Consider the following 54,558-nt stretch of genomic DNA (forward strand, 5'->3'; position numbering starts at 1 on the left):
CGCGGCGGGGCTTGCTCAGCCGCACACGCACGCCGGCGACGACGGCGTGCGCGCGCCACTGCACATCGCTCCGGTCGACGATGCCTGGCGGGCGGCGCTGCCGCGCGATGCCAAGCTGGCCACGCAGGCCTATCTCGACCGCCTGCCCAGGGAAGCGGTGATGCGATCCAACGACTACGACGAGGGTGGCTACTGGCTGCAGCTTTGGGAGTTCCTGCTCGGTCTGGCCATCGCCGCACTGATGCTGCACGGTGGCCGTTCGGCCCGCGTGCGCGATTGGGCGCAGCGCGTCGGTCGCCGTGCCCTGTTGCGCGACGGGCTGTACGGGGCCGTCTACGGGCTGGCAAGCGGACTGCTGCTGCTGCCGCTGAACTTCTACCGGCAGTACTGGCGTGAACACGGCTATGGCATGTCCACGCAGACCGCCGTCGACTGGTGGGGCGAGTGGGTCCTGACCCTGGGCGTCGAGGTTGTCGGCACGGCAGTGGCAGTAGCGCTGCTGTATGCCGTGTTCCGCCGAGCCGGCGAGCGCTGGTGGCTCTGGGGAGCAGCGGCCTGCTCCGCCCTGCTGGCGTTGATGCTGCTCGTCAGCCCCGTCCTGATCGATCCGCTGTTCAACACCTACAAGCCGTTGGAGCACGGTCCGGTGCGCGACGCCGTGCTGGCCATGGCGCACTCCAATGGCGTGCCGGCTGACGATGTCTACGTCTTCGACGCCTCGCGCCAGACCCAGCGCATCAGCGCGAACGTGAGCGGTCTGGGCGGCACGGCGGCGGTGCGGCTCAACGACAACCTGCTCAACCGCACGTCCCTGCCCGAGATCCGTGCCGTGATGGCCCATGAGCTGGGCCACTACGTGCTCAACCACGCGCCGAAGATGCTGATGCAGTTCGGGCTGCTGATCCTGTTCGGACTGCTGTTCTGCCAATGGGCGATGCGCCGGCTGTTCGCGCGCCATGGGCACCGCTGGGGCACGAAGGCCGTGGCCGATGTGGCCAGCCTGCCACTGCTGGCCGCCGTGTTCTCGGTCTTCATGCTGGCGGCCACGCCGGTGTTTCACAGCATCATCCGCATCCAGGAGATCGAGGCCGACCGCTTCGGCCTGAATCTGGCCCGCGATCCGCATGGCTTTGCCGAGGTGATGCTGAAGCTGTCGGACTACCGCAAACCGGACCCGGGGCGCCTGGAGGAGGTGGTCTTCTTCCATCATCCGAGCGCCCGGCATCGGATTCACGATGCGATGCGCTGGAGGGAGGCGATGGGGACACCCTAACGCGATGGAGAGTGGCGCCGGGTCGATTCGGCGCTCGGTGTGGGGACGCATAAGCTCCAAGCGCAACGCCAGCCAAATCAATGACTTAGAGCGTCGCCGGACAGCACAAGCGGCAGGCGTCAAAAGCGCGCCAGCTGGCACTCACGGAGATCGTCGGTGCAGCCGACAGGGTCGGCGTTCACCACGATGACAGCCATGGTGGGCTGGGTTGCCGGCGGTCAGCTCCGAGGCGGGCCGCTCATGTTACGCGAGGAGGCGCCACGCACCCAGCGGGTGGCGCGACAGCGCGATGGTCAGCATGGTGGCGTACACCGCCAGCGCGGCCAGCAGGCAGCCCGCCCGCGCCGCCTGGGTGCGGGCCCGCTGGAGGGCCAGGCTGCCGAGCATGATGTAGACGACGAGCAGCGCGAGCTTGGCACCCAGCCAGGCGTCGCGCAACGGGTGGAGCTGAAGCAGTGTCCACAGGGTGGCGCCCGCCACCAGCAGTGCCGTGTCGATCACCATGCTGCCGACGCGGGCCGCGCGGCGCATCGGCCAGGCCGCGCCGGCCAGCACCGCCACGCCGCGCGCGGCGAACAGCGCGCCGCTGGCCAGCACCAGGGCCACGTGCAGATGCCTCAGCGGCACGACCCACGCCAATGGTTCCAAGGGCTCGATGGCGGCGATGGGCGGGTGTCAGGCCACGCCGGGCGTGAGCAGGCGCTCGATCAACGCGCGCACCGCGGCGATCTCGCGCTGCAGCGCCTCGCGGTTGGCCTCGTTGATCGCCTCCCTGGCGCCGGGGCCGGTGCCGTGCTCGCCGCTGCGCGCCATCAGGTCCGGGTGGTGCCGGCGCAGGTCGATCGCGGACAGCGTGCCCACCGCGCCCTGCGCGGCCACGCTGCCGGCCAGGCGGTGCGCCGACACGCCCATGCCGCCCTGCACCACCGGCAGCAGCGCGCGCCCGCGGATGACGAGCGGCGCCAGGCCGCTGCGCTGCCACAGGGGCTGCAGCGCGGGGTCGAGTTGGTCGAGCATCGGAGGGGCCGCCAGGGGTTGTCGGGGGACCCGGCAAGGTAGCCAGCCCCCTTCGCCCCGACCTTGACCCGCATCAAGCCACATGGCATCCGTCGCGCTGCGCCCTCACCACTGCCCGCGCAGGCTCATCCGCCAGGTACGCGGCGACTCGGTCCAGGTGTAGAGCGGCGACTTGTCAGCCAGGTCCAGGTTGCGCAGGTTGGTCACACCCAGTGCGAGCACGAGCCCCGGCTCCAGCGTCACCGCCATCTGCGCGCTGGTGGTGGTGGTGTCGGGCACCGGGCGCGGCGCCTGCCCGGCCACGCCGGTGGGCAGCAGCATGCCCGCGCTCGACTCCACGCGCACGCCCGCGCTCCAGGGGCCGCGCACCCAGTCGAGCGCCACGCTGCCGGCGTGGCGTGGCCGTCGTTCGATGCGTGCGTCGTGCCCGTCCACGGCGTCCAGGTACTGGTATCCGATGGACACGGTGACCCCCTGCGGCAGACGCGCACGCGCCGCCAGCTCCAGGCCGCGCAGCCGCGCACGATCAAGGTTGGCGAACACGTAGGAGCCACGGCCCGCCGTCACCGACAGCAATCGCGGCACGATCAGGTGGTCCACCCGGTTGTGGAACAGCACGGCTTGCACGCCCGCGGCAGCGGTGTCCCAGGCCAGGCCCAGTTCCCAGGCGCGGTTGGTCTCGGGTCGCAGGTCAGGGTCGGACAGGTAGGTGTTCGGGCCCTCGTCCTCCTGGTAGCCCGGCGTGATCTGCTTGAGCGTGGGCGGCTTGAAGCCGCGGCTCGCGCCGCCCTTGATCACCCACTGCGGCGCCACCCGCCACACGGCATAAAGGCGCGGGCTCCACTGCCCGCCGAAGCGCTGGTGCTCGTCGCGGCGCAGGCCGGCGGTAAGTGCGAGCGTCGGGCTCAGCTCGACTTCGTCCTGCACGAACGCAGCGCGGTGATCGGCGCTGGCGCGGCCGCCGGGCAGGCCCAGGTTGCGCAACTGCTCGTCGCGCACCTCGATGCCGGCGGTCACGAGCTGTGTCGCAGCGGCTCGTGCCGACACCACGCCGTCCAGGACGCGGTCGTCGAGCCGGTTCGGGCGCAACGCGGCCACGCCGTTGCTGCGCTCGTTGTCCATCTCGATGCGGCTGGCATAGGCGCGCACCGTGCTGCGCCATTCGGCGCCGCCGCCCCAGTCGGCGCTCCAGCCGGCGCCGAGGTGGTGCCGGTCGATGTCGGTGGCGGACGTGTAGACGCGACGCCGGCCTCCACGCTCCACCGACACCGCTTCACGCGCTTCCAGGCCGCCGCGCGCGTCGATCATCAGCTCGTGCCCCGCTGCCGGTTCGGCGGCCAGACGCAGCGCGACCTGGCGGCGGTCGCGCGACTCGAGCGCGCTCAGGCGGGGGTCTGCGGTCGATGTCACCGCGTCGCGCTGCGAATGCGCCACCGACAGCGCAGCCCTCACACCGCCCACAAGCGGGCCCGACAACCGGGCCGCCAGGCGCGCGCCGTCGCCGCCGCGGCCACCGTCGGCCGACGAGCCCTCCACCAGCGCGCTGCCTTCCAGGCGCGCCGCCGGTCGGCGCGTCACGATGTGCAGCACACCACCTAGCGCCTCGGCGCCGTACAGCGCCGACAGCGGGCCGCGCACGATCTCGATGCGCTCGATCTCCTCCACGGGCACCCAGTCGAGCTGGAAGTCGGTGTGGCCGATGACGCCGTCGCTGGCGCCGATGCGCATGCCGTCGACCAGGAACAGCGTGTGGCGCGAGTCCATGCCTCGCAGACTCACACCCTTGCGGCCGCCGATGGTGCGACCAAACACGGCCACGCCGGACTCGCCGCGGATGGCTTCGAGCACGTTGTCGGCGCCGCGCTCGGCGATCTGCGCGCGCGTGATCACGCTCATCGCCGCCGGCGCGTCGACCATCGCGAGGGCGTGGCGGGTGGCGGTCACCACGATCACCTGGCTGGCATCGTCGGGCTGCGCCTCCCGAGCCTGGGCGAAGGGCCACGCCAGTGCGAGGGCCAGGGCCAGAGCCGAAGGAGTCGTCAGGGCAGCAGGGAGGTGGCGTGAGATGCGGGGAGTTCGGGTGTCCATGCACACAGATTCGCGCCTGCGCCGCGCGGCAGCCTTGAACCAGTTCGTTTTTGCGACACCCACTGCCCGGCGTACGCATGCGCCCTTGAATCAGTTCAAGGACGCGGCGACACGACCGCGCAACGATGCCCCCGCACCAACGAAGGAGAAACTCCATGAGAACCCTGCGCGTCGTATCCGCATCCCTGGCCGCGTTGCTGGCCGCCGCTCCGGCGCTGGCACAGGACAAGAAGACTGTGACGCCGGCTGAGATGAACTACCAGGCCGGCGCGTCGCCGCTGGCCGGCGAGGCCATGTACCAGAGCACCAACCCGAAGGCGCCGCCCATGACGCAGGCGGAGTTCGAGCGTGCGCGGCAGGTGTACTTCGAGCGCTGCGCCGGCTGCCACGGCGTGCTGCGCAAGGGAGCCACCGGCAAGGCGCTCACGCCCGACATCACCCAGGGCAAGGGCACCGACTACCTGAAGGTGTTCATCGCGTACGGCTCGCCCGCGGGCATGCCCAACTGGCTTACGTCCGGCGAAATGGACGAGAAGACGGTGGACCTGATGGCGCGCTACATCCAGCACGACGCGCCGACGCCGCCGGAGTTCGGCATGGAGCAGATGAAGGCCACCTGGAAGGTGATCGTGCCGCCGGCGCAACGGCCGAAGAAGAAGATGAACGCCTACAACATCGCGAACATCTTCTCCACCACGCTGCGCGACACCGGCGAGGTGGCGCTGATTGACGGCGACACCAAGCAGATCATCAACATCGTCAAGACCGGCTACGCGGTGCACATCTCGCGACTGTCGGCGTCAGGGCGCTACCTGTTCGTGATCGGGCGCGACGCCAAGATCAACATGATCGACCTGTGGATGGAAAAGCCCGACAACGTGGCCGAGATCCGCGTCGGCCTGGAAGCGCGCTCGGTCGAGACGAGCAAGTACAAGGGCTTCGAGGACAAGTACGCCATCGCCGGAAGCTATTGGCCCCCGCAGTACGTGATCATGAACGGCGACACGCTCGAGCCGCTCAAGGTGGTGGGCACCCGCGGCATGACCGTGGACAAGCAGGAGTACCACCCCGAGCCCCGTGTGGCCAGCATCGTGGGCAGCCACTTCAAGCCCGAGTTCGTCGTCAACGTGAAGGAGACCGGGCAGACCCTGCTGGTGGACTACAGCAACATCGACGCGCTGAAGGTGACCACCATCGGCACGGCCCGCTTCCTGCACGACGGTGGCCTCGACAGCACCAAGCGCTACTTCATGGTGGCGGCTAACCAGAGCAACAAGATCGCGGCGGTCGACCTGAAGGAAGGCAAGCTCGCGGCGCTGGTCGACGTTGGCAAGATTCCGCACCCTGGGCGCGGCGCCAACCTCGTGCACCCGAAGTTCGGCCCGGTGTGGGCCACGGGGCACCTGGGCGACGAGACGATCTCGCTGATCGGCACCGACCCGGCCCGGCACAAGCAGTACGCCTTCAAGGAGGTGGCCAAGCTCAAAGGCCCCGGCGGTGGCGCGCTGTTCATCAAGAGCCATCCGAAGAGCAGCCACCTGTACTCGGACGCGCCGCTGAACCCCGACCCCAAGATCTCGCAGTCGGTGGTGGTGTACGACATACGCAATCTCGACAAGGGCTACACCGTGCTGCCCATCGCCGAGTGGGCCGACATCAAGGACGACGGTGCCAAGCGCGTGGTGCAGCCCGAGTTCAACCGCGCCGGCGACGAGGTCTGGTTCGCGGTCTGGTCGGCCAAGAACAAGCAAAGCGCGCTGGTGATCGTGGACGACAAGACCCTCAAGCTCAAGGCTGTGATCAAGGACCCGCGCCTGGTCACGCCGACCGGCCACTTCAATGTCTACAACACCCAGAAGGACGTGTACTGAGCCTCCCCGCAGGGGGCCAGTCGCAGGAGGACAAAGATGAGACACAGGATCCTTTCCACGCTCGGCCTCGCCGCAGCCGGCGCGTTGCTGGTCACCGCGGCGCACACTGCGTCGGCCCAGACCCAGGCCGCGATGGACAAGGCCGGCTGCATGGCCTGCCATGCCAAGGACCGGAAGTTGTTGGGGCCGTCGTTCAAGGACATCGCGGTCCGCTACAGGGGTCAGGCCGCCGCGCCGGCGCAGCTGTTCGACAAGGTGCGCAAGGGCGGCAGCGGCGTCTACGGGCCGGTGCCGATGTCGCCCAACGGCGCAGACAAGATCGGCGACAAGGACCTTCGCGAGGCCATCGAGCTGATCCTCGCATCATGACCCTCGTCCACGCCATCGTCGCCGCTGGGCTGGTGGCGTGCGCATGGGGGCCGGTTGCCGCCGCGCCGCAAGCCGCGTCGACCGACGGTCGCTGGCGTGTCGAGGGCGACGGCGCGGCGGTGGTCGTGCGGGACGCCGGCCGCGTGGCCCGCACGCTGCCGGCGGCCGACCTGGGCGGGCACGAAGCGGGCCGCGTGGCCGACGTGCACTACCTGCCGCGGCGGCGCAGCTTCGTCATCGTGTTCGCCGGCCTGCCCGAACTGTGGGAGCTGTCGGTCGATGCCGACGCGCCGCCGGTGTACGACGGGCTGGTGCACGACTGGCGCCTGGGTGAGGCGGTGCCCGCGCCAGGCTTCCTCGGCGTGCGTCGCACGCGGCTGCCCGCGCCGGCGGCGGCCCTGCGGCCCGAAGACGGGCAGACGCCGTCGCAGCCGCACGTGCTGGTGTCCGTGCCCGGCGCCGAGTTGCTGGTGCACCTGGAAGTGCGGCGGGTGATCGCGCGCTTTGCGCGCTCGCCCTGAACCGGCCGTCTCAGGGCGATCGGTAGGTGGCCAGCGCCTGTGCGTCCAGGATGTGGATGTCGCGCTTGTCGATCCGCACCAGGCCGACCGCCTCCAGCTCGTGCAACACGCGCGAGAAGTACTCCGGCGTGAGCGACAGCCGCGACGCGATCGTCGCCTTGCTCACAGGCAGCGACACCGTCACCGGCTCGGCGCCTGCCGCGGCATCGGCCTCTACGTCGCGCAGCAGGTATCCGATCACGCGCTGCAGGCCGCTGTGCAGCGCGTACACCTCCACGTCGTGAACCAGGCCGTGGAGCCGGCGCGAGATGCCCGCCAGCATGCGCAGCGCAAAACGCGGGTCGCGCGCGATCTCGCCTTCCACCGCGGCCTTGGCCACCGACAGCAGCAGCGCGTCGGTGAGCGCCTGCGCGTTGATGATGTACGGGCGGCCGGTGAACATCAGCGCCTCGGCGAAGCTGTGGCCCGGGGCCACGATCTCGATCACCTTCTCCGCACCGGCGGGCGACACCGCGTACAGCTTCACCTGCCCGGTGACGCAGACGTGGAACTCCTCGCACGGCTCGCCCACCAGGAACACGGTCTCGCCGCGCGAGAAGCGCCGCAGTGAGCAGCCCTGCGCCAGCCGGTCGAGCTCGGCCGGACTCAGGTCGCTGAACAGCGCCTGCATCGACAGGTAGCGGGGAATGTTGAAGACGCGCAGGTCCATGGCCAGGCCCTCCGTAGGCGCGCCGATTTTGGAAGCGCCAGCCCGCGCCGGATTGACGCGGCGCAAGCGCGGCCGCGCCGTCGGGCCTTCTTGAACCGCTTCAAGGACGCCACCAGCCCCGCTGCCTAACCTGCAAGCCACATCGAAACCAACCCACGGAGGCTCCATGAGCCAGGGCTTCACCAGCGCCGCAGCGCGCAACATCTTCTACGTCGGCACGGCCTTCTTCGTGCTGCTGTTCGCGGGGCTGATCCTGCACACCGAGCAGCGCATCCCGCAACGCTCCAACGCGGCCGAGGTCACGCCGGCGGTGGCGCGCGGCAAGCACGTCTGGGAGACGCGCAACTGCATCGGCTGCCACACGCTGCTGGGCGAAGGCGCGTACTTCGCGCCCGAACTGGGCAACGTCTACGTGCGCCGGGGCGGCAAGGACGGCGGCGCCGAGTTCATCAAGGCCTGGATGAAGGCACAGCCGACGCAGGCCCCGGGGCGGCGCCAGATGCCGCAGTTCCACCTCAGCGAGCAGCAGCTGGACGACCTGGTGGAGTTTCTCAAGTGGACCAGCCGCGTGGACACCGCGAAGTGGCCGCCCAACATCGAAGGCTGAGGAGCACAGACATGACCAACCCCCATCTCAAGTTCCAGTCGCAGTCGGTGGCCCGCCTGTACTTCGTCGGCGCGCTGGCGCTGTTCGTCGGGCAGATCGTCTTCGGCGTCGCACTCGGCCTGCAGTACCTCGTGGGCGACCTGCTGTTCCCCGCAATCCCGTTCAACATCGCACGCATGGTGCACACCAACCTGCTCATCGTGTGGCTGCTGATGGGCTTCATGGGCAGCGCCTATTACCTGGTGCCCGAGGAGGCGCAGACTGAGCTGCACAGCCCGGCGCTGGCCCGGGCGCTCTTCTGGGTCTTCCTGGCTGCCGGCGCGCTCACCATCCTGGGCTATCTGCTGGTGCCCTACGCCACGCTGGCCGCGGCCACCGGCAACGACTGGCTGGCCACGATGGGGCGCGAGTTCCTGGAGCAGCCGCTGCCCACCAAGGTGGGCATCGTGGTGGTGGCCCTGGGCTTTCTGTACAACATCAGCCTGACCGTGCTGAAGGGCCGCAAGACCGCGATCAGCCTGGTGCTGCTGACGGGCCTGTGGGGCCTGGCGTTGCTGTTCCTGTTCAGCTTCGTCAACCCGAGCAACCTGGTGCGCGACAAGATGTACTGGTGGTTCGTGGTCCACCTGTGGGTCGAAGGCGTGTGGGAGCTGATCCTCGGCGCGCTGCTCGCCTTCCTGCTGGTCAAGACCACCGGCGTGGACCGGGAGGTGATCGACAAATGGCTCTACCTCATCATCACCTTCGCGCTGGTTACCGGCATCCTCGGCACCGGCCACCACTTCTACTTCATCGGCCTGCCTGAGTACTGGCAGTGGGTGGGCAGCGTCTTCAGCGCGCTCGAGCCGATCCCGTTCTTCATGATGACGTTGTTTGCCTTCAACATGGTGCAGCGGCGCAAGCGCGAGCATCCTAACCAGGCCGCCGTGCTGTGGACCGTGGGCTGCGCGGTGATGGGTTTCCTGGGCGCCGGCCTGTGGGGCTTCATCCATACCCTGAGCCCCGTCAACTACTACACCCACGGCACGCAGGTCACGGCCGCGCACGGCCACCTGGCCTTCTACGGCGCCTACGTGCTGGTGGTCGTCGCGATGATCAGCTACGCCATGCCGATGCTGCGCGGCCAGGGCGAGGCCGCCCACCCGCGCGCGCAGGCGATGGAGATGTGGAGCTTCTGGATCATGACCATCGGCATGGGCGTGATGGTGCTGGCACTCACCGGCGCGGGCATCCTGCAGGTGTGGCTGCAGCGCATCCCGGCGGAGGGCGCCATGGGCTTCATGGTCACGCAGGACCAGCTGCGCTTCTTCTACTGGGTGCGTGTCGGTGGTGGCCTGGGCTTCCTGGTCGGACTGGCCACTTTCCTGGCCAGCTTCTTCGTCGCGCCGTCGAAGCAGGCGGCCGGCCCCTCTGCCCTGCAGGCCGCCTGAGGCTCGGCATGGAAGCCGCCGCCAGCGCCCGCCGCCTGCGCGGGCTGCCCTACTACGCTGCTCAGGGCGACGAGTGCGCCCTGTTCGAGCAGGCCTTCGAGGCCCGCCTGCCCCTGCTGCTCAAGGGCCCCACAGGCTGCGGCAAGACGCGCCTGGTGGAACACATGGCGGTGCGGCTGCAGCGGCCGCTGGTCACCGTCAGCGGGCACGACGACCTGGGTGCTGTCGACCTCACCGGGCGCCACCTGATCACCGGCGGCAGCACGCGCTGGTGCGACGGGCCGCTGACGCGCGCCGTGCGCGAAGGCGCCATCTTCTACCTCGACGAGGTGGTCGAGGCGCGCAAGGACATCACCGTGGTGCTGCACCCGCTGGCGGACGACCGGCGCATGCTGCCGCTGGACCGCACCGGCGAACTGCTGGCTGCGGCGCCCGGCTTCATGCTCGTGGTCAGCTACAACCCGGGCTACCAGAACGTGCTCAAGGGCCTGAAGCCCAGCACGCGACAGCGCTTCGTGGCGGTGAGCCTGGGCTACCCCGAGCCGGCGCTCGAGGCGCGCATCGTCGCCGCCGAAGGCGGCTGCGACGCCGCCGTGGCCACGAGACTGGTGCAGCTCGGCGGCGCCTTGCGCCGACTGACCGAGCACGATCTCGAGGAGACCGCCAGCACGCGGCTGCTGGTGATGGCGGCCCGCCTGCACGCACGCGGCCTGGGCCTGGGCGCCGCCTGCCATGCGGCAGTGCTGGAGTCGCTCACCGACGATGCGGCCACCCTGCAGGCGCTGCAGGAGGTGCAGCGTGCCGTGCTCGGCGCCTGAGGCCCGGTACGCCCGCCTGCAGCGCGCCCGCCGCGCGACGCAGGTGGGGTTCTTCGTGCTGTTCCTCGTCGCACCTGCACTCGACCTGCTTCGCTTCGACCTGCACCAGGCCCAGCTGTGGGTGCTGGGCCGGCCCTGGTCGCTGGGCATCGACGCCTTCCTGCAGGGCCGGGCCTCGGCCACCGACGCGGCGCTGGGCATCCTGCTGCGCGGCATCGTGCCGCTGCTGGCGCTGGCTGCAGGCCTGATGTTCGTGGCCTGGCGCTGGGGCCGCCTGTACTGCGGCTGGCTGTGCCCGCACTTCTCGCTCGTCGAGCTGCTCAACGATCTGCTGCACCGCGCCTGTGGTCGCCTGAGCCTGTGGGACAGTGCTCCCACAGCCCTCGGCGCGCGCCAGCCGCGGCGGCGCTGGTGGCTGGTGTGGGCGCCGGCCTGCGTGGTCTTCGGCCTGCTCTGGAGCGTAACGCTGCTGACCTACCTTCTGCCGCCGGGCGAGGTCTGGCACGGCCTGCTGCACACGAGCCTCACGCCCAACCAGGCCCGCTTCGTCGCCATCGCCGCCGCACTGTTCAGCGCCGAGTTGATGTTTGCGCGCCATCTGTTCTGCCGCTTCGGCTGTGCCGTCGGGTTCTTCCAGAGCCTGGCCTGGATGGCCAATCCGAAGGCGCTGGTGATGACCTTCGACCGCGCCCGCGCCGCCGACTGCCGCGACTGCCGCACCGAGCGCGCGCCGGAAGGCAGCGCCTGCGACAGCGCCTGCCCGATGCGGCTTCAGCCGCGCCGCATCAAGCGGCTGATGTTCGCCTGCGTCCAGTGCGGCCGCTGCGCCAACCAGTGTGCGCAGTCGCACGCGCGCGACGCCAGCGCGCCCAATCTGGCCTGGCGCGTGGGCGCTGACGCACTGCGCGAGACGCTGCGCGCGCGGCCCGACGGCGCAGCGCGGACGGCAGTCCTGGCGCGGCCGCAGGCTGCAACGTCGTCCCCCTCGACCCTGAGCGCGGCGCGCTGACGTCATGGAAGAGTGGGTCGGCCTCCAGTGGCATCGTTTCGCGACGCGACGGGCGGCCGGTGCGCATTCCGCGCACGAAGTTCGGCTGGCCGACTGCCTGCCAGCCCTGACGTTGCTGATGCATGCCGGCGGCGCCCAGCAGCGCATCGCCGTGGCCGCGCCGGTGCGCGTCGGCGGGCCGCGCGGGTTCTGGCAGCGCGTGGCCGGGGCCGGCGGCCGCGTGGCGTTGCCCCAGATCGACGCGGACGTGCTGGCATTGCCGCAACAGGTGGCCGTGTTCGACGACGCGTCGCTCAATCGAGACCTCTACCTCTGGTGGGCGGCGCTGGCCGGGTCGATCGACGCGTCGGCGCCCTGGGTCCCGGCCAACCTGGCGGGGGCAGACGCCGCACTGCAGCGCTTTCCCGGCCTGCGGGCGCGCTGGCAGGCGCTGCGTCGCGCCGAGCTGGCGGCTCGCCCACGCGCCCCGGCACCCGACAGCGCCGAGCTGCGGGTGAGCCGGGCGATGACCTGCCTCGACGACGGCGGCCCCGATGCGCGCGTCGGCTCGACAGCCGCTGGCGAAGTCACTGCCGACCTGCAGCCCGCCGACGTGGCGCCGGTGTGGAGCTGGCTGCTGCCCTGCGGTGCCGGACATGCGGCGCTCGATCCGGCCGCAGCGGCGGCCGAGGCAGGCTGCGCTGGTGGCCAGGCCGCGGCGGCGCAGGGTCGTCGCCGGGCCCGAGCGGCAAGCCGCGACGCGGCGCGCGCACCCCTGCTGCTCGCCGCCAAGGCGGAATCGCTCAAGACCTTTGCCGACCCGATGTCGATCGACCGCGCTGACGACGACAGCGACGACGGCAGCGCCACGGTGGCCGCCGAGGAACTGGAAGTCCTGGCGCTGCAACGGGGCGACCGGGCGAGCCTCGCATCGCGCGTGCGCTTCGACCTCGACCTGCCCAGCGCCGCCGCCGACGACCTGCCCGCCGGGCCCGGCGAGCGGCTACCCGAGTGGAGCCCGAATTCGCGTCGGCTCGAGCCCGGCCGCGTGCAGGTGCAGCCGCTAGTGGCCCGCGACGCGCCGCCGTGGGTGGCACCGCCCGCGCTTCGGGCGCATGCGGCGTGCGTGCGGCAGCGCCTGCAGATGCAGCGCTCCGTGCCGCGCTGGCAGCGCGGCCGACCGGACGGCGAGTCGATCGACATCGACGCCTGGGTGCGGGCGCAGGGCGATGCGAGCGGCGCGCCCGACGATCGGCTGTACCTGCGCCGCACGCGCGAGCAGCGCGAGCTGGCCACGCTGCTGCTGGCGGACCTGTCGCTGTCCACTGACGCGCATGTGAACGACACCCAGCGCGTGGTGGACGTGGTGCGCGAGTCGCTGTTCGTGTTCGGCGAAGCGCTGGCCGGCAGCGGCGACGCGTTCGCGATGCTGGGCTTCAGCTCGGTGCGGCGCACGCTGCGGCTGCACGAGATCAAGGCCTTCGACGAGCGCTGGGCCGCGCCGACGCTGGCGCGCGTAGGGGCCGTGTCGCCGGGCTACTACACCCGCATGGGCGCGGCGCTGCGCGCCGGCACGCGGCGCTTGTCGCAGCGGCCGGAGCGCCAGCGCCTGCTGCTGCTGCTGACCGACGGCAAGCCGCATGACCTGGACGGCTACGAGGGGCGATGGGGTGTAGAGGACACACGACAGGCCGTGATCGAGGCGCGTCGCGCCGGCTTGCTGCCCTTTGCGCTGTCGATCGACGCCGACGCCGGCGACGTGATGCCCCGGCTGTTCGGGCCCGGCGGCTGGGCCTGGGTGCGGCGCCCGGCCGAGCTGCCGATGCGCCTGGCCTCGCTGTATGCCCGCCTGACGCGCTGAGGCGGTCGGTCCGGTGCCTGTGGGCGGTCGGTTTGAGGCCCTGGGGCGGCGTGACGTCCAGGCGCTATCCGGGCCGACCGTCGGCCCGGGGTCGGCCCAGCCAGCCGCCATAGCGCCAGGCCCAACCAGCACCGGCCACCGCCCACAGCCCAGCCGCCAGCAACAGCACCGCAGTGGGCAGCCCGACCCACACCGCGGCGGCCGCGCGCAGCAGCGCCGCCGCCTGCAGCGCGAAGTACAGGCGCCACGCGATGGCGTCGGCGGCCACGGGCCGGCCGCTGTGCCCAGCCGACACGCGTGTGATCATCGCCACCAGCGTAGCGCCCAGATAGCCCAGGGTCAGTGCGTGCAGCGGCGCCAGGCCCAGCGGCGGGAAGCCGCCGCGCCAGGCCGCCAGGCCGTGCGACGCGGCCAGCAGCGTCAGTGCCACGCCGAGCCAGGCAAAGCCCCAGTGCAGCATCGCCAGCAGTCCCTGGCGCCGCGCCGGCCACAGGCCCCAGCGCAGGGCAAGCCACAGCGCAAGCGCGGCGCCCGGCGCGGTCAGCGCGGCCACCGCGCCGTGCAGCATCCGAGGCTCAGCCCAGGACACCAGCGACGCCAGATCGCCCGCGCCGGCGGCCACCAACGTGGCCAGCAGGGCATGCAGCTCCCAGTCCGGCCGCCACGGGGGCCGCTCGGGCAGCACGCCGGCAGTGAAGAACGGCAGCATGCGGTGGGCCACCACGGTGAAGGTCGGCGCCAGGAACCACCAGATCGCGGCCAGGGCCGCCACACGCGCAAGGTCGACCTGCGCGAACACCACGGCCACAGCACCCAGCAGCATGGCCACCGCGCCGACGATGCCGGCCACCAGCACGCCGCGCGCATGCATCCGGTCGGGTGCGCCGCTTGCCGCCACCATGCGCGCGAAGCGCCCCATCACGGCCAGCCAGCCCAGCGCTGCGCACAGCACCCCCGCTCCGGCCAGCGCGGCCGACGCGTGAAATCCGACCAGGGCCACCGCCCACCCCGCCACCATCGCAAGCACGGGTCGCAGCAATGCGCCGGCGGCCACCGCCGGCAGGCCGAGCCAGCGCGGCCCGGCAGTGAACGCGAAGCCGACGATGAACAGTGGCATGAAGCCCATCGACAGGGCCAGCGCATGGGCGGCACCGGGCGGCACCGCCCAGGGCACGGGCCACCCTGCGTAGCGCGCCACCAGGGCCAGCAGCCACCACACGGCCAGCGCGGTCATGTTCACTGCGGCGGCGAAGAACGCCAGCCGATGCGGCGCGTCGAGAAGACGCGCGGCGCGCCATGGCGCCGTCTGCTGCGGCGCCACGGCGTCCGGCGTGGACGCGGGTGCGATCGAGATGACGCGGGCGCTGCGACGCATCATGCAGCCTCGGAGCCCGTGCGATACAACCTGACGCGCCAGGTGTCCGGGCCGCCTTCGAGCACTTCCCAGGCGAAGGCCGGCTGGCGAGTGGCGTCGAGATAGCTGTGCAGGGGCGATGGGTCGATGTCCACGAGCAGTTCCAGCGCTTCCCCGGCCTCGAGCCGGTCGCAGGCTGCCAGCACCGCGTCCAGGCGCCGCCAGAACGGAACCTGCCTGACGTCAAGCTGCTGCAGGGAGGCGTTCACGAGGACTGGCGGGCCGTGCGCTGGGTTTCATGCGTGACCACTGTGCGGCGCGGCGCGCCGCGCCGCCTTGACCCGGTGCAAGGATTTCCGCGCAAGTCCGCGTCGATGCTCGCCAGCCCGGTGGCCACGCGACCCTGCCGGTGCGAGGCTCGACAAATCGCCGCTCTGCATTGGGCACGCTCGTGCGCCACACAGGGCGCATCAACGCACCGCCGCCAACCTCACCCGCACTGCCCCACATACCCGCACGCGGTGCAGAAGTCGCAGCCGTCCTTGTGGATCAGCGTCGCGTTGCCGCACTCGGGGCAGGGCCGGCCGGCCTGCGGGCGCGGCGTGTCGCGGCCCTTGTCGGGCACGGCCAGCACGCCCATCTCGCGCAGCGGGAAGCCGTCCTCGTCCAGCACGCCGAGCATGGCGTAGCGGTGGATCACCAGCCGCGCCAGGTAGGCCACGGTGGAGGGCCAGGTCTGCTGGCGACGCTGGCCCGGCACGAAAGCCATGAAGTGGCCCAGCGGCTCGGCATAGTTGAGCAGCTTGCGCAGCTTCATGCCGATCCACGCCGGGTCGATCACGCGCATGTCCAGCGACAGCAGGCGCGCCAGGCCGTCGAGCGCGCGCGGGTAGTTGCCCGACAGCGACAGTGCGCAGGGCCGCGTGATGGGCACGCCGTCGGGGCCGGGCAGCGTCACCTCCTTCAGCAGCACGGTGAAGTGCTCTCCGCTGGCGGGGTTGTCCACGTCCACCGCCCAGGCCAGGGTGCCCGAGGTGTCGGTGTGCGGCTCGTCGCGCGCGAACAGCGCGTCCATCACCGGCGTGGCGGCGCCTGACGGCGGCGGCAGCGCGCCGAGCTGCTCGCAGCGCCAGCGCACCACGGCCGCGGTGGCGGCCACCACGCCGGGGAACAGGCGCCGCTCGCCGTGCGGCGGGAACGGCATGTCGAACGGCCGCTCCTCGGCCACGGTGGCCAGCGCGTCGAGCTTGAGCTCCAGCCACGCCGGATCGGCGGCGCGCAGGTCCATCGACAGCGTCTTGGCCAGCGCGCCCAGGCCGCGCGGCTGCTCGGCGCCGTTGACCCACACCTCGAAGGGCTGCGGCCTCGCGCCCGCCTCCGCGCCCTCGCCCACGCCGGCCACCTCGCCCACGAAGAGCGCGAACTCGCCGTGCGGATGGCGGATCATGAAGCTCCACGCCGCGTTGCCGGCGGGCAGGTCGGGCCGGCCCGGCCAGCGCAGCGACGCCAGCACCGGCGTGCGCGGCGCCTCGATGGCCAGGCGCCGGTTGGCGTCGCCCGCGGCCACCTGCAGCGGCGCCGGCTGGGTGGACAGCACGCTGCCGATCACCGCGTTGGGCCGGTAGGTGGCCAGGCCCTTGAGGCCCAGCGACCAGGCCTGCTGGTAGAGCTGCTCGAAGTCGGCATAGGGGTAGTCGGCCGGCACGTTCACCGTCTTGCTGATCGACGTGTCGATGCACGGCGCCACCGCGGCCACCATCTGCGCATGTGCCTGCGCGCTCATCTCCAGCGCGGTGACGAAGGCGTCGGTCAGCGGCGCGTCCGCGCCCTTGAGATGGCGGTACAGACGCCAGGCGTGGTCCTCCACCGCGTGCTCCACGAGGCGGCCGTCCGGGTCGCGCTTCTTGCGGGTGTAGGTCCAGCTGAACGCGGGCTCGATGCCGTTGCTGGCGTTGTCGGCGAAGGCCAGGCTGATGGTGCCGGTGGGCGCGATCGACAGCAGGTGCGAGTTGCGGATGCCGTGCGTGCGGATGCGCTCCTTCAGCGCCGCGGGCAGGCGCGACGCGAAGCGGCCGCCGGCCAGGTACAGGTCGGCGTTGAACAGCGGGAACGCGCCGCGCTCGGCGGCCAGGTCCACCGACGCGTCGTAGGCGGCGTCGCGCATCGCCGCGGCGATGCGGGCGGCCATCGCGCGCGCCGGCTCGGTGTCGTAGCGCAGGCCCAGCATCACCAGCGCGTCGCCCAGGCCGGTGAAGCCCAGGCCCACACGGCGCTTGGACATGGCCTCGTCGCGCTGCGCCGGCAGCGGCCACAGCGACACGTCGAGCACGTTGTCCAGCATGCGCACGGCCACCCGCACCAGCGCGGCAAAGCCCGCCTCGTCGAACGCGGCGTCGGCCTCGAACGGCCGCTGCACGAAGCGGGTGAGGTCGATCGAGCCGAGGCAGCAGCAGCCGTAGGCCGGCAGCGGCTGCTCGGCGCAGGGGTTGGTGGCGGTGATGGTCTCGCAGTAGGCGAGGTTGTTGTCGCGGTTGATCGCGTCGAGGAACAGCACGCCGGGCTCGGCGTGGTCGTAGGTGGACCGCATGACCTGGTCCCACAGCGCGCGCGCCGGCAGCTTGCGGTAGACCCACAGCCCGTCGTCGCGCTGCCAGGCGCCGGCCGCCTTGACCGCCGGGCCGGGCTCGGCGCGGTGCACCAGTTCCACGTCGGTGCCATCGCGCACCGCCTGCATGAACGCGTCGGTCACGCCCACCGAGATGTTGAAGTTGGCCAGGTCGCCCTGGTCCTTGGCGTGGATGAAGGCCTCGATGTCCGGGTGGTCGCAGCGCAGCACGCCCATCTGCGCGCCGCGCCGCGAGCCGGCGGATTCCACCGTCTCGCAGGAGCGGTCGAACACGCGCATGTAGCTCACCGGGCCGGACGCGTTGCTGCGCGTGGCCGCCACCCACGCGCCGGCGGGCCGGATGCGCGAGAAGTCGTAGCCCACGCCGCCGCCGCGGCGCATGGTCTCGGCGGCCTCGGCCAGCGCGGTGTAAATGCCAGGGTGGCCGTCCTCGTCGTGGCGGATGGAATCGCCCACCGGCTGCACGAAGCAATTGATCAGCGTGGCGGCCAGCTCGGTGCCGGCCGCCGACTGGATGCGCCCGGCCGGGATGAAGCCGCCCTGCAGCGCCTGCAGGAAGCGCTCCTGCCAGTGGGTGCGCAGCGCCTCGGGCTCGGCCTGCGCCAGCGCGCGCGCCACGCGGCGCAGCACGTCGTCGATGGTGGTTTCGCTGTCCTTGGCGTACTTGTCGCGCAGTACCTCGGCACTGATGGGTTGCGCCGGCAGCGCCGCAACGCGCGGCGCGGAGGTCTTCGTCTTCATGGCGATGTCTTTCGAGGAGGGCGGGCGCGGCACGGCCGCGCCCGCGGGGTCAGATTTCCGGCCGGCGCCACAACCACAGCGCCACGGCCAGCAGGAACAGCGGCACCAGCCACTTCACGGGCTGGGGCGCGGACGACACGGCGATCAGGCCGACGCTGGCCGCCATGGTGAAGCTCGCCGCCCACTTGGCGCGCCGCGGCACCGCGCGGTGGTCGCGCCAGCGCCGGATCGGCGGACCCAGGTGCGGATGCACCAGCAGCCAGGCCTCGAACTGCGGCCAGCCGCGGCCCGCGGCCCAGGCCGCCACCAGCAAGAACGGCGTGGTCGGCAGCACGGGCAGGAACAGCCCCACCACGCCGAGCGCCACGCACACCAGCGCCAGCGTGCGCCACAGCACCAGGGCCGCCAGGCGCGTCAGCACAGGCGCTCCGGTCCATGGCGCCGCCCCATGTCAGGCACCGCGCCGCCGGGCGGGCGCGGTGGGGCAGGAGCGTGGGGCGAAGGAAGGGCGGTGCATGGCGTCGGGGCGTGGCCGCGCGGGCCCGGGCAGGCCGCCGGCCGCGTGCCGCGGTGGACACTTCAGCATAGATCACGGCGACGCGCCAGCGCTCGGCCAAGGACTCGACGGCAGCAGGGTCTGCCAGCGGCTTTAGGCCGCGCCGAGGGCCATGCCGGGAGTGAGCAGGCGCTCGATCAGCGCGCGCACCGTGGCGATGCGCTCGCCGAAGGGCAGCGCGCCGGCGCCGCGGAAGAACAGGCCCTTGTCCGTTTCGCCGCGCAGCGCGGAAGCCAGGCGCTGGTCGATGCAGAACTGGCCCCAGCCCGGCAGGCCGTCGCGCAGGCCGCACTGCGCCAGGCAGTCGAAGGCCAGCGTGCAGCGCGCCTTCTTGTGCACCGCGGCCTGCAGGCGTGGCAGCGCGTCGAGGTAGTTGGTCAGCCAGCGTGTCTTCACCGCGCGCGCCGGCAGGCCGGCCACGCTGGTGAACTCCACCACGTCCTCGTCGCGCGCGCCGGCCAGCACGCGCTTGAAGTTGTCGTGCGCGTCGCATTCCTCGGTGGCCACGAAGGGCGTGCCCAGCTGCACCGCGGCCGCGCCCTGCGACTGCACGCGGGCGATGTCCTCGAAGGTGCGGATGCCGCCGGCCACGATCAGCGGCACGTCGCGCTCGATGCCGGCGCCGCGCAGGAAGGCGATCGCCTCGGGCAGCACGCGCTCGAAGTCGAAGCGGGTGTCGGAAAGGTCCTCGATCTTGGCGGCGCCGAGGTGCCCACCGGCCCAGCGCGGATGCTCGATCACGATGGCGTCGGGCACGCGCTGCTTGCGCTCCCACTTCTTCACCACCAGCGCGATGCCGCGCGCGTCGGACAGGATCGGCACCAGGGCCACCTGCGGATGCTCGCGCGCCAGGTCGGGCAGGTCCAGCGGCAGGCCGGCACCCACCACCACGGCGTCGATGCCGGCCTCGAGCGACGTGCGCACCAGCGCGGTGTAGTCGTCCACCGCTCGCATCACGTTCACGGCCAGCAGGCCGCGCCCCGCCGCCAGCGTGCGCGCCGCGGCGATCTCGCGCTGCAGCGCCTCGCGGTTGGCCTCGTTGATCGCCTCCTTGGCGCCGGGGCCGGTGCCGTGCTCGGCGCTGCGCGCCATCAGGTCCGGGTGGTGGCGGCGCAGGTCGATCGCCGACAAGGTGCCCACCGCGCCCTGCGCGGCCACGCTGCCCGCCAGCCGGTGCGCCGACACGCCCACGCCCATGCCGCCCTGCACCACCGGCAGCAGCGCGCGCCCGCGGATGACGAGCGGCGCCAGGCCGCTGCGCTGCCACAGGGGCTGCAGCGCGGGATCGAGGTGGTCGAGCATCGGAAGGGCCGCCAAGGGTTGTCGGGGGACCCGGCAAGGTAGCCAGCGCCCCCCTGCCGGGCCTTGACCTGCATCAAGCAGCCACGGTGTACCCTGTGCGCACCGCAAGGCCGACCCGGGATCGCCCCCGAAACCCCATGTCACGAGACAACGCCTTCGCCGACGCCGCACGGGCCCTGGGCTGCAGCTTCGACGGCGAGATCCGTCTCGGCGGCAACTACATCGGCGTCGCGCGCGACGGCCATCTGCTGCACGTCAGCGGGCAGGTGCCCCGGGTGGGCACGCAGGTGGTGGTGACCGGCCGCGCCGGGGCCGACGTCACGCTGGAGCAGGCACGCCATGCCGCCCGCATCTGCGCCCTGCGTGCGCTGGCGCTGCTGCAGCGCGAGCTGGGCAGCCTGGAAGCGGTCCGCTCGGTGATCAAGGTCAACGTGTACACGCAGTGCACCGAGACCTTCACGCAGCAGAGCGAGGTGGCCGACGCCGCGTCGGACCTGCTGGTGCAGGTGCTGGGGCCCGCGGGCGCGCATGCCCGCACGTCGATCGGCGTGTACCAACTACCGAAGAACGCCACCGTCGAACTCGACCTGGTCGCCGCCAGCGGCTGACGCATGCGCCACAAGATCATCACCGCCGACGAGGCCGCCGCCCTGGTGCAGCCGGGCGACACGCTGGCCACGTCGGGCTTCGTCGGCATCGGCACGCCCGACGAGCTGCTGGCAGCGCTGGCGCGGCGCTTCGCGGCGTCGGGCGAGCCGCGCGGGCTGTCGCTGGTGTTCGCCGCCGGCCAGGGCGACGGCGGCGACCGCGGCCTGAACCGGCTCGGCCAGGACGGGCTGCTGCGCCGCGTGGTCGGCGGGCACTGGGGACTGATCCCGAAGGTGGGTGCGCTGGCGGTGGCCAACCGGATCGAGGCCTACAACCTGCCGCAGGGCGTGATCTCGCACCTGTACCGCGACATCGCCGCCGGCAAGCCGGGGCACCTGTCGCGCGTGGGCCTGGGCACCTTCGTCGACCCGCGGTTGCAGGGTGGCAAGCTCAACGCCGCCACCACCGAGGACCTCGTGCGCGTGATGGAACTCGACGGCCAGGAATGGCTGTTCTACAAGGCGTTCCCGATCGACGTGGCCTTCATCCGCGGCACCACCGCCGACACGCACGGCAACATCACGATGGAGCGCGAGGCGCTGACGCTGGACAACCTGGCGATGGCGATGGCCGCGCACAACTCCGGCGGCGTGGTGATCGCGCAGGTGGAGCGCATCGCGCGCGCCGGCTCGCTGCATCCGCGCCAGGTGCGCGTGCCCGGCACGCTGGTGGACGCGGTGGTGGTGGCCGACGCGGAGCATCACCGCCAGACCTATGCCACCGCCTACTCGCCCGCGTTCGCGGCCGAGATCCAGGTGCCGCTCGATTCGCTGCCTGCGCTGGCGCTGGACGAGCGCAAGGTGATCGCGCGCCGCTGCGCGCTCGAGCTGCCGGTGGACGGCGTGGTCAACCTGGGCATCGGCATGCCCGAGGGCGTGGCGGCGGTGGCCAACGAGGAGCGCGTCACCGACCTGATCACGCTCACCGCCGAGCCGGGCATCGTCGGCGGCGTGCCCGCCGGCGGGCTGGACTTCGGGGCCGGCGTCAACGTCGAGGCGGTGATCGACCAGAACCAGCAGTTCGACTTCTACGACGGCGGCGGCCTGGACCTCGCGGTGCTGGGCATGGCCGAGTGCGACGCGCACGGCAACGTGAACGTGAGCCGCTTCGGCACGCGGCTGGCCGGCGCGGGCGGCTTCATCAACATCTCGCAGAACGCGCGCACGGTGGTGTTCGCCGGCACCTTCAGCGCCGGCGGGCTGGAGGTGAAGGCCGCCGACGGGCGACTGTCCATCGTGCGCGAGGGCCGTTCCTTCAAGTTCGGCGCGCAGGTGCAGCAGGTGACGTTCGCCGGACGCCAGGCCGCCGCGCGCGGCCAGCGCGTGCTCTACGTCACCGAGCGCTGCGTGTTCGAGCTCGGCGCCGGGGGCCTGACGCTGGCCGAGGTGGCACCGGGCATCGACGTGCGGCGCGACGTGCTCGACCGCATGGGCTTCGCGCCGCGCGTGGACGGCACGCCGCGGCCGATGGACGACGCGCTGTTCCGCGACGCGCCGATGGGCCTGCGGCACCGCCTGCTCGACCCCGACCTGCCGCGCCGCCTGCACTACGACGCGCAGCGCGACACGCTGTTCCTGAACTTCCGCCACCTGCAGGTGCGGCAGGCGGCCGACATCGACGCCATCCGCGCCGCGGTGGACGCGCTGTGCCGCGGCATCGGGCACCGGGTGGACGTCGTCGTCAACTACGACGGCTTCCAGGTCGCGCCGGGGCTGGAGGACGCCTATGCCGCGATGGCGCACGATCTGAAGCAGCGCCACTACGCCCATGTGACGCGCTATGCGTCGGGAGCGTTCAAGCGCATGAAGGTGGCCCGCGCGCTCGACGCGGACGACGGCGCCTAGCCGGCACGCCGACACCGCCCCCACGATCGTGGGGCCGGCGCCACGCGGCGCGTGACGCTCGCGTGACGCCCTGATTCCTACAACGGGCGCACCCTCTCAACGGAGACGCCCATGCGCCGCTTCCCTGCCCTTGCACGACTTGCCTCGCCCATCACCCTGGCCGCACTGACCGCCCTGGCGGCCTGCGGCGGCGACGCGGACGACCCGGTCCCGCCCGCGCCGGCCACCGTGGCGCCGGCGATCACGCAGCAGCCCGCCAATCAGGACTTCGCGTCCGGTTCCATCGTGTTCACCGCCGCCGCCAGCGGCACGCCGGCCCCCACCATCAGCTGGACCGTCGACGCCACGGCCCTGCCGGCCAGCGGCACGCACACGCAGGGCCTGTGCCGCTTCGACCATGTCACCGGTGCCGGCACGCTGACGCTGAGCAACGTGACGGCCGACTGCGTCGGCGTCGCCTTCGCCGCGGTCGCCACCAACACCGCCGGCAGCGCCACCAGCGGCGCGGCGCAGCTGCGGGTGGTGCAGACGCGCGCGGACCTGATGGCCGGAAGCGCCGGCACCATCGGCAACGTCGACGGCCCTGGCGCCGCGGCCCGGTTCAACACCCCCAACTACCTGACCCGCGCCAGCGACGGCCGCATCGCCGTCGGCGACTTCGGCAACAGTGCGGTGCGCCTGGTGTCCACCGCCGGCGTGGTGTCCACGCTGGCCGGTTCCGGCAGCTTCGGCTACGCCGACGGCGTGGGCACCGCAGCGTCGTTCAACGGCAACGGCGGCCTGGCCTTCGACAGCGCCGGCAACGTGTTCGTGTCGGACTGGGACAACCATGTCGTGCGCCGCATCGCACCCAACGGCACGGTGACCACCTTCGCCGGCAGCCCCGGCACGCCGGGCAGCGCCAACGGCACCGGGGCGGCCGCCCGCTTCTCGAACCCGAACGGCCTGGCGATCGACGCCTCGGACAACGTGTACGTGTCCGACTGGGGCAACCACGTCATCCGGCGCATCACGCCGGCGGGCGTGGTGACCACGGTGGCCGGCTTGCCGGGCGTCCAGGGCAGCGTCGACGGCAACGGCACCGCAGCACGCCTGTCCGGGCCGTCCGGACTGGCGTTCGACGGCGCCGGCAACCTGTACGTGGCCGACCAGTTCAACCACCTGATCCGCCGCCTGTCGCCGGCGGGCGACCTCGTCACGCTGGCCGGCAGTGCCGGCGTGGCGGGCCATGTCGATGCCACCGGCGCCGCGGCCCGGCTGTCCAGCCCGGCGTGGTTGACGGTCACGGCCGCCGGCACGGTGTTCGTGGTCAGCGCCGCGGGCGACACGGTGCGCCGTGTCTCCGCGTCGGGCGAGGTCACCACGGTGGCGGGCACCAGCGGCAGCGCCGGCGCGCTGCAGCTCGGCGCCAACCCGGTGCTGCGCAACGCGCGCGGCGTGTGGGCCATCGGCGAGCGCGACCTGCTGCTCACCGCCGACCAGACGCTGGTGCGCGTCCGCCTGCCCTGAGGAGGATGCGAACATCGGCCCGATGGCCCCGCTGACGCTGCACCTGCACGGCACCGCGCGTGTCGTGACCGCCGACGGACGCGAGGTTGTGCTCGAGCGCCGTGCCGCTGCGCTGTGCGCGCTCGCGGCCCTGGCGCCGGGCATCGCCCGCGAGCGCGTGGCGGTCTGGCTGTGGCCGGACTCGGGCGACCCGCGGCGCAACCTGCGCCAGCAGCTGGTGCGGTTCCGGCAGCAGTTCGACCAGCCGCTGGTGGCCGGCCAGGAGCGCCTCGCACTGGCGCCCGGTGTCACGCTGGCGCCCGCCGAGGGCGAACTGCTCACCGGCCACGCAGCGGGCGACGACGAGTTCGGTGCCTGGCTGGCGGCGCAGCGCGAGGCCCTGGCCGGCGCGCAGCGCGCCCGCTGGCAGCAGGCCCTCGGCGCGGCCGAGGCCGGCGGCGACCTCGACACCGCGCTGACGGTGGCCGAGGACGCGACACGGCAGCCCGGCGCCGGCGAGGACGCCTGGCAGGCCCTGATGCGGGTGCACTACCTGCGCGGGGACGCGGCGGCCGGCCTGGCGGCCCATGACCGTCTGACGCGGTACCTGCAAGCCGAGCACGGTCGCGCGCCGTCGGCGGCCACGGCCGCGCTGGCCGACGCGCTGCAGCAGCAACGCGTGGCCCCCGGACGCACGGCGCCCTCGGCCCTGCCCGCTGTCCTCAAGCGGCCTCCGGTGCTGGCGGGCCGCGACGTCGAACTGGGCGCCGTGCGCGCGGCGCTGGCGCAGGGCCGCGCCGTGCTGCTCGAAGGCGAGGCCGGCCTCGGCAAGAGCCGTCTGCTGGCCGAACTCGCGCCGGCCGGGGCCCTGTACGGCGCAGGGCGCCCAGGCGACGCAGGCGCACCGTATGCCACGCTCGCGCGCTGGCTGGCGCCCTTGCTCGGCGCGGCGGACCACGATGCGCACGACGAGTCGGAGCGCCACGCACTGGCCCTGCTGCGGCCCGGCGTGCCGGCCGGCGCGGCCCTGCTGCGCGGCAGTCTCGACCAGGCGGTGTCGGCGCTGCTGGGCCGCTGCGGCGTGTCCTGCGCGGTGCTCGACGACCTGCACTTCGCCGATGCGGCCACGCTCGATCTCGTGGCCGCGCTGGCCGCGCGAGCCCAGCCACCGCTGCGCTGGCTGTTCGCGACGCGGCCCACCGAGTCCCCGCCCGCAGCGCTGGCCCTGCGCGACGGCCTCGTCGAGTTGCACCGGCTGGACGTGGTGTCCCTGTCGCCGATGGACGAGGCGGCCACCGCGACGCTGGTCGACGCCCTCGCGCTGCCCGGCATGCAAGGCGCCGCGCTGGCCCCGGCGCTGGTGCGCCACACCGGCGGCAACCCGCTGTACCTGCTCGAGACGCTGGCGCAGGGCCTGCAGGACGGCAGCTTCGCGCGCGGCGAGCTGCCGCGCCCGGCCCACGTGGACGCGCTGATCGAGCGGCGGCTGCAACGGCTGTCGGAGCCCGCGCTGACGCTGGCGCGCGTGGCGGCCATCGCCGGCGTGGACTTCTCGATCGAGCTGGCCGAGGCGGCCACCGGCCAGCGCGCGGTGCAACTGGCCAGCGCCTGGCAGGAACTGCAGGACGCGCAGGTGCTGCGCGACGAGGCGTTCGCGCACGACCTCGTGGCCGACGCCGCGCTGCGCAGCGTGCCGCCGGTGGTGGCGCGTCGGGTGCATGTGCAGTGCGCGCAATGGCTGGCGGCTCAGGGTGTCGAGCCGGCGCGCCTGGGCTGGCACTGGCGCCACGGCGGCATGCCGGCCGAGGCGGGCCGGCTGTTCGTGGCCGCGGCCAGGCGCGCCGAGCAGGCCGCCCGCGTGGCGGAGGAGGCCGAGCTGTACCGCCACGCCGCCGACGCGTTCGCCGACGCCGGCCTCGACGACGCCCGCTTCGATGCGCTGTGCGACCGCGTGCGCGCCCTGCGCGGCGCCGATCTGGGCGAACTGGCGATGCAGGAGACGCACGCGCTCGAGGCCGCGGCACGCACCGACCTGCAGCGCCTGCGCGCACGCACCGAGCTGTGCGGCATGCACACCGAGCGCGGCGAGCTCGACGAGGCGGTCGCCGTGGGGCAGGAAGCGATGTCGCTGGCGCGCCGGCTCGACGCCCGGGCCTCGATGGTGCGTGTGGCCTGCCACCTGGCCACCGCGCTGGCGCGCCTGGGGCGGGCGGCCGAGGCCGTGGCGCTGTTGGCGCCGCTGCGCAGCTGGGTCGACGCCCAGCCCGACGACGACCTGCGCATGCTGTGGCACGGCGACTGGGGCAGCGTGCTCGGCCACGTCGGGCGGCTCGGCGAGGCGGTGGCGGCGTATGACACCGCACTGGCCGCGTCGCGCCGCGCCGGCCTGCGCTGGGCCGAGGGCCAGCTGCTGAAGAATTGCGCGGTCACGCTGCGCCAGGCCGGGCAGTTCGACCGCGCGCTGGCGATGTCGCGCGAAGGTCAGGCGCTGGCCGTGGCGTCCGGCGAGGACGCGGACTCGGCACCGATCGGCCGCCTGGTGGTGGCCCGCGACGAGGCCGAGTCGGGGCTGTTCGCGTCCGCACTGCCCGAGCTGGAAGCCCTGGTGCACGACTTCGAGCGCACCGGCGCCGTGTTCTGGGCCCAGGCCGCACGCATGGTGCTGGCGCGCCTGTGGCTCGACCTGGGCCAGCACGCGCGCGCCGTGCCGCTGCTGCGCGACGAGCCCGACGGCTTGCCGGCGTGGCTTCAGGCCGACCGGCGTCTGCTGAAGCTGGACCTCAGCCGTGCGCTCGACGAGCCGGCACCGCCCGGCCTGCTGACCGACGCCCTGGAGCGTGCCGCGGCGGACCCCCAGCGCGGCCCGATGCTGCGCGTGCGGGCCCTGCGCCACCAGGCCCCCGCGCAGGTGCTGGGCGAGGCGCCCGCGCTGGCCGACGCGCTGCGCACCACCGAAAGACTGGGTGCGCTGATGGGGCTGCAGGTGCACGTGGCCCGCGCGGCACTGGCCCTCGGACGCACCGACGACGCCTGCGCCGCAGCGCGCCGCGTGCTCGACCTGTTCGACCAGGGCTGCGCGCCGGACTCGATGTACCGGGCCGAGGCCTGGTGGGTGGCCGCCAGTGCGCTGCTGGCAGGCGGGCTCGCCGAGGACGCCGATGGCGCTCGACGCTGCGCCGAGCAGTGGCTGCGCTCGGTGGCGCTGCCCCAGGTGCCGGCGGCGTTCCTGGACAGCTTCCTGCACCGCAACGCCGTCAATCGCGACCTGCTCTCCGCGGCCCGCTCGCGCCAGCACTGAAGCCGGCGTGCCCGGCCCTCAGCGCGCCCGCGTCGCGCCGGCGCGAGTGGAGGGCTTGGCGGCGCTCTTCGCGACGCCCTTCGCGACGCCCTTCGCCGAGCCGGTCGCGGAGCGCTTGGCCGCGCCGGCCGTCGCCCGCGCCGGCACGAACGCCTCGCGCTGCGCCGCGGTGCGCTCGAAGCGCCGTGCCAGGTTGTCGCAGACCAGGTTGCACAGCTCGTAGATCGCCGGGTCGGCGATGGTGTAGTACACGCTCGTGCCCTGGGTCTCGCGCGCCAGCACGCCGTGCTGCGCCAGCAGCGCCAGGTGGCGCGACACGTTGGCCGGGCTGTAGCCGGTGGCGTCGGCCAGCTCGCCGACGCTGTGGCGCTGCGTGCGCAGCAGGTTCAGCAGGCGCAGGCGCGCCGGCTCCGACAGGGCCTGGAAGTAGGCCGCGACCTGGGTCAGGGCTTCCGGGGTGAGGTTCTCCATGCGCGGGCAGTGGGGCGTGGCGGGCGTGGGCGGCGCCGCCATCATGCCCGACGCCGAAGCAGCCTGCGCAGTGCCGAGGTCCTTCATACTTGCATTTTTGCGTGATTGCGCAAATAATAGCGTCAAGACGGGCGCCTGTCCAGCCACTGGCGGCCCCACCAGAACCACGAGGAACCCGCATGACCGCCCCGCTCGCCCCCACCGCCCCCAGCGCCCGGCACCGCGCCGCTCTCGGTGCCCTGCTGTGCGCGCTGGCGCTGCCCGCCGCCGCCGCGCCCGCCCCGGCGGCGACGGCGCCGCTGGCCACCGTGCCCGCCCGTGCCTCGGCCGGCACCGGCACGCTGCCCTTCGACGGCGTGGTCGAGGCGCTGCGCCAGACCGCCATCGCCGCGCAGGTCAGCGGCGCGGTGGTGCAGCTGGACGTGAAGGCCGGCGACCGCGTGCGCGCCGGTCAGCTGCTGCTGCGCATCGACGCCCGCGCGGCCGACCAGGCCAGCCTGGCCAGCGACGCGCAGGTGCGCGCGGCCCAGGCCGCGCAGGAGGTGGCCACCAAGGAGTACGAGCGCCAGCAGCAGCTGCACGCGCAGCGCTTCATCAGCGCCGCGGCACTGGACCGCGCGCGCGCCGAGTACCAGGCCGCGCTGGCTCAGGCCCAGGCCCAGGCGGCGCAGGCCGGTGCGGCGCGCACGATGAGCGGGCTGCACGTCGTTCGCGCGCCCTATGCCGGCGTGGTGTCCGAGGTGTCGGTCACGCTGGGCGACATGGCGCTGCCGGGCCGCCCGCTGCTGACGCTGTACGACCCGCAGGCCCTGCGCGTGGCGGCCGCGGTGCCGCAGACGGCGCTGGCGCAGTTGCCGGCATCACCCGGCGCGGGGGCCCCGCAGGCCAAGGCATCGGCCGCGCCGCCCGCGGCGTCGCCGGTGCGCGTGGAGCTGCCGGCGCTGCCCGCGGCCGAGCGCCTGCTCACGCCGCGCGCGGTGCAGGTGCTGCCCGCCGCCGACGCCGCCACCCACACGGTGACGGTGCGCGCCGAGCTCGCGCCGGGGCTGGCCGGCGTGGTGCCGGGGCAGTTCGCGCGCCTGTGGCTGCCGGGCGACGGCACGGCACGCGGCAGCGCGGTCTGGGTGCCCGCCAGTGCCGTGGTGCGCCGCGCCGAGATGGCCGGCGTCTACGTGCCGGACGCCGAAGGCCGGCCCCTGCTGCGCCAGGTGCGGCTGGGCCGCACGCAGGGCGGCGAGGTGGAAGTGCTGAGCGGCGTCGCCGCGGGCGAGCGGGTGGCCGTCGACGCGCAGGCCGCGGCCGCGCGCTCGCGCTGAGGAGCACGCGGTGAGCGCCCCCGTGCCGACCCCTGCCTCCACACCGGCTGCGCCGATGGGCGTGTCGGGCCGCATCGCGGCGTACTTCCAGCACGCCCGCATCACGCCGCTGCTGGCGCTGGTGGGCCTGCTGCTGGGCGTGTTCGCGGCGATGGTCACGCCGCGCGAGGAGGAACCGCAGATCAACGTGACGATGGCCAACGTGATGATCCCGTTCCCCGGGGCCAGCGCGAAGGACGTCGAGCAGATGGTCGCCGGCCCCGCCGAGCAGGTGCTGGCGCAGATGGCCGGCGTCGAGCACGTGATGTCGGTGTCGCGCCCCGGCGTGGCGATCGTCACCGTGCAGTTCAAGGTGGGCGTGCCGCGCACCGAGGCGCTGGTGCGTCTGCACGACACGGTGCAGTCCAACGCCGACTGGCTGCCGGCCGGCCTGGGCGTGGGCGCGCCGATCGTCAAGCCCAAGGGCATCGACGACGTGCCCATCGTTGCGCTCACGCTGCACGGCACGCGCGACGACACCGGCGCGTTCGACCTGGAGCGCGTGGCGCACAGCCTGGAAGCCGAGCTCAAGCGCGTGCCGGGCACGCGCGAGGTGCGCACGATCGGCGGCCCCGGCCGCGGCGTGCGGGTGGAGATCGACCCGGCCCGCATGGCCGGCGCCGGCATCACCGTGGCCGACCTGCGCCAGGCGCTGCAGTCGGCCAACCAGGGCTTGCCGGTGGGCGAACTGCTCGGCGGCGACCGTGCCGTGGCGGTGGAGGCCGGCCCGTTCCTGCGCGACGCGCGCGAGGTGGCCGAGCTGGTGGTGGGCGTGCAGGGCGGCAAGCCGGTGTTCCTGGGCGACGTGGCGCAGGTGGTGGACGGGCCCCTGGTGGCGGGCCGCTACGTGTGGCATGCGCAACAGGGGCGCGAGTTCCCCGCCGTGACGATCGCCATCACCAAGAAGCCGGGCGAGAACGCGATCCGCGTCGCCGACGCGCTGCTGGCGCGCATGGACACGCTGCACAACACCGTGGTGCCGGCCGACGTCAAGGTGGTGGTCACGCGCAACTACGGCGCCACCGCCGACGACAAGGCCACCAAGCTGATCCAGAAGCTGATGTTCGCCACCGCGTCGGTGGTGGTGCTGGTGTTCTTCGCGCTCGGCCGGCGCGAGGCCGCCATCGTCGGCAGCGCGGTCGTGCTCACGCTCACCGTCACGCTGTTCGCGTCCTGGGCCTGGGGCTTCACGCTCAACCGCGTGTCGCTGTTCGCGCTGATCTTCTCGATCGGCATCCTGGTCGACGACGCGATCGTCGTGGTGGAGAACATCCACCGCCACATGGCGCTGGAACCCGGCGTGCCGCTGGCACGGCTGATTCCGCGCGCGGTGGACGAGGTGGGCGGGCCCACCATCCTGGCCACGCTGACCGTGATCGCAGCGCTGCTGCCGATGGCCTTCGTCAGCGGGCTGATGGGGCCGTACATGGCGCCGATCCCGATCAACGCGTCGATGGGCATGCTGCTGTCGCTGGCGATCGCCTTCGTGGTGACGCCGTGGCTGGCGCGGTTGTGGATGAAGGCGCTGCCCGAAGGCACCGCGCCCGACGCCGCGCCGCACGGCCTGGCCGCGCGCCTGGCGCCCTGGTTCGAGCGCGCCTTCGCGCCGCTGCTCGACGCGCGCACGGGCGCGCGCCACCGGCGCTGGCTCGGCGTGGCGGTGGGGGGGGCGATCGCACTGTCGGTGGCGCTGCCGGCCGTGGGCCTGGTGCTGCTGAAGATGCTGCCCTTCGACAACAAGTCGGAGTTCCAGGTGGTGGTGGACATGCCCGCCGGCACGCCGGTGGAGCGCACGGCCGCGGTGCTGCACGAGCTGGGCGCGCACCTGAGCGCGCTGCCCGAGGTGACCCATGTGCAGGCCTATGCCGGCACGGCCGCGCCGATCAACTTCAACGGCCTGGTGCGCCAGTACGACCTGCGCAGCGGCGGCGAGGTGGGCGACCTGCAGGTCAACCTGGTGGACAAGGCGCACCGCAAGGAACAGAGCCACGCCATCGCCACCCGCGTGCGCCCGGCGCTGCACGCCATCGGTCGGCGCCACGGCGCCAACGTCAAGGTGGTGGAGGTGCCGCCCGGCCCGCCGGTGCTCGCGCCGATCGTGGCCGAGGTCTACGGCCCCGACGCCGAGGGCCGCACGCAGGTGGCGCGCGCGGTGCGCACGGTGTTCGAGCGCACCGAGGGCGTGGTCGACGCCGACGACTCGACGATCGCCGCCGCGCCGAAGCTGCTGCTGGTGGTGGAGCGGCGCAAGGCCGCACTGCTGGGCGTGCCGCAGCAGGCCGTCGTGTCCACGCTGCGCGCCGGTCTGGCGGGCGAGGCCGCCACCTGGCTGCACGACCAGAGCAAGTACCCGGCACCCACGGTGATCCAGCTGCCGGCCGAGCGCCACGGCGATCTCGACGCCCTGCTCGCGCTGACGGTGCGCACGGCGGCCGGCAAGCTGGTGCCGCTGCGCGAGCTGGTGCGCGTGACCGACACCGTGCGCGAGCAGCCGATCCACCACAAGGACCTGCTGCCCGTGGTGTACGTGGTGGGCGACGCCGCCGGCAAGGTCGACAGCCCGCTGTACGCGATGTTCGGCATGCGCGGCGAGATCGCGAAGATCGCCACGCCCGGCGGCGGCACGCTCGGCGAGCGCTTCATCGAGCAGCCCGAAGACACGCTGCGCGGCTACGCGGTCAAGTGGGACGGCGAGTGGCAGATCACCTACGAGACCTTCCGCGACATGGGCGCGGCCTATGCGGTGGGTCTGGTGCTGATCTACCTGCTGGTGGTGGCGCAGTTCGGCTCGTACCTGACGCCGCTGGTGATCATGGCGCCGATCCCGCTCACCGTGATCGGCGTCATGCCGGGCCACGCGCTGCTGGGCGCGCCGTTCACCGCCACCAGCATGATCGGAATGATCGCGCTGGCCGGCATCATCGTGCGCAACTCGATCCTGCTGGTGGACACCATCAACCTGCAGCTGCGCGAGGGCGCGACCTTCGAGCGCGCGGTGGTGCACGCCGCCGTGACGCGCGCGCAGCCGATCCTGCTCACCGCCCTGGCCGCGATGCTCGGCGCGTTCTTCATCCTCGACGACCCCATCTTCAACGGGCTGGCGATCTCGCTGGTGTTCGGCATCCTCGTCTCGACGCTGCTGACGCTGGTGGTGATCCCGATCCTGTACTACGTGGCCTACCGGCACCGCTTGCAGGCGCTGCTGGCGCCCTCACCTGAGTCCTGAAACCCCGCAAGGAGAAGCTCCATGACCACCTGGCAGATCGTGCGCGTCGTCGCCGGCACCTTCATCCTCGTCTCGCTCGCCCTCGGCGTGCCCGGCAGCCCGGTCTACGTCAGCACCTGGTGGCTGGCGTTCACCGCCTTCGTCGGCGCCAACCTGCTGCAGAGCGGCCTGACGCGCTGGTGCCTGATGGAGTCGATCCTGCGCCGGCTGGGCATCCAGCCCGGCCACTGAGGGGCGCGCCATGCACCTGGTGTGCCCCAAGTGCGCCAGCGTCAACCGCGTGCCCGAGGAGCGCCTGGGCCATCACCCGGTGTGCGGCCGCTGCAGCACCGAGCTGATGGACCCGCATCCCGTGGCGCTCGACGACGCGGTGCTGCCCACCTTCGTGGGCCGCAGCGAGCTGCCGGTGCTGGTGGACTTCTGGGCGGCCTGGTGCGGACCCTGCCGCACGATGGCGCCGCACTTCGAGGCCGCTGCCCAGCGGCTGCCGCAGGTGCGCTTTGCCAAGCTGGACACCGACGCCAGCCCGCAGGCCAGCCGCGCCCACAGCATCCGCAGCATCCCGACGCTGGTGCTGTTCCAGGGTGGCCGCGAAGTGGCCCGGCGCAGCGGCGCCGTGTCCGCCGGCGACCTGGTGCGGTGGGTGCAGGCCAGCCTGGCCGGGCCGGATGCAGGCCGCCGCGCGCCCTGACGCACAGCGAACCATCGACCACTGTCACTTTCCGAGGACTCCGCCATGAACACCACGCTGCCCGTTGCCCCCGTCACCCCACTGGCCGACGACGCTGACCGTCGCCGCTGGCTGGCCGCCACCGGCGCGGCCGGCGGCGCCGCGGTGCTGGCCACGTCGGTGCCCTTCGTGTCGAGCCTGGCGCCCAGCGAACGCGCCCGCGCGGCCGGTGGCCCGGTGGAGGTGGACATCGCCGACCTGGCGCCCGGCGAGATGCGCACCGTGGAGTGGCGCGGCAAACCGGTGTGGATCGTCCGGCGCACGGCGCAGATGCTGGCCGCGCTGCAGGGCCACGATGCGGGGCTGGTGGACCCGACGTCGAAGGCGCCGCAACAGCCCGCCTATGCCGCCAACGCCGCGCGCGCGATCCGGCCCGACGTGTTCGTCGCGATCGGCATCTGCACGCACCTGGGCTGCTCGCCCACAGCCGTGCCCGAAGGCAGCGCCAATCCGAGCCTGCCGCAGGACTGGCCGGGTGGATTCTTCTGCCCCTGCCACGGCTCCACCTTCGACGGCGCAGGCCGGGTCTACCGCAACGTGCCGGCGCCGACCAACCTCGAAGTGCCGCCGCACCGCTACGCCAGCGCCACGCGGATCGTGATCGGCGAGGACGCCGCCTAGAAGCCGACGTATCGCCCGGGCCGGTGGTTCAGCGCGAGCACCAGGTTCATCGCCACCGCGCCGGCGGCCGACGCCCACAGCGCCTGCGGCCCGACGACGAACCAGGACGACCCGAGGATGGCGAGGTCCATCGCCATCTGCACCCGGCCGGCGTTGAGGCCCCAGCGCTCCTGCGCATGCAGCGCCAGGATGTTGAGCCCGCCGAGGCTGGCGCGGTGGCGCAGCAGCATCAGCATGCCCGCGCCCATGACCAGGCCGCCCATCACCGCCGCGTACAGCGGATGCACGTCGCGCAGGTGCAGCAGCGCCGGATGCAGCGCCGACAGGGCCGACACCAGCACGATGGCGACCAGCGTCTTGAGCGCGAACTCGGGCCCCATGCGGCGCGCGGCGAACGCGAAGAAGGGCAGGTTCAGCACCAGGAACCACAGGCCGAACGGCCCGCCGCCGGCATAGTGCGCCAGGAAGGCGAGCCCGGCGGTGCCACCGGTCAGCAGCCCGGCCTCGCGGTACAGCACGACGCCGAAGGACACGAACAGCGCGCCGGTCACCAGCGCCAGTACGTCCTCCAGCGGGCTGTGCCCGACGCCGATGCCGCCCGGCGGTGGCGCGGCCAGGCTCATGGCCGCCGCTCCGCGACGCGCACACCGTCGGCCACCGCGGCCGGCGGGTAGACGATCACGCGCGCACCCGCCGCCAGGCCCTCGGTGACCCAGGCGCTGGCGCCGTTGCGGCCGCCGAGCTTGACGGGCGTCTGGTGCGCACGCCCGCCGTCCACCGTGAACACCGCCATCGCGCGCCCGTCGCCCCCGGGCACCGGGAACACCGCGCTGGCCGGCACCATCAGCGCGTCGTCGCGCGCGGTGACGATCAGCCGCACGCCGACGCGAAAGCCGTCGCCCAGCGCGCGCCACTGCTCGCGCGGGCTGGTCAGGTCGATCAGCACGTTGACGCGCTGCTCCTCCACGCCCAGCGCCGACACCTTGGTGAAGGCCGCCGGCTCGACGCGGCGCACGCGGCCGTCGAGCGTGCCGCTGCCGCCCCAGCGCTCGATGCGCACCGGCGTGCCGGCCGGCGTGCGCAGCGCGTCCGTGGTGAGCAGCTGCGCCAGGACCTCCAGCCGCGACAGGTCGCCCACTTCCACCAGCGGCGTGCCCTGCGCCACCACCGCCTCGCTGGTCTGCAGCACGCGCAGCACCTGGCCGGCCACCGGCGAACGCACCGCGAAGCCGCGCCCGCCCGGCGCCGTGCCGCCCTGGCGCACCACACCGAGCGCGGCACGCGCCTGCTCCAGGTCGTGCTGCGCCACGTGCCGCTCCTGCTCGGCGGCGTCGCTTTCCTTCTGTGCGGCCTGCAGCGACAGGCGGTCGCTGTCGAGCTTGGTCGGCGCGATGAAGCCGTCGCGCGCGAGCTGCTCGCTGCGGCGCAGCTCGATGCGCGCCTGCTCCACCGCCACGCGGGCGCGGTCGATGCGCGCGCCAGCGCGCGCCACCTGGGCCTGTGCGCCCTCGACACGGGCCTGCGCCTCGCGTGTGCTGCGCTCGTCCAGCAGCGGCGACAGCACCGGCGTCAGTTCGGCGACCACGGCGCCCGCGGCCACGGCGTCGCCTTCGCGCAGCACGGCGCGCGCCAGGCGGCCCGACAGCGGGGCCGACACCACGTAGCGGTCGGCCAGGCGCGTGCGGGCGTCCTCGTCCACGGTGGCCTCGAAGCGGCCGGTGGTGGCGGTGGCCAGTTCCACCGGCACCGGCCGCGGTGCGAAGGCCCAGCCCAGCACGGCCACGGTGGCCACGACGAAGCCGGCGGCGAGCCAGCGGTTGCGGGGGGTCATGTCGTCACTCCCTGGTCTTGAGGACCGCCACGAGGTCGAGGCGGTCGACGCGGCGGCGCACGACGAGCGCGCTGGCCACCCCGGCCAGCAGCACCGCCAGCGCCGCGCCGGCAAAGGTGCGTGCGCGAAGCACCACCGGAAAGTAGAACTGGTCCGACGCGATCAGGCCCGTGACCAGGTGGGTCAGGCCCCAGCCCAGCGCCATGCCCAGCGGCAGCGCCACCGCGATCACCAGCGCCAGCTCGCCCAGCAGCAGTGCCGACACCTCGGCCCGGTTGAAGCCCAGCACGCGCAGGCTGGCCAGTTCCCAGCCGCGCTCGGCCAGCGCGATGCGCGCGTTGTTGTAGACCACGCCCACCGCGATGACCACCGCGAACGCGGTGAGGATGGTGCTCATGATGCGCACGTTGCGCGCGCTGATGGCTTCCATGTTGCGCAGCATCGTGGCCTTGCTGAAGGCGCCGGCCACGCGCGGCAGGCGCCGCGTGGCGTCCAGCAGCGCCGCCTCGCGGCCGCGCTCCAGCGCGACGACGAAACCGCTGGCGAGGTCGCCGTCGCCGAGCGCGCGGTTCAGCGCGTCGCGCTCCATGTAGGCGTTCAGGCCCATCATCTCGCGCACGGTGGCGCCCAGCACCAGGGGCACGGTGCGGGCGCGGCCCTCCATCACCTCCACCTGCACCGTGTCGCCCACGCGCAGCCCGAGCTTGGCGGCCAGCCGGTCGGTCATCACCAGGCCGCGGCCGTCGAGCACGGTGGGATGCAGGTCGGCGTCCACCACGCGGTAGAGCGCGCCGCGCGCCGGATAGCCGCGGATCAGGCTGCGCTCGCGGCGGTGGCCGTGGACGAAGGTCACCGGCACGAAGCGCGTGGACTCGACCTCGATCACGCCGGGCAGCCGGGCCACGTCCAGCCGCATCCGGTCGTCCTGCGGCTCGGCCAGCCACAGCGCCACGTCGCTGCGCATCGCGACGTTGAACTGCGCGTCGACCACCACCTCGATCGCGTCGCGGAAGAAGTTGCCCAGCACGACGATGGCCACCGCCGCCGCGACGCCGCCCACCGACAGCGCGGTGCGCAGGCGGCGCCGCTGGATGCCGCGCAGCAGCATGCGCAGCGCCGGCGGCAGGCCCTGCGGGCCCAGGCGTTCGATCCAGGTGCGGCGGTAGCGGCCCGGCGCCGGCGGGCGCATGGCCTCGGCCGGCGCCAGCCGTACCGTGGCCACGATCGCCGACAGGGTGCCCAGCACCGCGGTGACCAGCGTGATCGCCACGCCGGTGACCAGCAGCGGCGGATCGATGCGGTGGTCGAAGCGCGGGAAGTGGAAGAACTCGGCGTACAGCCCGGTCAGCAGCGTGCCCAGCCGGTCGCCCACCGCCACCCCGAGCACCAGGCCCACCGCGACGATCAGCAGCACCAGCTCCAGGTAGTGCGCCGCGATGCGCGCGTTGGGATAGCCCAGCGCCTTCAGCGCCGCGATCTGCTCTCGCTGCGTGGCCACCAGCCGCGACACGACCACGTTGAGCAGGAAGGCCGCCACGCCGAGGAAGATCACCGGCAGCACGGTGCCGAGCACGCGCTGCTCCTGGATCTCGTTGTCGAGCATCGCGTGCGAGACCTGGTCGGCGCGGCCGATCACGTCGCGGCTGCCGTGGCGCGCGAGGCGCTGCTCCAGGGCGGCGATCACGTCGCGCTCGGACGCGCCGGGCGCCAGCCGCACCGCCACGCGGTTGAACGCGCCACGCATGTCGTAGGCCGCGGCCAGCGAGTCGCGGTCGAGCCAGAAGATGCCGAAGCCGCGCTGGTCGGGCATGCCCCACAGCCCGGCGAAGATGAACTCCGGCGACAGCGCGGTGCCCACGATGCGCAGCGTGCGCTCGCGGCCGTTGACCAGCGCGCGCAGCTCCGCGCCGGGGCCCAGGCCGCGCGCCTGGGCGAAGCCTTCGGACACCAGCGCTTCCAGCGCGCCGTCGCCGCGCCCGGCCTCGGGCGTGCGGCCGCGGCTGACGGTGACGCGGTTCAGCGACGCGGGCACCAGCGCGTCGATGCCGATCAGCTGGCCGATGATCGGGTCGGCGTCGCCGGGGATCTCCACCCGCACCACCTGCTCGATGGTGGTAGCCACCTCGGCCACGCCGGGCACCGCGCGCAGGGCGTCGGCCACCGCGTCGGGCGCGCGCTTGACGGTGGCGAACACGTCGGCGAAGCGCGCCGCGGCATAGAAGTCGTCGCGCGCCGCGGCCAGCGAGTCCACCGCCGACAGGCTGGTGAGGAAGCCGCCCAGGCCGCTGGCCACCACCAGCGCGATCGTCAGCGCCTGGCTCCACAGCGAGCGCAGGTCGCGCAGCAGCTTGCGGTCGAGCGCTCTCACGGCCCGTGCTTCCCGCCGCTCACCACGACAGCTCCGACGGGCTCAGCCGGTGCGCGTTGCGCTCGATCGCGGTGACGCGGCCGTCGGCCAGCCGGATCACGCGGTCGGCCATGCCGGCGATGGCCACGTTGTGCGTGATCACCACCGCCGTGGTGCCCAGCTCCGCATTGACGCGGGCGATGACCTCCAGCACGCGCTTGCCGGTGGCGTAGTCGAGCGCACCGGTGGGTTCGTCGCACAGCAGCACGTCGGGCTGCTTGACGATGGCCCGCGCGATGGCCACGCGCTGCTGCTCGCCGCCCGACAGCTGCGACGGGAAGTGGTCGCGCCGCTCGGTCAGGCCGACCCAGGCCAGTGCCTCGTCGACCGACATCGGGTGCGCCGCGATGTCGGTCACCAGGGCCACGTTCTCGTGCACCGTGAGGCTGGGGATCAGGTTGTAGAACTGGAACACGAAGCCGACGTGCTCGCGGCGGTAGCGCGTGAGCTCGGCCTCGCCGGCGCCGGACAAGGTGTGGTCGGCAAAGCGCAGCTCGCCGCGGGTGGGCACGTCGAGCCCGCCCAGGATGTTCAGCAGCGTGGACTTGCCGCTGCCCGACGGCCCGAGCAGCACGACGAACTCACCGCGCCGGATGTCCAGGTCCACGTCGGCCAGGGCGCGCACCTGCGCGTCGCCGCTGCCATAGGTCTTGGTCAGCCCCCGCGCCACGAAGACGGGCGCAGCGTCGTCCGGCTTCACGCGTCGTCGGCGCGCACCAGCAGCACCGGCACCGGGCTCAGGCGGATCACGCGCTCCGCGTCGCTGCCCAGCAGCGCATGGGCCACGCCGCGCCGGCCATGCGTGCCCATCACCACGAGGTCGCAGCGACGCTCCCGGGCCTGGGCGACGACGACGTCGCACACACGCTGCGCGGCGGCGTCGACGACATGACCCTCGCAGGCGACGCCCTGCGCCAGCGCCTGGTCGCGCGCGGCGTCGATCAGGTCCTGCGCCTGGGCGCGCAGGTCCCGGTCGACCAGCTCCCAGGTGGTGCTGGTGGCCATCTCCAGCATCACCGGCGAGTACTCGAGCACGTGCAGCAGCACCACGCTGGCACGGCAGGTGTGCGCCAGCGACAGCGCCTCCTTCAGACCGCGGGCGGACGTGGCGCTGCCGTCGATCGGCACGAGGATGCGTTGGTACATGAAGGCTCCACGGGGCAGGATGGCGGGGCCTTCGATGGTGCATGGCAGGCACGGCGGCGTGTTGACCGGGCGCAAGGGCCCGGGCGGCGGGCGGCACCGGCTGGGGTCGCGTGGCGATGCAGGGTCACGCGTGCCGCGGGTCAGCCCGGCGCCGTCGGCGGCCCGCCGTCCACCATGCCGGCCAGCGTGCGGTGCAACGTCCGCAGGCGCAGGCCTAGCTGCTGCCGCCGCGGCGTGACGCGCATCAGCACGGGGAACCAGCGGCTGTGGACCACGCGCGCCAGCCGGCGCGCCGCCAGCGCCGCGAGGCAGCGGGTGCCCACGACCTGCCGGAACAGGGCCTCGCAGCCGACGCTGAAGGCGCGCTCGTCGGTGTCGATCACCGCCGCCACGAGGTCGTCCACGCCGTCCAGGACCCCCAGGCCGTCGGCCAGTGCGGCGTCGCCCGTCGGCAGCGCCACCGGCCGACCCGCGGCTCGGGCGCGCGCCGATTCGGCGGCCTCTTCGAGCCACATCCAGGGCTCGACGCGGCGTGGTGCGGTGTCGACGCAGGACGCGGCCGGCGCGGTGGGGCGCGCGGGGGTCATGGGGCTGGCTTCCATCCGAAGGGCTCCGGGCAAAGGGGACACGGCCGGAGTCTTGCGGCGCTGTGCAGCGACTTTGACGAACTGGATCGGATCGCTGATTACGAGGAACCGATGCCGCCTGATGCGGATTCATCGGCCCCTGTAGGGAGAACCGGTGGCCGCCGGTGCCGGTGCGGCGATCGAGCATCGCGCTGGTTCTTGCCTATGCTCGTTTCGCCGATCAGCAGTTTGGTGGAAGTTTTTCCTCTGTTCGTACTGCTATCGGCAATGCGTGCATGCCGTTCCTACGATCAGCTCGCCAATCAACGATGAGATGCCACAGACATCAGCTTGCGTGGCATCGATCGACCCTAGGAGCTACACGATGACCCCCACGACACGCTTCCCCGAGGCCGTGCCCTGCCACCTGCGCGCCCTGGAGCTGTGCATGCAGCGCCGCTGGTGGGGCGAGGCGATGGGCCTGCTGGTGTCGTGCATCGACCGGCTGACCTGGCTGTGGCTGCCGCGCCATCACCAGGTGATCGACCCGCGGCTGCAGCGCGCCTGGCTGCTGCGCTACATCGTCGAACCCGGCTTCGACGCCTGCGGCGTGGAAGCGCTGATGGACCTGATCGAGCGGGCCCGCGTCGGCCGCGCCGGCGCGCACCTCGGCAGTGCGCCGCAGGCGCTGGTGGTGTTCGAGCCCGCCGCGATGGCGTCGGTGCGCACGGCACTCGACTGCGCGGGCCTGCGCCAGGTGGTCCCGGTGCCGTTCGCGGCCCTGGCGGGCGCGGTGGCGCGCGCTGCCGTGGCGTTCGTCGAGGACGCCCGGCGCGACGGCAGCGGCTGGAACACGGTGTGCGACCGGGCCGACCACTTCGCGGAGGCGGACGCGCACCTGCGCCGCTTCATTGCCGCGGTGGAGTCCGCTCCGCCTGGCGGCGCGGACCGACACGCCTTGCAGCGTGCGCGCTGCGCGCCGTGACGGCCTTCGCGCCGGCCTCCCGTCCCGGCGGTGGCCCGGCACTGGCGCGCTCAAGTTCGAGCGCCAGTTGCAGCGCGAAGGGCTGGGCGCGGGCCGGACCTGCGGCGTCGGCGTCAGCGTCGACGATGCCGGGCCATGGCGGTGCGGGGCGCGTGCCGCCCCGCACCGCGTGCGCGGCGAACTGCAGCAGCAAGGGGTCGGCCGGCTCGACCGCGGACACCAGCCGCGCGGCCATCGACCGTGCCAGCGCGGCGCCGCCGGCGCGCGCGCCGGTCATCAGCGCGGCGTCCACGAGCGCCTCGACCGCCCGGACCTTCGCTGCGAATGCCGGCTGGCGCATGCGGGACACGAAGGCCTGACGCTGCGGCGGCGCCAGGCTGCGCAGGAACGTGATCGCGAGGTCCGGCGCCGGGGCGAGGGTCCCGCGGCCGTCGGGCCGGAGCCGCGTCATGGCGCCCGCGGGGACGGGGCTGCCGTGGCCGTCTCGCAGGCCCGGCCGGCCCTGCCCGGCAGGACCTCCGGCGCGTCGCTGTCGACGGCGCCAGCCGCGAGGGGTGCGAACGCGGCCATCGAGCGCGAGGCCACGTCGTACTGGCGGGCACAGAACACGCGCAACGCACGCTGCAGCGCCGGGCCCACGTCGAGGCGGGCCACGGCCCGCAGCGCGGCGACCGTGCAGGACGCCAGCTCGCGCCGGCAGGCCCTGTCGAACTGCGCGTCGGCGGCGTCGGCGGCGACTTCGGCCCCCGGTGCCGATGCGCGTCGGCGGCGCCGCAGCGCATGCAGGAACTGCACGGACCAGATCGAGGACATGTTCATCGCCACGGCCATGACCCCGTCTCGGCGCGCCGCGCCGGCCAGGCCGTCGAGCCGGCACAGCAGCACGGCGCACTCGTTGAACATCTCGGACACGGCGGCTGCGGCCTGGCGCAACTGGACGCCGGCCAGCGGCGTGGTGCAGCACCAGACCCAACGCCGGATCGCGGGCACCACATGCGAGTCGACGCGCCAGACCGGCACCAGCGCGCCGAACATCGTGGCCCCGCAGAGGTGCGAGTCGCCCTGGCGCAGGTGGGTCACGAAGGCTTCGACGGCACGCAGGCGCCAGGGTTCGGCAACGAAGTCGGCGTCGGTCGGCTCGGCCGCTTCCGTCGCCTCGTGCGTGGCTGTCGCCTCGCCGGTGGCGGCGGCCTGCAACAGCTCCGCCAGCAGGCCGAGTTCGAGCGCGGCAGGCTCGGGCGTGTCGATGCACTGTCCCAGCAGCATCAGCAAGGCCGCATGGCGCAGGCTGCCCGCCACGAAGGGATCGGCGGCCGCAGGGCCGCTGCCCGGCGTCGCGAGACGGTGCAGCGTTTCCACCCGTGCTGCCACCGTGGCCTGCCAGGCCACCGAGCCGTCGGGCACGAGATGCGTCGGGGATGGCAGGTCCTCCGGCAGGCACAGGAGCTGTGAGGCAAGTTCGAGTCGCACGGTGTGGTCCCCTTGGCAGCGCGGACCGATGAGCCCGCGGACACAGTGTGTGACCGGATGCAACGGCATTGGGACAACGGGAATCGGCCGCAATCGCGCAGGCTGCAATCCGGGCCGCCGGGCAACGAAGCCCTTCGCTGGGCCCTTGCCCGCGGCCACCGGACGCCCGCGTTGGCCTCGTTCCCGGCGGCGGCGCCTGGATGCAGGCCGGCATCGATTGGCACCCGCTTCGACACGGCCGTTGCGCCGTGTCACAAAGTGTGTCGCCATCGGGGCCCGCCGGGCCCCGCCCCTCTGAACCCCCTGCACGCCATGAACCTCGCCGAAGCTACCGCCCTCCTGCGCCGCTGGTCGCCGCGGCGCACAAGCCACCGCCCGCTGGGCAGCGCCGCATGGCAACTCGGCGTCGGGGCGCAACTCGAGTCCCTGTTCGACTGGCTGGTGAAGCGGCCGCAGTTCAGCGCCGTGCATGCCTCGCTGCCCCACTCGGCTGCGGCGCTGCCCGCCGCCAGCCGGCCGCACGCTGCGGTGGTCATGGCCTGCGCCGACATCTGCGGCGCGTCGCCCGACGCCGCGATCCAGGTGGCGCTGCTGTCGTCCCTGCTGCATGCCAGCCTGCTGACGGACGACGCTCCCACCGCAGCCGCCGCAACACCCTTCGACGATGACCGCTTCGAACCCGCGCCCTGGCGTGCCCGCCTGGCGCAGACCCTGCTCGGCGTGATCGAGTCGCACAACCCCGGGGATGCCGCGCTGCAGGGCGTCCGCGGGCGACTGCGGCTGGACCACCATGCCACGGTGCTGCAGCCGGCACTTCAGGCCTGGGTGTGGCAGAGCACCACGCCGCTGGCGCGCTTCCGGCTCGACGACGTCGTGGAGCGCAGCGCCTGCATCGGCATCGCGTGCGCCGACATGGTCCTGCACTGCGGCGGCCGTGTCGATGACCCCGGCCTGGGCGTCGCGCTGCGCGTGTTCGCCGGCCGCCTCGGGTCGGTGCTCATCGTCAGCCAGCTGCACGAGCTGCGGCGCGTGCGGGCCCTGCGCCAGCCGGCCCTCACCGCGGTGTGGCAGGCGGAGCACCGCGCCTTTGCCACCGCCTGCCAGCGCGCCGTGTCGGTCCACGCCGATGCCGCGATGCGCTCGGTCGGTGCCCTGCCGATCGGCGCGGACGGGCGGGCCGCGCTGCGCGCGATGGGCGACCGCCTCCGCGGCGAGGCCCTGGCGGCGCTGCGGGTCAACGACGCGGCCCTGATGCCCTTCGCGGCCGGTCCCCGCGTGGCCGGGCAGCGACGCGACATCGTTTCCACGCACCCGGTCACGCGTTCGGGGCTGCAACCGGGCGAGCCCACGCCCCGCGGCAGGGCCTGACGCGCGCCAGCCGCACGCAAAGCCCATCGCCGATGCCAACTCGATCCTCCGGCACGCCGGTTCGGGGACCGAAGGGCCCGACACCCGCACGAACGCCCGGCACGCCCAGGTTCGAGTCCGCCGGGCGCCTGCGGCTGTCGGTGCAGCATGTGGCGACGGTGGCCCCCGGCCCTTCGGTGGCGCCCGTGTTCGCCTGCCCGACCCGAAGCGGCGACATGGCCGCCTGCGTGATCGACCCGCAGCGGGGCGACGCACGCATCTGGCGCTTCGACGCCGACGGCCAGCCGCGCCTGCACCTCACCCTGCCACCGCGGGCTCCGGGCTGGCAAGTGGCGGGCTTCACCTGGCTGGGCTCCGAGGGCTTCGCACTCGCCCATGCGCGCAGCGACGCAGCAGCCGCTGAGCCTGGCGCCCAGGGCCTGATCGTGCAGGGCCATGCGTCCGACGGCAGTCTGCGCTGGGTGCTCGACGACCCGCTGCGCGCGCCCACCGGCCCGGACGACCGGGCTGCACCCTCCGCGGCCCGCGGCCTGCATCGCCCGTGGCCGGGCACACCGGTCCGCATGGCCTACGGGCACGGGCATCTGTGTCTGCACCTGGCCCACCTCGCGCGCTGGCCCGACGGTTCGCTGGTCCAGGGCGGCTTCGCCTGCAGCCTGCGCCTGCCCTCCAGCCGCGGCAACCGCGCGCCGGACGCGGGACCACTGGCCGGCCTGCGGCCCTGGTTCGGCAGCCGCAGTCTCGACCAGCGCTGCAGCTTCGATCCCCATCGCGACAACTTCGTGCTGGCCTCGCTCTCCGACGCGTTCCCGCGCGCGGTGCTGGTGTCGCGCCTGGGCGGCGGGTCGTGGCGGGACCAGGTCCTGCAGTGGCTGCCGGGCGAGCCCGGCGCCAGCGAGGTGGCCGCGGAACTGGGCGGTCTGGTGCCGCTGCGCGAGTCGCTGGCCGTGAGCTTCACGTCGACGGTGGCGGCCCAGCCCGAGAGCCGGGACGTGTTCGTGGGCTTCGTCCTGCCGGACCTGCGCGCCACGCCGCTGGTCGTGAAGGTGACCAGCCACCTGCCGGGCACCTATGCGGTGGCGCCGAAGCTGGCCGCGATGGGACGCCATCTGCTGGTGGCCTGGACCTGCCTGTCGCCCGCCACGGGCGAGGCCGAGCCGATGGTGGCCGTCGTCACGCCGCAGGCGCAGCTGCTGATCGGGCCGCAGGCCTTGCGCGGGCTGGTGCTCGACACGGCCAGCGACTGGTTCACCGACGTGCACGGGGCAGTAAACTGGTTCGCACTCCAGCCCGACGGCCTGCACTGGCTGCGCATGCGCTTCGCACGGGGGCCCTGGCGGCTGGCGGCCACTCACGACACCGCCACGGACACCCGCCGCCACGGCGCGGACGACGCCACTGCCGATGACGACCGAGGAGGAAGACGCCCATGACGCCGCCGCTGTCGGCCGCGGGAGCCGTGCCCGCCGCGTCGTGCTCGCCGAGGACCTGCCCGAACACGTCGCGTCGATCGTCGACCTGTTGCACCGCCTGCGGCCCCACTGGAGCGTGTGCGCCGTCGTGCGCAACGCGGACCAGCTGATGCAGGCCGTCGACGACCATGCGCCGGACCTGCTGATGCTCGACGTGCACCTCATCGGAGGCACCTCCATCGACGCGTTGCAGCGTCTGCCCTATCCGGTGCCGATCGTGTTCGTGTCCGGCGACCCGAGCTTCGCGATCGACGCCTACGAGCACACCGCCGTGGACTACCTGCTCAAGCCCGTGCGGGCGTCGCGCCTGCAGCGTGCGCTGAACCGGGTGGACGCGCTCGACGCCCGGCCCGCGGCGGCGCCTCCGGACACGGCCGGCTGGTTCACGGCGCGAAAGGGCGATGCCACGGTTGTGGTGCATCACGCCGAGGTGGTGTACCTCCAGTCGCAGGTAAAGTTCACGCGCGTGGTGCTGCGCGACGGCGAAGCGCTGATCAAGCGGGGGCTCGGCCTCGTCGAGCAGCAGCTGCCGCCCGCGCGCTTCGTGCGCATCCATCGCGGCACGGTCGTCAACATTGAGCATGCTGGCACCCTGATGCGTGACGACCTCGGGCGGCTGAAGCTCCAGATGCGCGGCCGCACGGAGTGGCTGCATGTCAGCAAGGCGTTCGAGCGCCACTTCAAGAACCCATGAATCCTTCGGCCGGCCCGGTGTGGGTGGACCACCACCTTCTGCTCAACGCGATGAGCGTGTTGCGTCATCGCATGGTTACGGGCGAGGGCGAGCCCGTGGCATTGCTCGACGCGATCAGCGGTTACCTGTCGTCGGGCCTGTATGTCGAGAAACGCGGCTCGGTGGCCCGCGTGTCCTGGCTGCTCGACTGGATCGAATGCCTGGCCGCGGTGCGCGACAGCGTCGACCCGCAGGGGACCACGGTGGACGTGGTCGTGGACCCTGGCGGCGACGACGACCGGTCAGCACACCTGGCCGATGCGGCCGACGTGGCCCGGGCATTGCTGACCGGCCCGCCGGGGCCGGGTGGCGGGCGGCACCTGCAGCTGAACCTGCGCCTTGACGACGACCGCGTGCACTTCCGGGTGTCGGGTGCCGACGCCGGCCTGTCGGCGCGGTGGCAGGCACTGGCGGATGCGCGCCCGCCAGGGGCCGTGCGCGTGGAGCCGTGCCTGACGGCAGGTGCCGTGGCCTGCAGCGCACGGTTGCCCGCGGCCGGCTGACACCGGACGCCTCGCCAAAGGGCCGCGCGGTTGCGCGCTCAGGCGAAGGACTCGACGATGCTGCGGATCTGCCCGAGGCAGGGTCGCAGGCAGGCCACGACGGCCGGGTCGAAGTGGGCGCCCGACTGGGCCTCCACGTGCGCGAGCGAGTCCTCGAAGCTCCAGGCGGCCTTGTAGGGGCGCACCGACGTCAGCGCGTCGAACACATCGGCCACGGCCACGAGGCGGGCCGACAGCGGGATCTGCTCGCCCTGCCGACCCTGGGGATAGCCCCCGCCGTCCCAGCGCTCATGGTGGTTGAGCGCGATCTCGGCACCCAGCCGCAGCGTGGGCGACTGCGAGCGAGACAGCAGGTCGAAGCCGATCTGGCAGTGGGTGCGCATCCGGGCCGTCTCCTCCGGGGTGAGAGGGCCGTCCTTCTTGAGGATGTCGTCAGCGATGGCGATCTTGCCGATGTCGTGCAGTGGCGCGGCATGCAGCAGCATGTCGTTCTGGCGCGCATTGAGGCCGTAGCGCTCGCCCAGGCAGGCCGTGATGTGCGCCATGCGCACCACGTGCTGTGCCGTGTTGCCGTCCTTCAGGGTGGCGACATGGTTGAGCAGTTGCAGTGTGTCGTGCACGCCCCACTCGCCGGCCTCCTCGGCCGCCTGGCCCGGGTTGCCGAAGCCCTGCAACTGGTCGGGCGGCATGGGCGTCCGGGGCCACTTGAGGTCGGGTGGAAACCGACGCGGCAGGCCGCCCGGCAGCGCCGCCGGCAGCGCCAGCGTGGGAGTGGAGAAGTCCAGGAAGCCCATCGTGAGTCCCCGCAGTGGAAGCGACGGGGCGGAGTCTGAAGGGGCCCTGCAGGACTGGCGCGAGGTGGATCGAGGCGCCGATGCACAGCCACGAGGCCGGCGATTCCTTACCCGAGACAAGTTGATCGGGGCATCCGCCGTACCGGCTCCCAGCGGCGTCGCGGGTCCTGCAAGCGATGCGCGGCCCAAGCAGTTCCGGCAAATCGGATGGTAGTTCCGCGAAATTGGCCGTTTGTTCCGTGTTGCGAACTCGCCTGCTGAAGTGAAGACGATTCGGCCCACCAAGGCGATTCCCTTGCGCTGGCACGCCGCCGGCAGGAACCGGCCTCGACGGAGGGCCCCGAGTGAACGTCCATCCCTGTCTTTCCACCATCGACATCGATGACCCTTGGACCACCAATGTGCGCAGCCTGCGCCTGGAAGAACTGGTCGACGCGTCGAGCGCGCCCGGGCGCTGGCCGCCGGGCCTGCCCGGCCCGGTGGCTGGCGAGGCGCGCCTCCTGCCCGAGGCCGCCCGGGTGGTGGCGCACGTCGACAGCCTGTTGACCGCGATCGTGGATCATGACGCGCCGCTTGTCGCGCAGGCCACCCGGAGCCTGGACACGGCTGTCGGTGCCTGCCCGGAACTGGCCGCGCTGGCCGCCCGACGTCTGCGCCGACTGGTGCAGTCGCCCTGCATCGCCGGGCCGCGGCTCGAGCCGGCCCTCACGCCCGCGCTGAAAGCGACGCTGGACACACTGCTCGCGCGACTGGACCACGCCCGCAGCCGGCCGGCCCCGGCGCTGCAGACGGCCGTGGTGCCGGCCCTCGGCGTTGATTCGGCGCGGGAGTTCGCCGACGCACCCGGCCCGCGGCTGAGCGCCCGCGAGCTTCAGGTCGCGCGCCTCGTCTCGCAAGGCATGACCAACAAGCAGATCGCCATCGCGCTGAAGCTGAGCCCGAACACCATCAAGCGGCATCTCGCGCGCATCCTGCGGCGCCTGGGCATGGGCAAGCGTGCCGCACTGGCCAGCTGGTATGCGGTGCAGCCGCGCGCCGGTGAGCTGGCACCGGCAGGTCACGCCGCGGGCGCGCTGGCGCCGCTACCGGCCTTGCGCACATCCATCCCCTACCTGCCGTTGCCTGCCCGCGCCGAGCCGGTGCGCAACGCGTCCCTTCACCCGTGAGGACCCACCATGAACGACAGCCTTGTTGCCGCCGGCACCGACATCGCGCCGGTGCCCCGCCCGTCCCGCGACGCCGGCCCGCGCCGACGCGTCGTCATCGCCGAGGACCAGCCAGAGCAGGCGCGCTGGCTGGCGGAGTCGATCGCCCGACTGCGACCTGACTGGGAGATCTGCGCCACGGTGTCGCGCGTGGATGCGCTGCTCGAAGCGGTGGAAGAGGCGGTGCCGGACCTGCTCGTGCTCGACGTGCACCTCGGCGACGGCTCCTGCATGGACGTCGTGCAGATGCTCCCCTACCCGATCCCGATCGTCTTCACCTCGGGCGATCCCAACCTCGCCATCGACGCCTTCGAGCATGCGGCCGTGGACTACGTGCTCAAGCCGGTGCGCATGCCACGCCTGGCCAAGGCGCTGGCCCGCGTCGACGCGGTGGAAAGCCGCACCGCCGGCCACTCCGCAGACACGGGCGCGCCGGCCTGGATCACCGCCCGCAAGGGCCAGGCCACGGTGATCGTGCGCCTGGCCGACGTGCTTTACATGCAGTCGCAGGCCAAGTACACGCGGGTGGTCCTGCGCGACGGCGAAGCCCTGCTCAAGCGCGGCCTGGGCATGGTCGAGCAGCAACTCGACCCGACGCGATTCCGCCGCATCCACCGCAGCACGGTGATCAACATCGACCACGCCGCCACGCTGGTGCGCGACGACCTCGGCCGCATGAAGCTGCAGATGCACGGCCGCCCGGACTGGCTGTTCATCAGCAAGCCGTTCGAGGGCATCTTCAAGTCGCACTGAGCCGCCTCGAGGCGGCATGGCAAGTACCTGGCCCAGAACGACGAAGCCCGCTCGAGGCGGGCTTCCTGGGTGCGCAAGGGCACCGGCGATTGGTTGCGGGGGCAAGATTTGAACTTGCGACCTTTGGGTTATGAGCCCAACGAGCTACCAGGCTGCTCCACCCCGCGTCAGAACCGTGAATTCTAGCAGAGCCTTGCGGCTCTTCGAGGCTTACTCGGTGGTCTCGGCCTTGGCTTCTTCGGCAACGGGCTCGGGACGATCCACCAGCTCGACGAAGGCCATCGGCGCGTTGTCGCCGACGCGGAAGCCCATCTTCAGGATGCGGGTGTAGCCGCCCGGGCGCGCCTTGTAACGCGGGCCGAGTTCGCCGAACAGCTTGGCCACCACGTCGCGGTCGCGCGTGCGGTCGAAGGCCAGGCGCTTGTTGGCCAGCGTGGGCTCCTTGCCCAGCGTGATCAGCGGCTCCACGGCCATGCGCAGTTCCTTGGCCTTGGGTAGCGTGGTCTTGATCGCCTCGTGGGTGATCAGCGAATTGCACATGTTGCGCAGCATCGCCAGGCGATGGCTGCTGGTGCGGTTGAGTTTGCGGAGTCCTTGACGGTGACGCATGGTGCTTTGCTCTCTTTATCGAACCCCGGCCGTGTCAGGTACCGGGGGTTGCACAGGGGCCGAACCCTCGGGCGCCGAAGGCGCCTCGGGGTGGCCGGTTAACGCTTGTCCAGGCCCTGGGGCGGCCAGTTCTCCAGGCGCGCGCCGAGGGTGAGCCCGCGCGATGCCAGCACTTCCTTGATCTCGTTGAGGCTCTTGCGGCCGAGGTTCGGCGTCTTCAGCAGTTCGGTCTCGGTGCGCTGGATCAGGTCGCCGATGTAGTAGATGTTCTCGGCCTTCAGGCAGTTGGCCGAACGCACGGTGAGCTCGAGCTCGTCGACCGGGCGCAGCAGGATCGGGTCGAACTGCGAGCTGCGCGTGGCCACCGGCTGGTCGAAGGCGGCGAGATCGCTGCCCTCGAGCTGGGCGAACACCGCCAGCTGCTCCACCAGGATCTTGGCCGAGGCGCGGATCGCCTCCTCGGGGCTGATGGCGCCGTTGGTCTCGATCTCCATCACGAGCTTGTCGAGGTCGGTGCGCTGCTCGACGCGGGCGTTCTCCACCGCGTAGCTGACGCGCTTGACGGGCGCGAACGACGCGTCCAGCACGATGCGGCCGATGCTCTTGGTGGGCTCGTCGCCGAAGCGGCGCAGGTTGCCCGGCACGTAGCCGCGGCCCTTCTCCACCTTGATCTGCATGTCGAGCTTGCCGCCCTGCGCCAGGTGAGCGATGACGTGCTGCGGGTTGATGATCTCCACGTCGTGCGGCGTCTGGATGTCGCCGGCGGTGACCGGGCCTTCGCCTTCCTTGCGCAGGACCAGCGTAACCTCGTCGCGGTTGTGCAGACGGAACACCACGCCCTTGAGGTTGAGCATGATGTGGACGACGTCTTCCTGCACGCCGTCGATCGTCGAGTACTCGTGCAGCACGCCGGCGATGGTGACCTCCGTCGGCGCGTAGCCGACCATCGAGCTCAGCAGCACGCGACGCAGCGCGTTGCCGAGGGTGTGGCCGTAGCCGCGCTCGAAAGGCTCGAGCGTGGCCTTGGCGCGATGGCCGCCGAGCGGCTCGACGTTGATGGACTTGGGCTTCAGCAGATTGGTTTGCATGAGTTCTCTTGTTCCTCTCAATACCCTCGGCTCGTTACACCGATAAGGCTGATGGACCACGCCGGGCTGTTGATGGATGCCCCACGCCCGGCAGGCGGAGCAAACGCGGACGGGAACGCGGCGGCGCCGCGGGCCCAGTTACCTCGAATAGAGTTCGACGATCAGCGACTCGTTGATCTCGGCGCCGAACTCGTCACGGTCCGGGGCCTTGGTGAAGACGCCTTCGAGCTTGCTCGCGTCGACCTTCACCCAGGCGGGCATGCCCACCGACTCGGCCAGCTTCACGGCGTCCTGGACGCGCAGCTGCTTCTTGGCCTTCTCGCGCACGGCGACCACGTCGCCCACCTTGACCGAGTAGGACGGGATGTTGACCACGTTGCCGTTGACCGTGATGCCCTGGTGCGACACCAGCTGGCGCGCCTCGGCGCGCGTGCTGCCGAAGCCCATGCGGTAGACGACGTTGTCCAGGCGCGATTCGAGCAGCAGCAGCAGCGTGGTGCCGGTGTTGCCCTTGCGGCGCTCGGCCTCGGCGAAGTAGCGGCGGAACTGGCGCTCCAGCACGCCGTACATGCGCTTGACCTTCTGCTTCTCGCGCAGCTGCAGGCCGAAGTCGCTGGTGCGCGAGCCGCTGGTGCGGCCGTGCTGGCCGGGCTTGGATTCGAACTTGGCCTTGTCGCTGATGGCGCGGCGAGCGCTCTTCAGGAACAGGTCGGTGCCTTCACGGCGGGAGAGTTTGGCCTTGGGGCCGAGGTAACGTGCCACGTTGCTTTCCTTCAGTCTTGCTGACGCGACCTTCGTGTCGCGCGAGTCCGGCGGATGTTGTTGTGGATGCTCGGACGGTGGTCTTCAAAACGCCAATGCCGGCAAGGCACGAAGCCCCGCCGGCATGGCACGAAATCGCTCAGATGCGGCGGCGCTTCTGCGGACGGCAGCCGTTGTGCGGCACCGGCGTCACGTCGGAGATCGAGTTGATGCGGATGCCCAGCGACGCCAGCGCACGCACGCTGGACTCGCGGCCGGGGCCGGGGCCCTTGATCCGCACGTCCAGGTTCTTGATGCCCTGTTCCTGCGCGGCACGGCCGGCGTTCTCGGCGGCCACCTGGGCGGCGAAGGGCGTGCTCTTGCGCGAGCCCTTGAAACCCTGGCCACCGGAGGACGCCCACGACAGCGCGCCGCCCTGGCGGTCGGTGATCGTGATGATGGTGTTGTTGAACGACGCGTGCACGTGCGCGATGCCGTCGGTCACGTTCTTGCGGACCTTCTTGCTGACGCGGCGTGCGGCGGTGTTGGGCTGTGCCTTGGTGGCCATGAGCTCGTTCCTTCGTTTCCGATTACTTCTTCAGCGCGGCGGCGGACTTGCGCGGGCCCTTGCGGGTGCGCGCATTGGTCTTGGTGCGCTGGCCGCGGACCGGCAGGCCGCGACGATGGCGCATGCCGCGGTAGCAGCCGAGGTCCATCAGGCGCTTGATGTTGATCGACATCTCGCGGCGCAGGTCGCCCTCGATCGTCATCTTGCCGATCTCGTCGCGGATCTTTTCGAGGTCGCCGTCGGTCAGATCCTTGATCTTCTTGCTGTAGGCGATGCCCGCAGCGTCGCAGATCTTCTGCGCGGTCGTACGGCCGATGCCGTAGATGTGCGTCAGACCGATCTCGGTGTGCTTGTGCGGCGGAATGTTGATGCCGGCAATGCGTGCCATGTTTCTTCCTTCGAATCAGCCTTGACGCTGCTTGTGGCGCGGGTCGGTGCAGATCACGCGCACAACGCCGTTGCGACGGATGATCTTGCAGTTGCGGCACATCTTCTTGACCGATGCGGCGACTTTCATCTTGCTCTCCTTGATCCTCGTTCCGTGCCTTACTTGGCCCGGAACACGATTCGTGCCCTGGACAGGTCGTAGGGCGTCAATTCAACAGTGACCTTGTCCCCCGGAAGGATGCGGATGTAGTGCATGCGCATCTTGCCGGAGATGTGCCCCAGGACCACGTGGCCGTTCTCCAGCTTCACGCGGAATGTGGCGTTGGGGAGGTTCTCCAGGATCTCCCCCTGCATCTGGATGACATCGTCCTTTGCCATCGCTTCAGGTTGTCTTGAAATTGGCCTTCTTGAGAAGCGACTCGTACTGCTGGCTCATCACGTAGCTCTGGACCTGGGCCCAGAAATCCATGGTGACGACCACGATGATCAGCAGCGACGTGCCGCCGAAGTAGAACGGGACGTTCCACTTCAGGACCAGGAACTCGGGAAGCAGGCACACCGCGGTGATGTACACGGCACCGGCCAGCGTCAGGCGGCCCAGGATGCGGTCGATGTACTTGGCCGTCTGGTCGCCGGGGCGGATGCCGGGAATGAACGCACCGCTCTTCTTCAGGTTGTCGGCCGTCTCGCGGCTGTTGAAGACGAGCGCGGTGTAGAAGAAGCAGAAGAAGACGATCATCGCCGCGTACAGCAGCACGTAGATCGGCTGGCCGGGCGACAGCGCGCCGGACAGGTCCTTCAGCCAGCGCATGCCTTCGCCGGTGGCGAACCAGCCCACCGCCGTGGCCGGCAGCAGGATGATCGACGACGCGAAGATCGGCGGGATCACGCCGCTCATGTTGAGCTTGAGCGGCAGGTGCGAGCTCTGGCCACCGTAGACCTTGTTGCCCACCTGCCGCTTGGCGTAGTTGACGAGGATCTTGCGCTGGCCGCGCTCCACGAACACCACGGCGAAGGTCACCAGGCCCACCAGGGCGATGATGAACATGCAGGCAATGATGCTCATCGCGCCGGTACGCACCAGTTCGAACAGGCCGGCGATCGCGCTCGGCAGGCCCGCGGCGATGCCCGCGAAGATGATGATCGAGATGCCGTTGCCCAGGCCGCGTTCGGTGATCTGCTCGCCCAGCCACATCAGGAACATCGTGCCCGACACCAGGCTGACCACGGCCGTGAAGCGGAAGCCGACGCCCGGGTTGAGCACCAGGCCGGCCGAGCCTTCCAGGGCGATGGCGATGCCCAGCGACTGGAAGATCGCCAGCAGCAGCGTGCCGTAGCGCGTGTACTGCGTGATCTTGCGCCGGCCGGCTTCGCCTTCCTTCTTGATCGCCTCGAGCGAAGGCACCACGTAGGTCATCAGCTGCATGATGATCGACGCGGAGATGTAGGGCATGATGCCCAGCGCCAGCACGGAGAAGCGCGACAGCGCGCCACCGCTGAACATGTTGAACAGGTTCAGAATGCCGCCGCCCTGGCTCTTGAAGAGCTCGGCCATCTGCCCCGGGTCGATGCCGGGCACGGGGATGTGCGTCCCCAGCCGGTAGACCACGAGGGCGAGCAGCAGGAAGACGAGCCTGCGCCGCAGGTCGCCGAACTTGCCGCTCTTGGCGAGGGTGGAGGCGTTGGTGGCCAACTTGCGCCTTACTCGGAGATGCTGCCGCCGGCGGCCTCGATGGCAGCCTTGGCACCCGCCGTTGCGCCGATGCCCTTGAGCACGACCTTGGCGGTGAGTTCACCGGTCTTGATGACCTTGACCGTCTTGATCAGGTCGCCCACCAGGCCGGCCTGCTTCAGGGCGAGCACGTCCACTTCGGGCAGCGCCAGGGCCTGCAGGTCGGCCAGCGTGATCTGGCCGGCGTACTTCAGCGACTGCGACTTGAAGCCACGCTTGGGCAGGCGACGCTGCATCGGCATCTGGCCGCCTTCGAAGCCCACCTTGTGATAGCCACCGGCACGGCTCTTCTGGCCCTTGTGGCCGCGACCCGCGGTCTTGCCCAGGCCGGAGCCGATGCCTCGGCCGACGCGGCGGCGGCCCTTCTTGGAGCCGTCTGCCGGCTTGA

General features: G+C 72.3%; 52 protein-coding genes, 1 tRNA gene and 1 pseudogene (2 of these 54 cut by a window edge). 25 read left to right on the forward strand and 29 right to left on the reverse strand.

What is annotated here, in order from left to right; all coding sequences use genetic code 11:
• Positions 1-1,273, forward strand: partial view of a M48 family metalloprotease gene (locus tag AC2EAQ_RS09440; RefSeq protein ID WP_484642581.1) — the 3' portion only. 89 nt of this gene lie to the left of the window's left edge; the window shows 1,273 of its 1,362 coding nt (coding positions 90-1,362); the start codon falls outside the window, past its left edge; it ends in the stop codon at positions 1,271-1,273.
• A gap of 243 nt (positions 1,274-1,516) precedes the next feature.
• On the opposite strand, the gene AC2EAQ_RS09445 is transcribed toward AC2EAQ_RS09440, so the two are convergent.
• The 3 genes and pseudogenes from AC2EAQ_RS09445 to AC2EAQ_RS09455 all read right to left on the reverse strand — a co-directional run bounded on the left by AC2EAQ_RS09445 (position 1,517) and on the right by AC2EAQ_RS09455 (position 4,378).
• Positions 1,517-1,900: a SirB2 family protein gene (locus AC2EAQ_RS09445; protein ID WP_484642583.1), complete on the reverse strand. Its 384-nt coding sequence runs from the start codon at positions 1,898-1,900 to the stop codon at positions 1,517-1,519.
• An 81-nt stretch (positions 1,901-1,981) separates the two neighbouring features.
• Positions 1,982-2,290, reverse strand: a pseudogene (locus tag AC2EAQ_RS09450) (nitronate monooxygenase); the annotation flags it as partial.
• A 105-nt stretch (positions 2,291-2,395) separates the two neighbouring features.
• On the reverse strand, positions 2,396-4,378 hold the full coding sequence (locus AC2EAQ_RS09455; RefSeq protein WP_484642585.1) for a TonB-dependent receptor plug domain-containing protein: 1,983 nt from the start codon (positions 4,376-4,378) through the stop codon (positions 2,396-2,398).
• Between the two features lie 155 nt (positions 4,379-4,533).
• On the opposite strand from AC2EAQ_RS09455, the gene AC2EAQ_RS09460 reads away from it, so the two are divergent.
• From AC2EAQ_RS09460 to AC2EAQ_RS09470, 3 genes are read left to right on the forward strand one after another with little or no spacing between them, the layout of a single operon-like run.
• Positions 4,534-6,249: a cytochrome D1 domain-containing protein gene (locus AC2EAQ_RS09460; RefSeq protein WP_484642588.1), complete on the forward strand. Its 1,716-nt coding sequence runs from the start codon at positions 4,534-4,536 to the stop codon at positions 6,247-6,249.
• A gap of 36 nt (positions 6,250-6,285) precedes the next feature.
• Positions 6,286-6,618, forward strand: coding sequence for a c-type cytochrome (locus AC2EAQ_RS09465; protein WP_484642589.1), 333 nt, complete (start codon positions 6,286-6,288; stop codon positions 6,616-6,618).
• Complete coding sequence (locus tag AC2EAQ_RS09470; protein ID WP_484642591.1) at positions 6,615-7,139, forward strand: hypothetical protein; 525 nt, start codon at positions 6,615-6,617, stop codon at positions 7,137-7,139. Before AC2EAQ_RS09465 ends, AC2EAQ_RS09470 begins: the two co-directional genes overlap by 4 nt.
• Positions 7,140-7,149: 10 nt before the next feature.
• On the opposite strand, the gene AC2EAQ_RS09475 is transcribed toward AC2EAQ_RS09470, so the two are convergent.
• Complete coding sequence (locus tag AC2EAQ_RS09475; protein WP_484642594.1) at positions 7,150-7,848, reverse strand: Crp/Fnr family transcriptional regulator; 699 nt, start codon at positions 7,846-7,848, stop codon at positions 7,150-7,152.
• Between the two features lie 166 nt (positions 7,849-8,014).
• Here AC2EAQ_RS09475 and AC2EAQ_RS09480 point away from each other — a divergent pair, with 166 nt between their 5' ends.
• From AC2EAQ_RS09480 to AC2EAQ_RS09500, 5 genes are all read left to right on the forward strand, one after another.
• Positions 8,015-8,455, forward strand: a complete 441-nt coding sequence (locus AC2EAQ_RS09480) for a c-type cytochrome (protein ID WP_484642598.1) — start codon at positions 8,015-8,017, stop codon at positions 8,453-8,455.
• Between the two features lie 11 nt (positions 8,456-8,466).
• Positions 8,467-9,885: a cbb3-type cytochrome c oxidase subunit I gene (locus tag AC2EAQ_RS09485; protein ID WP_484642600.1), complete on the forward strand. Its 1,419-nt coding sequence runs from the start codon at positions 8,467-8,469 to the stop codon at positions 9,883-9,885.
• 8 nt (positions 9,886-9,893) lie between these two features.
• On the forward strand, positions 9,894-10,703 hold the full coding sequence (locus tag AC2EAQ_RS09490) for a CbbQ/NirQ/NorQ/GpvN family protein (protein WP_484642602.1): 810 nt from the start codon (positions 9,894-9,896) through the stop codon (positions 10,701-10,703).
• Entirely contained in the window at positions 10,684-11,712 is a 1,029-nt protein-coding gene (locus tag AC2EAQ_RS09495; RefSeq protein WP_484642605.1) for a 4Fe-4S binding protein, read from the forward strand. Before AC2EAQ_RS09490 ends, AC2EAQ_RS09495 begins: the two co-directional genes overlap by 20 nt.
• 118 nt (positions 11,713-11,830) lie before the next feature.
• A complete protein-coding gene (locus tag AC2EAQ_RS09500) occupies positions 11,831-13,552 on the forward strand; it encodes a nitric oxide reductase activation protein NorD (protein ID WP_484642610.1) in 1,722 nt (573 codons plus the stop codon).
• A gap of 64 nt (positions 13,553-13,616) precedes the next feature.
• Here the strand turns inward: AC2EAQ_RS09500 and AC2EAQ_RS09505 are convergent, their stop codons facing one another.
• The 5 genes from AC2EAQ_RS09505 to AC2EAQ_RS09525 form a co-directional block, all read right to left on the reverse strand.
• The gene (locus AC2EAQ_RS09505) at positions 13,617-14,930 is read right to left on the reverse strand and encodes an NnrS family protein (protein ID WP_484642613.1); all 1,314 of its coding nucleotides are present in this window, start codon (positions 14,928-14,930) and stop codon (positions 13,617-13,619) included.
• Positions 14,927-15,175 carry a DUF2249 domain-containing protein gene (locus tag AC2EAQ_RS09510; RefSeq protein WP_484642615.1) on the reverse strand — a complete coding sequence of 83 codons (249 nt, stop codon included), beginning with the start codon at positions 15,173-15,175 and terminating at the stop codon, positions 14,927-14,929. The genes AC2EAQ_RS09505 and AC2EAQ_RS09510 overlap by 4 nt, the downstream gene beginning before the upstream one ends.
• 221 nt (positions 15,176-15,396) lie before the next feature.
• Positions 15,397-18,273 carry an adenosylcobalamin-dependent ribonucleoside-diphosphate reductase gene (locus AC2EAQ_RS09515; protein ID WP_484642618.1) on the reverse strand — a complete coding sequence of 959 codons (2,877 nt, stop codon included), beginning with the start codon at positions 18,271-18,273 and terminating at the stop codon, positions 15,397-15,399.
• 49 nt (positions 18,274-18,322) lie between these two features.
• Positions 18,323-18,694, reverse strand: coding sequence for a YbaN family protein (locus AC2EAQ_RS09520; protein ID WP_484642620.1), 372 nt, complete (start codon positions 18,692-18,694; stop codon positions 18,323-18,325).
• Positions 18,695-18,922: 228 nt separating this feature from the next.
• On the reverse strand, positions 18,923-20,131 hold the full coding sequence (locus tag AC2EAQ_RS09525) for an NAD(P)H-dependent flavin oxidoreductase (protein WP_484642622.1): 1,209 nt from the start codon (positions 20,129-20,131) through the stop codon (positions 18,923-18,925).
• 137 nt (positions 20,132-20,268) lie between these two features.
• On the opposite strand from AC2EAQ_RS09525, the gene AC2EAQ_RS09530 reads away from it, so the two are divergent.
• The 4 genes from AC2EAQ_RS09530 to AC2EAQ_RS09545 all read left to right on the forward strand — a co-directional run bounded on the left by AC2EAQ_RS09530 (position 20,269) and on the right by AC2EAQ_RS09545 (position 27,409).
• Complete coding sequence (locus tag AC2EAQ_RS09530; protein WP_484642624.1) at positions 20,269-20,739, forward strand: RidA family protein; 471 nt, start codon at positions 20,269-20,271, stop codon at positions 20,737-20,739.
• 3 nt (positions 20,740-20,742) lie between these two features.
• A complete protein-coding gene (locus AC2EAQ_RS09535; protein WP_484642625.1) occupies positions 20,743-22,623 on the forward strand; it encodes an acyl CoA:acetate/3-ketoacid CoA transferase in 1,881 nt (626 codons plus the stop codon).
• A gap of 111 nt (positions 22,624-22,734) precedes the next feature.
• Positions 22,735-24,132 carry a hypothetical protein gene (locus tag AC2EAQ_RS09540; protein ID WP_484642627.1) on the forward strand — a complete coding sequence of 466 codons (1,398 nt, stop codon included), beginning with the start codon at positions 22,735-22,737 and terminating at the stop codon, positions 24,130-24,132.
• Positions 24,133-24,154: 22 nt separating this feature from the next.
• Entirely contained in the window at positions 24,155-27,409 is a 3,255-nt protein-coding gene (locus tag AC2EAQ_RS09545; RefSeq protein ID WP_484642631.1) for an ATP-binding protein, read from the forward strand.
• 18 nt (positions 27,410-27,427) lie between these two features.
• On the opposite strand, the gene AC2EAQ_RS09550 is transcribed toward AC2EAQ_RS09545, so the two are convergent.
• Positions 27,428-27,967: an ArsR/SmtB family transcription factor gene (locus AC2EAQ_RS09550; protein WP_484642633.1), complete on the reverse strand. Its 540-nt coding sequence runs from the start codon at positions 27,965-27,967 to the stop codon at positions 27,428-27,430.
• 92 nt (positions 27,968-28,059) lie between these two features.
• Between AC2EAQ_RS09550 and AC2EAQ_RS09555 the strand changes: the two genes are divergently transcribed.
• The 5 genes from AC2EAQ_RS09555 to petA are packed head-to-tail and all read left to right on the forward strand — an operon-like array spanning position 28,060 to position 33,812.
• On the forward strand, positions 28,060-29,196 hold the full coding sequence (locus AC2EAQ_RS09555; protein ID WP_484642635.1) for an efflux RND transporter periplasmic adaptor subunit: 1,137 nt from the start codon (positions 28,060-28,062) through the stop codon (positions 29,194-29,196).
• Positions 29,197-29,251: 55 nt separating this feature from the next.
• Positions 29,252-32,461 carry an efflux RND transporter permease subunit gene (locus AC2EAQ_RS09560; RefSeq protein WP_484642793.1) on the forward strand — a complete coding sequence of 1,070 codons (3,210 nt, stop codon included), beginning with the start codon at positions 29,252-29,254 and terminating at the stop codon, positions 32,459-32,461.
• Positions 32,462-32,482: 21 nt separating this feature from the next.
• Entirely contained in the window at positions 32,483-32,692 is a 210-nt protein-coding gene (locus tag AC2EAQ_RS09565; RefSeq protein WP_484642637.1) for a YgaP family membrane protein, read from the forward strand.
• A gap of 10 nt (positions 32,693-32,702) precedes the next feature.
• A complete protein-coding gene (gene trxC, locus AC2EAQ_RS09570) occupies positions 32,703-33,152 on the forward strand; it encodes a thioredoxin TrxC (RefSeq protein WP_484642639.1) in 450 nt (149 codons plus the stop codon).
• Between the two features lie 45 nt (positions 33,153-33,197).
• Entirely contained in the window at positions 33,198-33,812 is a 615-nt protein-coding gene (gene petA, locus AC2EAQ_RS09575) for a ubiquinol-cytochrome c reductase iron-sulfur subunit (RefSeq protein WP_484642641.1), read from the forward strand.
• Here petA and AC2EAQ_RS09580 read toward each other — a convergent pair.
• From AC2EAQ_RS09580 to AC2EAQ_RS09605, 6 genes are all read right to left on the reverse strand, one after another.
• Positions 33,809-34,435: a YitT family protein gene (locus AC2EAQ_RS09580; protein ID WP_484642643.1), complete on the reverse strand. Its 627-nt coding sequence runs from the start codon at positions 34,433-34,435 to the stop codon at positions 33,809-33,811. The genes petA and AC2EAQ_RS09580 overlap by 4 nt on opposite strands.
• Positions 34,432-35,643 carry an efflux RND transporter periplasmic adaptor subunit gene (locus tag AC2EAQ_RS09585; protein WP_484642645.1) on the reverse strand — a complete coding sequence of 404 codons (1,212 nt, stop codon included), beginning with the start codon at positions 35,641-35,643 and terminating at the stop codon, positions 34,432-34,434. The genes AC2EAQ_RS09580 and AC2EAQ_RS09585 overlap by 4 nt, the downstream gene beginning before the upstream one ends.
• Before the next feature lie 4 nt (positions 35,644-35,647).
• A complete protein-coding gene (locus AC2EAQ_RS09590) occupies positions 35,648-38,011 on the reverse strand; it encodes an ABC transporter permease (protein ID WP_484642647.1) in 2,364 nt (787 codons plus the stop codon).
• A 19-nt stretch (positions 38,012-38,030) separates the two neighbouring features.
• Entirely contained in the window at positions 38,031-38,750 is a 720-nt protein-coding gene (locus tag AC2EAQ_RS09595) for an ABC transporter ATP-binding protein (protein ID WP_484642649.1), read from the reverse strand.
• Complete coding sequence (locus AC2EAQ_RS09600) at positions 38,747-39,196, reverse strand: universal stress protein (RefSeq protein ID WP_484642651.1); 450 nt, start codon at positions 39,194-39,196, stop codon at positions 38,747-38,749. Before AC2EAQ_RS09600 ends, AC2EAQ_RS09595 begins: the two co-directional genes overlap by 4 nt.
• 140 nt (positions 39,197-39,336) lie before the next feature.
• Positions 39,337-39,783, reverse strand: coding sequence for a hypothetical protein (locus AC2EAQ_RS09605; protein WP_484642653.1), 447 nt, complete (start codon positions 39,781-39,783; stop codon positions 39,337-39,339).
• 364 nt (positions 39,784-40,147) lie between these two features.
• Between AC2EAQ_RS09605 and AC2EAQ_RS09610 the strand changes: the two genes are divergently transcribed.
• Positions 40,148-40,747, forward strand: coding sequence for a hypothetical protein (locus AC2EAQ_RS09610; protein WP_484642655.1), 600 nt, complete (start codon positions 40,148-40,150; stop codon positions 40,745-40,747).
• Here AC2EAQ_RS09610 and AC2EAQ_RS09615 read toward each other — a convergent pair.
• Entirely contained in the window at positions 40,671-41,198 is a 528-nt protein-coding gene (locus AC2EAQ_RS09615; RefSeq protein WP_484642657.1) for a hypothetical protein, read from the reverse strand. The two genes, AC2EAQ_RS09610 and AC2EAQ_RS09615, sit on opposite strands and share 77 nt — an antisense overlap.
• On the reverse strand, positions 41,195-42,217 hold the full coding sequence (locus AC2EAQ_RS09620; protein WP_484642659.1) for a hypothetical protein: 1,023 nt from the start codon (positions 42,215-42,217) through the stop codon (positions 41,195-41,197). The genes AC2EAQ_RS09615 and AC2EAQ_RS09620 overlap by 4 nt, the downstream gene beginning before the upstream one ends.
• A gap of 312 nt (positions 42,218-42,529) precedes the next feature.
• Between AC2EAQ_RS09620 and AC2EAQ_RS09625 the strand changes: the two genes are divergently transcribed.
• The 4 genes from AC2EAQ_RS09625 to AC2EAQ_RS09640 all read left to right on the forward strand — a co-directional run bounded on the left by AC2EAQ_RS09625 (position 42,530) and on the right by AC2EAQ_RS09640 (position 46,293).
• On the forward strand, positions 42,530-43,585 hold the full coding sequence (locus tag AC2EAQ_RS09625) for a hypothetical protein (protein WP_484642661.1): 1,056 nt from the start codon (positions 42,530-42,532) through the stop codon (positions 43,583-43,585).
• Between the two features lie 158 nt (positions 43,586-43,743).
• Positions 43,744-45,018, forward strand: a complete 1,275-nt coding sequence (locus AC2EAQ_RS09630) for a hypothetical protein (RefSeq protein ID WP_484642663.1) — start codon at positions 43,744-43,746, stop codon at positions 45,016-45,018.
• Entirely contained in the window at positions 44,990-45,751 is a 762-nt protein-coding gene (locus AC2EAQ_RS09635) for a LytR/AlgR family response regulator transcription factor (protein WP_484642665.1), read from the forward strand. Before AC2EAQ_RS09630 ends, AC2EAQ_RS09635 begins: the two co-directional genes overlap by 29 nt.
• Positions 45,748-46,293: a hypothetical protein gene (locus AC2EAQ_RS09640; protein ID WP_484642667.1), complete on the forward strand. Its 546-nt coding sequence runs from the start codon at positions 45,748-45,750 to the stop codon at positions 46,291-46,293. The genes AC2EAQ_RS09635 and AC2EAQ_RS09640 overlap by 4 nt, the downstream gene beginning before the upstream one ends.
• 38 nt (positions 46,294-46,331) lie before the next feature.
• Here AC2EAQ_RS09640 and AC2EAQ_RS09645 read toward each other — a convergent pair whose 3' ends face one another.
• The gene (locus AC2EAQ_RS09645) at positions 46,332-47,087 is read right to left on the reverse strand and encodes an HD-GYP domain-containing protein (RefSeq protein ID WP_484642673.1); all 756 of its coding nucleotides are present in this window, start codon (positions 47,085-47,087) and stop codon (positions 46,332-46,334) included.
• Positions 47,088-47,431: 344 nt separating this feature from the next.
• Between AC2EAQ_RS09645 and AC2EAQ_RS09650 the strand changes: the two genes are divergently transcribed.
• Positions 47,432-48,253, forward strand: coding sequence for a helix-turn-helix transcriptional regulator (locus AC2EAQ_RS09650; protein ID WP_484642676.1), 822 nt, complete (start codon positions 47,432-47,434; stop codon positions 48,251-48,253).
• Between the two features lie 9 nt (positions 48,254-48,262).
• Positions 48,263-49,045 carry a LytR/AlgR family response regulator transcription factor gene (locus tag AC2EAQ_RS09655; RefSeq protein WP_484642681.1) on the forward strand — a complete coding sequence of 261 codons (783 nt, stop codon included), beginning with the start codon at positions 48,263-48,265 and terminating at the stop codon, positions 49,043-49,045.
• 90 nt (positions 49,046-49,135) lie between these two features.
• On the opposite strand, the gene AC2EAQ_RS09660 is transcribed toward AC2EAQ_RS09655, so the two are convergent.
• The 10 genes from AC2EAQ_RS09660 to rplO all read right to left on the reverse strand — a co-directional run.
• Positions 49,136-49,212 (reverse strand) — tRNA-Met (locus tag AC2EAQ_RS09660).
• A 43-nt stretch (positions 49,213-49,255) separates the two neighbouring features.
• A complete protein-coding gene (rplQ, locus tag AC2EAQ_RS09665) occupies positions 49,256-49,654 on the reverse strand; it encodes a 50S ribosomal protein L17 (protein WP_484642684.1) in 399 nt (132 codons plus the stop codon).
• A 98-nt stretch (positions 49,655-49,752) separates the two neighbouring features.
• The gene (locus tag AC2EAQ_RS09670; RefSeq protein ID WP_484642687.1) at positions 49,753-50,742 is read right to left on the reverse strand and encodes a DNA-directed RNA polymerase subunit alpha; all 990 of its coding nucleotides are present in this window, start codon (positions 50,740-50,742) and stop codon (positions 49,753-49,755) included.
• Positions 50,743-50,880: 138 nt separating this feature from the next.
• Entirely contained in the window at positions 50,881-51,504 is a 624-nt protein-coding gene (rpsD, locus tag AC2EAQ_RS09675) for a 30S ribosomal protein S4 (RefSeq protein WP_484642689.1), read from the reverse strand.
• A 139-nt stretch (positions 51,505-51,643) separates the two neighbouring features.
• Positions 51,644-52,051, reverse strand: a complete 408-nt coding sequence (gene rpsK / locus AC2EAQ_RS09680) for a 30S ribosomal protein S11 (protein ID WP_484642692.1) — start codon at positions 52,049-52,051, stop codon at positions 51,644-51,646.
• Between the two features lie 22 nt (positions 52,052-52,073).
• Positions 52,074-52,439: a 30S ribosomal protein S13 gene (gene rpsM, locus AC2EAQ_RS09685; RefSeq protein ID WP_484642694.1), complete on the reverse strand. Its 366-nt coding sequence runs from the start codon at positions 52,437-52,439 to the stop codon at positions 52,074-52,076.
• A gap of 15 nt (positions 52,440-52,454) precedes the next feature.
• The gene (gene rpmJ, locus AC2EAQ_RS09690) at positions 52,455-52,568 is read right to left on the reverse strand and encodes a 50S ribosomal protein L36 (protein WP_028997278.1); all 114 of its coding nucleotides are present in this window, start codon (positions 52,566-52,568) and stop codon (positions 52,455-52,457) included.
• A 29-nt stretch (positions 52,569-52,597) separates the two neighbouring features.
• Positions 52,598-52,816: a translation initiation factor IF-1 gene (gene infA, locus AC2EAQ_RS09695; RefSeq protein WP_009855680.1), complete on the reverse strand. Its 219-nt coding sequence runs from the start codon at positions 52,814-52,816 to the stop codon at positions 52,598-52,600.
• 4 nt (positions 52,817-52,820) lie between these two features.
• Complete coding sequence (gene secY, locus AC2EAQ_RS09700; RefSeq protein ID WP_484642699.1) at positions 52,821-54,131, reverse strand: preprotein translocase subunit SecY; 1,311 nt, start codon at positions 54,129-54,131, stop codon at positions 52,821-52,823.
• 8 nt (positions 54,132-54,139) lie between these two features.
• On the reverse strand, positions 54,140-54,558 hold the 3' portion of the coding sequence (gene rplO / locus AC2EAQ_RS09705) for a 50S ribosomal protein L15 (protein ID WP_484642702.1). It continues 16 nt past the right edge of the window; only the last 419 of its 435 coding nucleotides appear in the window; the start codon falls outside the window, past its right edge — the gene reads right to left on this strand; it ends in the stop codon at positions 54,140-54,142.

The organism is Aquabacterium sp. T101, from assembly GCF_057219775.1.

Bases quoted from the DNA above. Each gene is read 5' to 3' on its own strand.
- AC2EAQ_RS09455 (WP_484642585.1), bottom strand. From the start codon at position 4,378: ATGGACACCCGAACTCCCCGCATCTCACGCCACCTCCCTGCTGCCCTG.
- AC2EAQ_RS09460 (WP_484642588.1), top strand. From the start codon at position 4,534: ATGAGAACCCTGCGCGTCGTATCCGCATCCCTGGCCGCGTTGCTGGCC.
- AC2EAQ_RS09465 (WP_484642589.1), top strand. From the start codon at position 6,286: ATGAGACACAGGATCCTTTCCACGCTCGGCCTCGCCGCAGCCGGCGCG.
- AC2EAQ_RS09470 (WP_484642591.1), top strand. From the start codon at position 6,615: ATGACCCTCGTCCACGCCATCGTCGCCGCTGGGCTGGTGGCGTGCGCA.
- AC2EAQ_RS09475 (WP_484642594.1), bottom strand. From the start codon at position 7,848: ATGGACCTGCGCGTCTTCAACATTCCCCGCTACCTGTCGATGCAGGCG.
- AC2EAQ_RS09480 (WP_484642598.1), top strand. From the start codon at position 8,015: ATGAGCCAGGGCTTCACCAGCGCCGCAGCGCGCAACATCTTCTACGTC.
- AC2EAQ_RS09485 (WP_484642600.1), top strand. From the start codon at position 8,467: ATGACCAACCCCCATCTCAAGTTCCAGTCGCAGTCGGTGGCCCGCCTG.
- AC2EAQ_RS09490 (WP_484642602.1), top strand. From the start codon at position 9,894: ATGGAAGCCGCCGCCAGCGCCCGCCGCCTGCGCGGGCTGCCCTACTAC.
- AC2EAQ_RS09500 (WP_484642610.1), top strand. From the start codon at position 11,831: ATGCATGCCGGCGGCGCCCAGCAGCGCATCGCCGTGGCCGCGCCGGTG.
- AC2EAQ_RS09505 (WP_484642613.1), bottom strand. From the start codon at position 14,930: ATGATGCGTCGCAGCGCCCGCGTCATCTCGATCGCACCCGCGTCCACG.
- AC2EAQ_RS09515 (WP_484642618.1), bottom strand. From the start codon at position 18,273: ATGAAGACGAAGACCTCCGCGCCGCGCGTTGCGGCGCTGCCGGCGCAA.
- AC2EAQ_RS09525 (WP_484642622.1), bottom strand. From the start codon at position 20,131: ATGCTCGACCACCTCGATCCCGCGCTGCAGCCCCTGTGGCAGCGCAGC.
- AC2EAQ_RS09530 (WP_484642624.1), top strand. From the start codon at position 20,269: ATGTCACGAGACAACGCCTTCGCCGACGCCGCACGGGCCCTGGGCTGC.
- AC2EAQ_RS09535 (WP_484642625.1), top strand. From the start codon at position 20,743: ATGCGCCACAAGATCATCACCGCCGACGAGGCCGCCGCCCTGGTGCAG.
- AC2EAQ_RS09540 (WP_484642627.1), top strand. From the start codon at position 22,735: ATGCGCCGCTTCCCTGCCCTTGCACGACTTGCCTCGCCCATCACCCTG.
- AC2EAQ_RS09545 (WP_484642631.1), top strand. From the start codon at position 24,155: ATGGCCCCGCTGACGCTGCACCTGCACGGCACCGCGCGTGTCGTGACC.
- AC2EAQ_RS09550 (WP_484642633.1), bottom strand. From the start codon at position 27,967: ATGAAGGACCTCGGCACTGCGCAGGCTGCTTCGGCGTCGGGCATGATG.
- AC2EAQ_RS09555 (WP_484642635.1), top strand. From the start codon at position 28,060: ATGACCGCCCCGCTCGCCCCCACCGCCCCCAGCGCCCGGCACCGCGCC.
- AC2EAQ_RS09560 (WP_484642793.1), top strand. From the start codon at position 29,252: ATGGGCGTGTCGGGCCGCATCGCGGCGTACTTCCAGCACGCCCGCATC.
- AC2EAQ_RS09565 (WP_484642637.1), top strand. From the start codon at position 32,483: ATGACCACCTGGCAGATCGTGCGCGTCGTCGCCGGCACCTTCATCCTC.
- trxC (WP_484642639.1), top strand. From the start codon at position 32,703: ATGCACCTGGTGTGCCCCAAGTGCGCCAGCGTCAACCGCGTGCCCGAG.
- petA (WP_484642641.1), top strand. From the start codon at position 33,198: ATGAACACCACGCTGCCCGTTGCCCCCGTCACCCCACTGGCCGACGAC.
- AC2EAQ_RS09580 (WP_484642643.1), bottom strand. From the start codon at position 34,435: ATGAGCCTGGCCGCGCCACCGCCGGGCGGCATCGGCGTCGGGCACAGC.
- AC2EAQ_RS09585 (WP_484642645.1), bottom strand. From the start codon at position 35,643: ATGACCCCCCGCAACCGCTGGCTCGCCGCCGGCTTCGTCGTGGCCACC.
- AC2EAQ_RS09600 (WP_484642651.1), bottom strand. From the start codon at position 39,196: ATGTACCAACGCATCCTCGTGCCGATCGACGGCAGCGCCACGTCCGCC.
- AC2EAQ_RS09605 (WP_484642653.1), bottom strand. From the start codon at position 39,783: ATGACCCCCGCGCGCCCCACCGCGCCGGCCGCGTCCTGCGTCGACACC.
- AC2EAQ_RS09610 (WP_484642655.1), top strand. From the start codon at position 40,148: ATGACCCCCACGACACGCTTCCCCGAGGCCGTGCCCTGCCACCTGCGC.
- AC2EAQ_RS09615 (WP_484642657.1), bottom strand. From the start codon at position 41,198: ATGACGCGGCTCCGGCCCGACGGCCGCGGGACCCTCGCCCCGGCGCCG.
- AC2EAQ_RS09625 (WP_484642661.1), top strand. From the start codon at position 42,530: ATGAACCTCGCCGAAGCTACCGCCCTCCTGCGCCGCTGGTCGCCGCGG.
- AC2EAQ_RS09635 (WP_484642665.1), top strand. From the start codon at position 44,990: ATGACGACCGAGGAGGAAGACGCCCATGACGCCGCCGCTGTCGGCCGC.
- AC2EAQ_RS09640 (WP_484642667.1), top strand. From the start codon at position 45,748: ATGAATCCTTCGGCCGGCCCGGTGTGGGTGGACCACCACCTTCTGCTC.
- AC2EAQ_RS09645 (WP_484642673.1), bottom strand. From the start codon at position 47,087: ATGGGCTTCCTGGACTTCTCCACTCCCACGCTGGCGCTGCCGGCGGCG.
- AC2EAQ_RS09655 (WP_484642681.1), top strand. From the start codon at position 48,263: ATGAACGACAGCCTTGTTGCCGCCGGCACCGACATCGCGCCGGTGCCC.
- rplQ (WP_484642684.1), bottom strand. From the start codon at position 49,654: ATGCGTCACCGTCAAGGACTCCGCAAACTCAACCGCACCAGCAGCCAT.
- AC2EAQ_RS09670 (WP_484642687.1), bottom strand. From the start codon at position 50,742: ATGCAAACCAATCTGCTGAAGCCCAAGTCCATCAACGTCGAGCCGCTC.
- rpsK (WP_484642692.1), bottom strand. From the start codon at position 52,051: ATGGCCACCAAGGCACAGCCCAACACCGCCGCACGCCGCGTCAGCAAG.
- rpsM (WP_484642694.1), bottom strand. From the start codon at position 52,439: ATGGCACGCATTGCCGGCATCAACATTCCGCCGCACAAGCACACCGAG.
- rpmJ (WP_028997278.1), bottom strand. From the start codon at position 52,568: ATGAAAGTCGCCGCATCGGTCAAGAAGATGTGCCGCAACTGCAAGATC.
- infA (WP_009855680.1), bottom strand. From the start codon at position 52,816: ATGGCAAAGGACGATGTCATCCAGATGCAGGGGGAGATCCTGGAGAAC.